This window comes from Dietzia sp. IN118 (assembly GCF_032905965.1).
In the GTDB taxonomy this organism is placed as follows: domain Bacteria; phylum Actinomycetota; class Actinomycetes; order Mycobacteriales; family Mycobacteriaceae; genus Dietzia; species Dietzia kunjamensis.
In genome coordinates this window covers 865,535-921,715 of the sequence record NZ_JAUMSR010000001.1, presented here as the reverse complement: position 1 = coordinate 921,715, position 56,181 = coordinate 865,535, and the positions used below count along the sequence as shown (strand labels likewise).

Annotated in this window: 58 protein-coding genes; 13 read left to right on the top strand and 45 right to left on the bottom strand. The window is 71.5% G+C overall.

Annotated features, from left to right (window positions below):
• Positions 1–21: 21 nt before the first annotated feature.
• Positions 22–4,788 carry an ATP-dependent helicase gene (locus Q2K20_RS04550; RefSeq protein WP_301162552.1) on the bottom strand — a complete coding sequence of 1,589 codons (4,767 nt, stop codon included), beginning with the start codon at positions 4,786–4,788 and terminating at the stop codon, positions 22–24.
• A 66-nt stretch (positions 4,789–4,854) separates the two neighbouring features.
• Here Q2K20_RS04550 and Q2K20_RS04545 point away from each other — a divergent pair, with 66 nt between their 5' ends.
• From Q2K20_RS04545 to Q2K20_RS04535, 3 genes are read left to right on the top strand one after another with little or no spacing between them, the layout of a single operon-like run.
• Positions 4,855–5,604, top strand: a complete 750-nt coding sequence (locus tag Q2K20_RS04545; RefSeq protein ID WP_007631142.1) for a 3'(2'),5'-bisphosphate nucleotidase CysQ — start codon at positions 4,855–4,857, stop codon at positions 5,602–5,604.
• A 28-nt stretch (positions 5,605–5,632) separates the two neighbouring features.
• The gene (locus Q2K20_RS04540; protein WP_095717555.1) at positions 5,633–6,433 is read left to right on the top strand and encodes a thymidylate synthase; all 801 of its coding nucleotides are present in this window, start codon (positions 5,633–5,635) and stop codon (positions 6,431–6,433) included.
• Between the two features lie 17 nt (positions 6,434–6,450).
• Positions 6,451–6,966, top strand: coding sequence for a dihydrofolate reductase (locus tag Q2K20_RS04535; protein WP_007631135.1), 516 nt, complete (start codon positions 6,451–6,453; stop codon positions 6,964–6,966).
• Here Q2K20_RS04535 and Q2K20_RS04530 read toward each other — a convergent pair.
• The 14 genes from Q2K20_RS04530 to mftA form a co-directional block, all read right to left on the bottom strand.
• Positions 6,963–7,601 carry a DUF1707 domain-containing protein gene (locus Q2K20_RS04530; RefSeq protein WP_007631134.1) on the bottom strand — a complete coding sequence of 213 codons (639 nt, stop codon included), beginning with the start codon at positions 7,599–7,601 and terminating at the stop codon, positions 6,963–6,965. The genes Q2K20_RS04535 and Q2K20_RS04530 overlap by 4 nt on opposite strands.
• A 13-nt stretch (positions 7,602–7,614) precedes the next feature.
• Complete coding sequence (locus Q2K20_RS04525; protein ID WP_007631133.1) at positions 7,615–8,001, bottom strand: DUF302 domain-containing protein; 387 nt, start codon at positions 7,999–8,001, stop codon at positions 7,615–7,617.
• Between the two features lie 88 nt (positions 8,002–8,089).
• Positions 8,090–8,416, bottom strand: a complete 327-nt coding sequence (locus tag Q2K20_RS04520) for a metal-sensitive transcriptional regulator (protein ID WP_235027768.1) — start codon at positions 8,414–8,416, stop codon at positions 8,090–8,092.
• Positions 8,417–8,559: 143 nt separating this feature from the next.
• Positions 8,560–9,681 (bottom strand): NDMA-dependent alcohol dehydrogenase, encoded by a 1,122-nt coding sequence (locus tag Q2K20_RS04515; protein WP_007631130.1) that lies wholly within the window; start codon positions 9,679–9,681, stop codon positions 8,560–8,562.
• Positions 9,682–9,840: 159 nt separating this feature from the next.
• Entirely contained in the window at positions 9,841–10,224 is a 384-nt protein-coding gene (gene trxA / locus Q2K20_RS04510; RefSeq protein ID WP_007631129.1) for a thioredoxin, read from the bottom strand.
• Positions 10,225–10,405: 181 nt separating this feature from the next.
• A complete protein-coding gene (locus tag Q2K20_RS04505) occupies positions 10,406–11,335 on the bottom strand; it encodes an alpha/beta fold hydrolase (protein ID WP_050797185.1) in 930 nt (309 codons plus the stop codon).
• 57 nt (positions 11,336–11,392) lie between these two features.
• Entirely contained in the window at positions 11,393–12,664 is a 1,272-nt protein-coding gene (gene mftG / locus Q2K20_RS04500) for a mycofactocin system GMC family oxidoreductase MftG (RefSeq protein ID WP_317176693.1), read from the bottom strand.
• Positions 12,661–14,148 carry a mycofactocin biosynthesis glycosyltransferase MftF gene (gene mftF, locus Q2K20_RS04495; protein WP_317176692.1) on the bottom strand — a complete coding sequence of 496 codons (1,488 nt, stop codon included), beginning with the start codon at positions 14,146–14,148 and terminating at the stop codon, positions 12,661–12,663. Before mftF ends, mftG begins: the two co-directional genes overlap by 4 nt.
• Positions 14,145–14,834, bottom strand: a complete 690-nt coding sequence (gene mftE, locus Q2K20_RS04490; protein ID WP_007633256.1) for a mycofactocin biosynthesis peptidyl-dipeptidase MftE — start codon at positions 14,832–14,834, stop codon at positions 14,145–14,147. Before mftE ends, mftF begins: the two co-directional genes overlap by 4 nt.
• 6 nt (positions 14,835–14,840) lie before the next feature.
• Positions 14,841–15,656: a mycofactocin-coupled SDR family oxidoreductase gene (locus Q2K20_RS04485; protein ID WP_067716570.1), complete on the bottom strand. Its 816-nt coding sequence runs from the start codon at positions 15,654–15,656 to the stop codon at positions 14,841–14,843.
• Between the two features lie 34 nt (positions 15,657–15,690).
• Entirely contained in the window at positions 15,691–16,914 is a 1,224-nt protein-coding gene (gene mftD, locus Q2K20_RS04480) for a pre-mycofactocin synthase MftD (protein WP_067716572.1), read from the bottom strand.
• A gap of 83 nt (positions 16,915–16,997) precedes the next feature.
• Positions 16,998–18,227 carry a mycofactocin radical SAM maturase gene (gene mftC, locus Q2K20_RS04475; RefSeq protein ID WP_067716575.1) on the bottom strand — a complete coding sequence of 410 codons (1,230 nt, stop codon included), beginning with the start codon at positions 18,225–18,227 and terminating at the stop codon, positions 16,998–17,000.
• A complete protein-coding gene (mftB, locus tag Q2K20_RS04470; RefSeq protein WP_067716578.1) occupies positions 18,224–18,550 on the bottom strand; it encodes a mycofactocin biosynthesis chaperone MftB in 327 nt (108 codons plus the stop codon). The genes mftC and mftB overlap by 4 nt, the downstream gene beginning before the upstream one ends.
• Position 18,551: 1 nt before the next feature.
• Positions 18,552–18,638, bottom strand: a complete 87-nt coding sequence (gene mftA / locus Q2K20_RS04465) for a mycofactocin precursor MftA (protein WP_067716580.1) — start codon at positions 18,636–18,638, stop codon at positions 18,552–18,554.
• A gap of 113 nt (positions 18,639–18,751) precedes the next feature.
• Between mftA and mftR the strand changes: the two genes are divergently transcribed.
• Both mftR and Q2K20_RS04455 read left to right on the top strand, forming a co-directional pair.
• Positions 18,752–19,390 carry a mycofactocin system transcriptional regulator gene (mftR, locus tag Q2K20_RS04460; protein ID WP_067716583.1) on the top strand — a complete coding sequence of 213 codons (639 nt, stop codon included), beginning with the start codon at positions 18,752–18,754 and terminating at the stop codon, positions 19,388–19,390.
• Positions 19,391–19,416: 26 nt separating this feature from the next.
• Positions 19,417–19,929, top strand: coding sequence for a hotdog fold domain-containing protein (locus tag Q2K20_RS04455; protein WP_067716585.1), 513 nt, complete (start codon positions 19,417–19,419; stop codon positions 19,927–19,929).
• 51 nt (positions 19,930–19,980) lie between these two features.
• Here Q2K20_RS04455 and Q2K20_RS04450 read toward each other — a convergent pair whose 3' ends face one another.
• Positions 19,981–20,847, bottom strand: coding sequence for an ABC transporter permease (locus Q2K20_RS04450; RefSeq protein ID WP_069390277.1), 867 nt, complete (start codon positions 20,845–20,847; stop codon positions 19,981–19,983).
• Positions 20,844–21,836 (bottom strand): ATP-binding cassette domain-containing protein, encoded by a 993-nt coding sequence (locus tag Q2K20_RS04445; protein WP_317176691.1) that lies wholly within the window; start codon positions 21,834–21,836, stop codon positions 20,844–20,846. Before Q2K20_RS04445 ends, Q2K20_RS04450 begins: the two co-directional genes overlap by 4 nt.
• A gap of 134 nt (positions 21,837–21,970) precedes the next feature.
• Here Q2K20_RS04445 and Q2K20_RS04440 point away from each other — a divergent pair, with 134 nt between their 5' ends.
• Together Q2K20_RS04440 and Q2K20_RS04435 are read left to right on the top strand one after the other, a co-directional pair.
• A complete protein-coding gene (locus Q2K20_RS04440) occupies positions 21,971–22,366 on the top strand; it encodes a VOC family protein (protein WP_069390275.1) in 396 nt (131 codons plus the stop codon).
• A 109-nt stretch (positions 22,367–22,475) separates the two neighbouring features.
• A complete protein-coding gene (locus Q2K20_RS04435) occupies positions 22,476–23,297 on the top strand; it encodes an HpcH/HpaI aldolase/citrate lyase family protein (protein WP_082923926.1) in 822 nt (273 codons plus the stop codon).
• An 84-nt stretch (positions 23,298–23,381) separates the two neighbouring features.
• Here the strand turns inward: Q2K20_RS04435 and Q2K20_RS04430 are convergent, their stop codons facing one another.
• The 5 genes from Q2K20_RS04430 to eccCa all read right to left on the bottom strand — a co-directional run bounded on the left by Q2K20_RS04430 (position 23,382) and on the right by eccCa (position 30,614).
• Positions 23,382–24,740 carry an NAD-dependent succinate-semialdehyde dehydrogenase gene (locus tag Q2K20_RS04430; protein WP_067716599.1) on the bottom strand — a complete coding sequence of 453 codons (1,359 nt, stop codon included), beginning with the start codon at positions 24,738–24,740 and terminating at the stop codon, positions 23,382–23,384.
• A 165-nt stretch (positions 24,741–24,905) separates the two neighbouring features.
• Entirely contained in the window at positions 24,906–25,199 is a 294-nt protein-coding gene (locus Q2K20_RS04425) for a WXG100 family type VII secretion target (protein WP_067716601.1), read from the bottom strand.
• A 43-nt stretch (positions 25,200–25,242) separates the two neighbouring features.
• Positions 25,243–25,563, bottom strand: a complete 321-nt coding sequence (locus Q2K20_RS04420; RefSeq protein WP_067716986.1) for a WXG100 family type VII secretion target — start codon at positions 25,561–25,563, stop codon at positions 25,243–25,245.
• A 153-nt stretch (positions 25,564–25,716) separates the two neighbouring features.
• Positions 25,717–26,538: a hypothetical protein gene (locus Q2K20_RS04415; protein ID WP_067716604.1), complete on the bottom strand. Its 822-nt coding sequence runs from the start codon at positions 26,536–26,538 to the stop codon at positions 25,717–25,719.
• Positions 26,535–30,614, bottom strand: a complete 4,080-nt coding sequence (gene eccCa, locus Q2K20_RS04410; RefSeq protein WP_096907526.1) for a type VII secretion protein EccCa — start codon at positions 30,612–30,614, stop codon at positions 26,535–26,537. The genes Q2K20_RS04415 and eccCa overlap by 4 nt, the downstream gene beginning before the upstream one ends.
• Before the next feature lie 187 nt (positions 30,615–30,801).
• On the opposite strand from eccCa, the gene eccD reads away from it, so the two are divergent.
• Positions 30,802–32,319: a type VII secretion integral membrane protein EccD gene (gene eccD / locus Q2K20_RS04405; RefSeq protein ID WP_067716606.1), complete on the top strand. Its 1,518-nt coding sequence runs from the start codon at positions 30,802–30,804 to the stop codon at positions 32,317–32,319.
• Positions 32,316–33,746: a type VII secretion-associated serine protease mycosin gene (gene mycP, locus Q2K20_RS04400; protein WP_082923927.1), complete on the top strand. Its 1,431-nt coding sequence runs from the start codon at positions 32,316–32,318 to the stop codon at positions 33,744–33,746. Before eccD ends, mycP begins: the two co-directional genes overlap by 4 nt.
• Positions 33,747–33,755: 9 nt before the next feature.
• Here mycP and eccB read toward each other — a convergent pair whose 3' ends face one another.
• Positions 33,756–35,198, bottom strand: coding sequence for a type VII secretion protein EccB (gene eccB / locus Q2K20_RS04395; protein ID WP_119193395.1), 1,443 nt, complete (start codon positions 35,196–35,198; stop codon positions 33,756–33,758).
• A 148-nt stretch (positions 35,199–35,346) separates the two neighbouring features.
• Between eccB and Q2K20_RS04390 the strand changes: the two genes are divergently transcribed.
• A complete protein-coding gene (locus Q2K20_RS04390; protein ID WP_269501814.1) occupies positions 35,347–37,011 on the top strand; it encodes a type VII secretion protein EccE in 1,665 nt (554 codons plus the stop codon).
• Here the strand turns inward: Q2K20_RS04390 and Q2K20_RS04385 are convergent.
• Positions 36,965–38,050, bottom strand: coding sequence for a DUF695 domain-containing protein (locus Q2K20_RS04385; protein ID WP_096907068.1), 1,086 nt, complete (start codon positions 38,048–38,050; stop codon positions 36,965–36,967). The two genes, Q2K20_RS04390 and Q2K20_RS04385, sit on opposite strands and share 47 nt — an antisense overlap.
• Before the next feature lie 164 nt (positions 38,051–38,214).
• Here Q2K20_RS04385 and Q2K20_RS04380 point away from each other — a divergent pair, with 164 nt between their 5' ends.
• Entirely contained in the window at positions 38,215–39,375 is a 1,161-nt protein-coding gene (locus Q2K20_RS04380) for an NAD(P)H-binding protein (protein ID WP_269501815.1), read from the top strand.
• Positions 39,372–40,091 carry a CPBP family intramembrane glutamic endopeptidase gene (locus tag Q2K20_RS04375; protein ID WP_240341253.1) on the top strand — a complete coding sequence of 240 codons (720 nt, stop codon included), beginning with the start codon at positions 39,372–39,374 and terminating at the stop codon, positions 40,089–40,091. The genes Q2K20_RS04380 and Q2K20_RS04375 overlap by 4 nt, the downstream gene beginning before the upstream one ends.
• Here Q2K20_RS04375 and truA read toward each other — a convergent pair.
• Complete coding sequence (truA, locus tag Q2K20_RS04370) at positions 40,088–41,026, bottom strand: tRNA pseudouridine(38-40) synthase TruA (protein ID WP_269501816.1); 939 nt, start codon at positions 41,024–41,026, stop codon at positions 40,088–40,090. The genes Q2K20_RS04375 and truA overlap by 4 nt on opposite strands.
• Before the next feature lie 77 nt (positions 41,027–41,103).
• Here truA and Q2K20_RS04365 point away from each other — a divergent pair, with 77 nt between their 5' ends.
• The gene (locus Q2K20_RS04365) at positions 41,104–42,045 is read left to right on the top strand and encodes an SGNH/GDSL hydrolase family protein (protein ID WP_096907065.1); all 942 of its coding nucleotides are present in this window, start codon (positions 41,104–41,106) and stop codon (positions 42,043–42,045) included.
• 153 nt (positions 42,046–42,198) lie between these two features.
• Here the strand turns inward: Q2K20_RS04365 and rplQ are convergent, their stop codons facing one another.
• The 20 genes from rplQ to Q2K20_RS04265 form a co-directional block, all read right to left on the bottom strand.
• Positions 42,199–42,795, bottom strand: a complete 597-nt coding sequence (rplQ, locus tag Q2K20_RS04360; RefSeq protein WP_067716624.1) for a 50S ribosomal protein L17 — start codon at positions 42,793–42,795, stop codon at positions 42,199–42,201.
• A 34-nt stretch (positions 42,796–42,829) separates the two neighbouring features.
• Positions 42,830–43,864, bottom strand: coding sequence for a DNA-directed RNA polymerase subunit alpha (locus Q2K20_RS04355; RefSeq protein WP_067716627.1), 1,035 nt, complete (start codon positions 43,862–43,864; stop codon positions 42,830–42,832).
• A 106-nt stretch (positions 43,865–43,970) separates the two neighbouring features.
• The gene (rpsD, locus tag Q2K20_RS04350) at positions 43,971–44,576 is read right to left on the bottom strand and encodes a 30S ribosomal protein S4 (RefSeq protein WP_067716630.1); all 606 of its coding nucleotides are present in this window, start codon (positions 44,574–44,576) and stop codon (positions 43,971–43,973) included.
• A 22-nt stretch (positions 44,577–44,598) separates the two neighbouring features.
• Entirely contained in the window at positions 44,599–45,006 is a 408-nt protein-coding gene (gene rpsK / locus Q2K20_RS04345) for a 30S ribosomal protein S11 (RefSeq protein WP_067716633.1), read from the bottom strand.
• The gene (rpsM, locus tag Q2K20_RS04340; protein WP_067716635.1) at positions 45,006–45,374 is read right to left on the bottom strand and encodes a 30S ribosomal protein S13; all 369 of its coding nucleotides are present in this window, start codon (positions 45,372–45,374) and stop codon (positions 45,006–45,008) included. The genes rpsK and rpsM overlap by 1 nt, the downstream gene beginning before the upstream one ends.
• Positions 45,375–45,540: 166 nt before the next feature.
• Entirely contained in the window at positions 45,541–45,762 is a 222-nt protein-coding gene (gene infA, locus Q2K20_RS04335) for a translation initiation factor IF-1 (protein WP_005140011.1), read from the bottom strand.
• Positions 45,763–45,933: 171 nt separating this feature from the next.
• Positions 45,934–47,214: a lipase family protein gene (locus tag Q2K20_RS04330; RefSeq protein ID WP_269501821.1), complete on the bottom strand. Its 1,281-nt coding sequence runs from the start codon at positions 47,212–47,214 to the stop codon at positions 45,934–45,936.
• Positions 47,215–47,333: 119 nt separating this feature from the next.
• Entirely contained in the window at positions 47,334–48,137 is an 804-nt protein-coding gene (gene map / locus Q2K20_RS04325) for a type I methionyl aminopeptidase (RefSeq protein ID WP_069388735.1), read from the bottom strand.
• An 8-nt stretch (positions 48,138–48,145) separates the two neighbouring features.
• Positions 48,146–48,691, bottom strand: coding sequence for an adenylate kinase (locus Q2K20_RS04320; protein ID WP_069388736.1), 546 nt, complete (start codon positions 48,689–48,691; stop codon positions 48,146–48,148).
• A 48-nt stretch (positions 48,692–48,739) separates the two neighbouring features.
• Positions 48,740–50,062 (bottom strand): preprotein translocase subunit SecY, encoded by a 1,323-nt coding sequence (gene secY, locus Q2K20_RS04315; protein ID WP_067716644.1) that lies wholly within the window; start codon positions 50,060–50,062, stop codon positions 48,740–48,742.
• Positions 50,063–50,268: 206 nt separating this feature from the next.
• Positions 50,269–50,718: a 50S ribosomal protein L15 gene (gene rplO, locus Q2K20_RS04310; RefSeq protein WP_067716646.1), complete on the bottom strand. Its 450-nt coding sequence runs from the start codon at positions 50,716–50,718 to the stop codon at positions 50,269–50,271.
• A 2-nt stretch (positions 50,719–50,720) separates the two neighbouring features.
• Positions 50,721–50,903, bottom strand: coding sequence for a 50S ribosomal protein L30 (rpmD, locus tag Q2K20_RS04305; RefSeq protein ID WP_067716649.1), 183 nt, complete (start codon positions 50,901–50,903; stop codon positions 50,721–50,723).
• A 2-nt stretch (positions 50,904–50,905) separates the two neighbouring features.
• The gene (gene rpsE, locus Q2K20_RS04300; protein WP_067716652.1) at positions 50,906–51,562 is read right to left on the bottom strand and encodes a 30S ribosomal protein S5; all 657 of its coding nucleotides are present in this window, start codon (positions 51,560–51,562) and stop codon (positions 50,906–50,908) included.
• Between the two features lie 43 nt (positions 51,563–51,605).
• Positions 51,606–52,001 carry a 50S ribosomal protein L18 gene (gene rplR / locus Q2K20_RS04295; protein ID WP_067716997.1) on the bottom strand — a complete coding sequence of 132 codons (396 nt, stop codon included), beginning with the start codon at positions 51,999–52,001 and terminating at the stop codon, positions 51,606–51,608.
• A 2-nt stretch (positions 52,002–52,003) separates the two neighbouring features.
• Positions 52,004–52,540 carry a 50S ribosomal protein L6 gene (gene rplF / locus Q2K20_RS04290; RefSeq protein ID WP_067716654.1) on the bottom strand — a complete coding sequence of 179 codons (537 nt, stop codon included), beginning with the start codon at positions 52,538–52,540 and terminating at the stop codon, positions 52,004–52,006.
• A gap of 12 nt (positions 52,541–52,552) precedes the next feature.
• Positions 52,553–52,951 (bottom strand): 30S ribosomal protein S8, encoded by a 399-nt coding sequence (rpsH, locus tag Q2K20_RS04285; protein WP_067716657.1) that lies wholly within the window; start codon positions 52,949–52,951, stop codon positions 52,553–52,555.
• Between the two features lie 272 nt (positions 52,952–53,223).
• Entirely contained in the window at positions 53,224–53,796 is a 573-nt protein-coding gene (gene rplE, locus Q2K20_RS04280; protein ID WP_067716660.1) for a 50S ribosomal protein L5, read from the bottom strand.
• Between the two features lie 2 nt (positions 53,797–53,798).
• Positions 53,799–54,113 carry a 50S ribosomal protein L24 gene (gene rplX, locus Q2K20_RS04275; RefSeq protein WP_007628110.1) on the bottom strand — a complete coding sequence of 105 codons (315 nt, stop codon included), beginning with the start codon at positions 54,111–54,113 and terminating at the stop codon, positions 53,799–53,801.
• Between the two features lies 1 nt (position 54,114).
• Entirely contained in the window at positions 54,115–54,483 is a 369-nt protein-coding gene (gene rplN, locus Q2K20_RS04270; protein WP_007628112.1) for a 50S ribosomal protein L14, read from the bottom strand.
• A gap of 143 nt (positions 54,484–54,626) precedes the next feature.
• Positions 54,627–55,682: an alpha/beta hydrolase gene (locus Q2K20_RS04265; RefSeq protein WP_240341252.1), complete on the bottom strand. Its 1,056-nt coding sequence runs from the start codon at positions 55,680–55,682 to the stop codon at positions 54,627–54,629.
• Positions 55,683–56,181 lie beyond the last annotated feature (499 nt).

Genomic DNA, 56,181 nt, shown 5'->3' with positions numbered 1-56,181 from the left:
GCCGACTCAAGATGTGGATGTTCAGCGGCGGATCCGCAGCCCCTTGGGAGTGATGCCGAAGCCGGCGGCCTCGAACGCCGCGGCATGGGACGAGGTGTGGACGGGCTCGCCACCGAGGGTGGTGACGGTGAGCGCGCCGACCGCGCCGGACTTCACGGTTCCGGCGAGCGCCGTCGCAGCGGCCGGGACGGCACCGGCGCGGTCGTCGAGGACCAGGACGGTTCGCCCGCCGCGTTCGACGAACAGCACACACACTCCGTCGACCAGCACCACCAGAGCTCCCGCCTTGCGACCGGGGCGGTGTCCGGACCCGTTCCCCGTCCCCTCGCCGCCCATGTCCCCGTCGCTGCGGGTGCGTGCGGCGGGCCAGGGCAGGGCGGCCCCGTAGGGGTTGGCGGGGTCGGTCGCGGCGAGGACCCGAACGGCGGGCTCGTCCGCACCGGATGGCCAGTGGGCGTCGTCGGCGGTGTCGTCGAAGGTCCGCAGCCGATCGATGGTGTTGCCGGCGGCGAACTGGGCGGCACCGAGGCCGTCGACGAAATACCCGCGCCGACAGCGGCCCGAGTCCTCCATCTGCGCCAGTACCTTGTACACGGCCGCGAACCCGCCGGGGATCTCCTCGGCCTCCACCGCGCCCCGCGTGACCACACCATGACGCAGTAGCAGAGTCTCGGCCCAGGCGTGGGCCCGCAGCGTCGCGTCGGTGACCGGCTCCGGCACCAGCGACCAGCGGCCGGCGAGCAGGGGCGGCGTCCTCGTACCCGCGGCGACGGAGTCGTTCAGTTGGGCCATGGTCGTCCTGCCCAGCCGGGCACGGCGCGGTCGAGCGGAGGACCTGGGCGAACGATGCGCGGTCCCCGACCCCGAGGATCCGCCGCCGGCCAGCACCGCGCGCAGCGGCGCGAAGGTGTCATTGGTGACCGCTCCGTCCCACACCAGATCCCACAGTGCGTCACGGACCGCGGCCTCGGTGATGGTGAGCACGGGGTCTGTAGTCGCAGGGTCTGTGTTCGCAGGGTCTGTAGGTGCAGGGTCTGTAGGCGCGGGGGCGGCCGCGTCTTTCACCTTGGCGACGATGTCGCGGAAGAACAGGGCGCCGCCGCGCAGGGACTCGACGACGGCGAGGTGGACCGGCCCCTCCGGCTTCGGTCGATCGAGGGGCAGGGTCGCACCGGCCGAATCGGCTGGGTGCAGGGAGACCCAGCCGTCGCGTGAGCCCGCCCGACCACGCCCGCTCCAGATGACCTCTCCCCCGGCCAGGAGTTCGTCGAGCATCGTCGGTGAGTAGTCCCGCACCCGGGGTGCCAGGATCAGCGGTTCGAGAGCGGAGGCGGGCACCGCGAGTCCGTCGAGCTGCTCGACCACGGCGAGCACCCCGTCCACGCCTGACTCGGCGCCGGGCCCTGTGCCCGCACCCGCTCCGGTGCCGAGGCTCTGCCAGCCGGGCAGGAAGCGGCCCAGCGCGGAGTGCGAGACCGGTTCGATCTGCGATCGCAGTGCGGCCAGCGAGCGGCGGCGGATGTGCCGCAGGACCTCGGCGTCGCACCACTCGGGGCCCGTCGCGCCCGGACGGAACTCGCCGGCCAGCAGCGCCCCGGAAGACGTGAGTCGATCGAGAACGCCCCGGGCGACGGCCACCCCGAGCCCGAAACGCTCGGCGACCGCGTCGACGGTGAACGGGCCGTGGGTGCGCGCATAGCGCCGGATGAGCTCACCGAGCGGGTCGGTGACATCGCCGAGGAACGCCGACGGCACCCCGGGCGGCGGCGGGACACCCAGTCCATCGCGGAGCCTGGACACGTCTTCGACGCCGGCCCACCACGTCCGGCCGGAATGCTCGACGGTGACCACGCGCCACGCCTCGGCCAGGGAGGCGAGCCAGGCGGGAGCGGCGTCGGGGTCGGTGGACCGGGCCGCGACCTCCTCGGCCGTGAGCGGGCCCAGCAGGCGCAGGAGATCGACCACGGCCTCGGCGTCGCGGGCCGCGCGGTCGGGCTCCAGGTGCTGCAGCCGCCGCTCGATCGAGTCCAGGACCTCGATGTCGAGCAGCTCGCGCAACTCGACGCGACCGAGGAGCTGCCCGAGCAGCGACGGGTCGATCGCGAGCGCCGCCGCCCGCTTCTCCGCCAACGGCGAGTCGCCCTCGTAGAGGAACGCCCCGACGTAGTCGAACAGCAGCGACTGCGCGAACGGCGAGGCACTGGGTGTGTCCACCTCGACGATCCGCACGGTGCGCGACTCGATCTCGGTCAGGATCCGCTCGAGCGCCGGGACGTCGTAGACGTCCTGCAGACACTCGCGCACCGCCTCGAGGATCATCGGGAAGTCCGGGTAGCGGCGCGCGACGTCGAGCAGCTGCGCCGACTTCTGCCGCTGCTGCCACAACGGCGCCCGCCGGCCGGGGTCGAGCCGGGGGAACAGCAGGGCGCGCGCGGAACACTCACGGAAGCGGGAGGCGAACAGTGCGGACCCGCCCACGTGCCGGGTGACCAGGTCCACCGCCTCCTCGGCCCCGATGGCGAACGTCTCGGCTCCCGGGCGTGCGCCCACCTCGCCGTCGTCGCCCATGTCCGGTACCCGGAGGATGATGCCGTCGTCGGACACCACCGGCACCGCGTCGAATCCGTGCGCGGCGGCGAGCCGGGCGCGCACGGCCTCCGCCCACGGCCAGTGCACCCGCGCCCCGAACGGCGAGTGGAGAACCACCCGCCAGTCGCCGACCTCGTCGCGGAAACGCTCCACGACGAGCGTGGTGTCGCTGGGTACATGACCGGTGGCCTCGCGCTGTTCGGACAGGAAGCGCCGGAGATTGGTGGCGGCGTTGGCATCGAGGCCGGCGGCGTCCAGCCGGGCGGTGGCCTCCGCGTCCGTGCCGCCCGCGACCTCCCGCAGGAAGCCGCCCAGCGCGCGGCCGAGCTCGGCGGGCCGACCCTGGTCGTCACCGAGCCAGAACGGCAGCCGACCGGTGCCGCCGGGCGCGGGGGTGACCAGCACCCGGTCATGGGTGATCTCCTCGACGCGCCAGCTCGAGGCCCCGAGCGCGAACACGTCACCGACGCGGGACTCGTAGACCATCTCCTCGTCCAGCTCCCCGACACGGGTGGCCTTCTCCCCCACCATGAACACGCCAAACAGCCCGCGGTCCGGGATCGTGCCGCCCGAGGTGACGGCCAGCCGCTGGGCGCCGGGGCGGCCGGTGAGCGTCCCCGCGTCGCGGTCCCAGACCAACCGCGGCCGCAATTCCGCGAAGTCCGCCGACGGGTACTTACCGGCGAGCATGTCGAGCGTGGCCTCGAACGCCGACCGCGGCAGCCCCTGGTACGGGGCCGTGCGCCGGACGGCCGAGAACCACTCCTCCACGTCGATCGGCTCCAGCGCACACGCCGCCACCGTCTGCTGGGCCAGGACGTCGAGGGGGTTGGCGACAACCGACAACTCCTCGATCGCACCGGCGAGCATCCGCTCCACGGTCACCGCGCTGTGGACCAGGTCCGCACGGTGCTTGGGGAACACCACCGCCCGGGAGACCTCACCGACCTGGTGACCGGCACGGCCGACGCGCTGCAGCCCCGACGCCACCGACGGCGGCGACTCGACCTGCACCACCAGGTCCACCGACCCCATGTCGATGCCCAACTCGAGGGACGAGGTGGCCACCACCGCCCGGAGCCGGCCCGACTTCAACGCGTCCTCGATGAGCGCCCGGCGCTCCTTGGACACCGACCCGTGGTGCGCCATCGCCAACTCCGGCGGTGCGCCCCGCGTGACCTCCGAGGGCACCATCACCTGCGCTGGCGGCCGGGCCGGGGGCTCGGGCAGCGACCCGGGGTCGGTGTCCTCGGCGTAGATCTCGTTGAGGCGGGCGGTGAGCCGTTCGGCCAGGCGACGGGAGTTGACGAAGACGATCGTCGAGCGGTGCGCGGTGACCAGGTCCACCACCTGCCGCTCGACGTGCGGCCAGATCGACCCCTGCCCCGGCGTGCCCGCTGGTGCGGACACATCCGGGGCGGCCGAGGACAGGTCGGTCATGTCCTCCACCGGGACCCGGACGGACAGCTCGAAGCTCTTGTCCGACCGCGGTGCCACCACGGTGACCGGGCGCTCACCCGCCAGGAAGCGGGCCACCTCGGAGTGCGGCCGGACCGTCGCCGACAACCCCACCCGCTGCGCGGGCGCGTCGAGCAGCTCGTCCAGACGCTCGAGGCTCAGCGCGAGGTGCGCGCCGCGCTTGCTGCCGGCGACCGCGTGGATCTCGTCGATGATGACCGTGTCCACGTCCGTCAGGGTCTCGCGGGCGGCCGAGGTCAGCAGCAGGAACAATGACTCGGGCGTGGTGACCAGGATGTGCGGTGGCCTGGCCCGCTGGCGGCGTCGCTCGTCCGGCGGGGTGTCACCGGTCCGGATCCCCACGGTCACCTCCGGCGTCTCCGTGCCCAGCGCCGCGGCCTCCCGGGCGATCCCCGCCAGCGGAGCCCGGAGGTTACGCTCGACGTCCACGGCCAGCGCCTTGAGGGGGGAGATGTAGAGGACACGGGTGCCGGGGCCGGACGCGCGGGCACTCCCGGCCGCACTGCCCGGGTCGGGTTCGGCCGGGCCCAGGAGCAGTCCGTCGAGCGCGGCGAGGAACGCCGACAGCGTCTTGCCCGAGCCCGTCGGTGCGACGACCAGGGTGTGGGCGCCCCCGGCGAGGGCCGCCCACGCACCGGACTGCGCGGCGGTGGGCGCGCCGAACGCACCACGGAACCAGGAGGCGGTGGCCGGGTGGAACCGGTCCAGGGCGACGGACATGAACACATGATGTCGTACGGCTACGACACACGCCGAGACACGGACGTGGCTCCGTAGAGTGTGCCCATGCGCGATCTCGACGACCACGACCTGGCTTCCCACCTCGCCACCGGCATCGGGGACATCGTCCGGGGCACCCGCGCGGGCGGCCTGCTGCACGGACGTTCGCTCGCGCGTGTGGCGAACGACGTCGCCGAGGACTGGACCGGCGAGGTACTCGCCGTGCACCGACCGGACGACGGGATCCTCTCGGAGGGGGTCGCCGACGATCGCAGCCGCCTCGCCAAGTCACGGGTGTGGATCATCGACGTGATCGACGGCACCAAGGAGTTCTCCACCGGCCGGTCGGACTGGTCGGTCCACGTCGCGCTCGTCGTCGACGGCCGGCCCACCGTCGCCGCCGTCGGACTCCCCGACGCGGGCCGGGTGTTCCGGTCGGACCAGGTCGATCACGTCGACGGCCCGAGTTCGGGGGCCATGGTGATCAGTCGCAACAACCCGCCCGCCGGGATCCACGGGGCCGCCGACGAGCTCGGGCTGCACGTGCGGCCAATGGGGTCGGCCGGCGCCAAGATGCTCTCCGTCCTGCTCGGCGACGCCGACGTCTACCTTCACGCCGGCGGACAGAACGAATGGGACCAGGCGGCGCCCGTCGGCGTGGCGCTCGCCGCCGGTCTGCACGCCTCCCGGATCGACGGGTCGCCTCTCGAGTTCAACAAGTCCGACACGTACTCCCCGGACATCCTCGTGTGCCGCCCCGATCTCACCGAGAAGGTGCTCGCCGTGACGGCGGGGCACCCGGTCTGGACCGCGTGACCGGACCGCCTGAGTAGACTTGAGCGCCATGACCGTCCCCACCCCGTACGAGGACCTGCTGCGGTTGGTCCTGGAGCAGGGCGCCCCCAAGGCGGACCGCACCGGCACGGGCACGCGGAGCCTGTTCGGCCACCAGCTGCGCTACGACCTGGCGCAGGGGTTTCCGCTGATCACCACCAAGCGCGTGCACTTCAAGTCCGTGGCGTACGAGCTGCTGTGGTTCCTGCGTGGCGACTCCAACGTCGGGTGGTTGCGCGAGAACGGTGTGACGATCTGGGACGAGTGGGCGGACGCCGACGGTGAGCTGGGGCCCGTCTACGGGGTGCAGTGGCGCTCGTGGCCGACCCCCGACGGTGCCCACATCGACCAGATCGCCGCGGCGGTGGAGCTACTGAGGGCCGACCCGGACTCGCGGCGCAACATCGTCTCCGCGTGGAACGTCAGCGAGTTGTCGGAGATGGCCCTGCCGCCCTGCCACCTGCTGTTCCAGTTCTACGTGGCCGACGGCAAGCTCAGCTGTCAGCTGTACCAGCGCAGCGCCGACCTCTTCCTGGGCGTGCCGTTCAACATCGCCTCCTATTCCCTGCTCACCCACATGATTGCGCAGCAGGTGGGTCTCGAAGTGGGTGAGTTCATCTGGACCGGCGGCGACTGTCACATCTACGACAACCACGTCGAGCAGGTCCGCACACAGCTCTCGCGGGAGCCGTACCCCTACCCCGAGCTGCGGCTGAACCGCGCCCCGTCGATCTTCGACTACACCTTCGAGGATTTCGAGGTCGTCGGCTACGAGCACCACCCGGGCATCAAGGCCCCGGTCGCGGTCTGATCCGGCGGACGACTGCGGTGACCGTGCGGATGGTGTGGGCGCAGGCCCGCGGCGGGGTGATCGGTGACGGCCGAGACATGCCGTGGCACATCCCCGAGGACCTCGCGTTCTTCAAGCAGGCCACCGTCGGGCGTCCCGTGGTGATGGGCCGCGCGACGTGGGACTCGATCCCGGAGCGGTTCCGCCCCCTGCCCGGCCGTCGCAACGTCGTGTGCACGCGGGACGCCGACTGGTCGGCCGACGGCGCCGAACGCGCCGGGTCCGTGGAGCGCGCCCTGGAACTCGCAGGCCCGGAGGCCGCGGTGATGGGCGGCGGCCAGATCTACGCCGCGGCGCTGTCCGCCGCGGACGAGTGTCTGGTGACCGAGATCGACGCCGAGGCGCCGGGCGTTGTGCTGGCGCCCGAACTGGACGACGCCTGGGAACTGGTCGAGGTCGGCGAATGGATCACCGACCCACGGAGTCGGGTCGAGGGGTACGACGACGAGGTGCGGCACCGGCACACCGTGTGGCGTCGCCGGAGAATCTCCTAGAACCACTTCCAGGTCTTGGGGATCTTCTCCCCCGCGGCGAGGATCTTGATCTTCGCGCCCGCCATGAACCCGTTGATCTCGATGTCCAGGTGGGGACCGCCGTAGACGTCGTAGCGCCCCTCGTCGATCCTCAGCTCGCTCATGGTCCGGTTGCCGGTGATCGACACCGAGACCCCGGGCGGGAGAAGGATCTTGGCGTTGGCGCCCCACAGATCCAGTTGGAGGTGGGTGCGCGGGCGGTCGACGACGGCCTCTCGGGCGTCGAGGTAGATCTCACCCAGCCACGACGTCAGTCGGTAGTCGTCCGGCAGCATCCAGCGGCCCTCGCGCTTGAGGGTGTCGAAGACGGAGGTCCTCTTCTGGCTCTCGTCCACGGTGATCGCGCTGCCGGGACGGGTGGCCGGCGGCGCGGAATGCACCGGGCCGACCGGCGCCGGTCGGGCGTGCTGTGCCGGGCCGGGCCGGTCGGCGGGGAGACCGCTCAGCGCCACCTCGAGTTCCGCGGGGCAGGTCGCGGCCCAGATCTTGGCCGCTCGGTCCGAGAACTCGGCGAGCGACAACTCACCTCGCCCCACCATCGCCTCGAGGCGCCGCTGGGCCAGGGTCCGTGGGTCGTTGTCCTGCTCCGGGTTCATGCCCCCAGGTTACTCAGCGCGTGAGGTCCTTCATCATCGAGCGCATGTCGGTGGTCAGTTCGTCGGCGAGGTCCTGCAGGCCACCGGAGATGACCTGCGAGAGGAGATCCGGGTTCTGGGCCTCGATCACGCAGCCGCCGCCGGACTCGCGGATCACCACATTGCACGGGATCATCAGGGCGACGTCCTTGCTCACGTCGAACGCCTTCCCCGCGAACCCGGGATTGCAGGCGCCGAGGATGAGGACACGCTCGATGTCTTTGTCGATCTTGTTCTTCAGGGTGGCCGTGAGGTCGATCTCGTGGAGGATCCCGAACCCGCGGTCGGCGAGCGCAGCACGGGTCGCCTCCACCGCCTCGTCGAACTCCATCTCGGTGAACGTGCCGATTCCGATGTCCATGTCGACTACCTCCGGTGTCGTCGGTGCTGGTCTTGTCGGTTCTGGTCTCCGGTGTCGTCCCCCAGCCTGCCACGGCGCCGGGCGGTGGTCAGGCGAGCGAGAGGAACAGCTTCTCGAGCTCGGGCAGGTCCACCCCGTCCGCGCCGGGTTCGCCGTCGCGGGTGATGCACTCCTGGATGTTCTCGCTGATGATCTTGAACCCCGCACGGTCCAGCGCCTTGGACACCGCCGCGAGTTGGGTGACGATCTCCTTGCACGAGCGTTCCTGCTCGACCATGTCGATCACCGCGTTGAGCTGGCCGCGCGCGCGGCGCAACCTGTTGAGGACCTGCTGCCTGGGCTCGGACACAGCTTTTGCGGACACTGCTTTGTCGGACACTGCTTTGTCGGACACTGCCCGCTCGGTTTCTGACATCGTCGTGCCTCTCGTGGGTCACTGATGGTCTCGGACGGTGAAGGTGGACTGACGCGAGACCCCCGTAGGTCCACCGGATGACTCCAGTGTACCCGCGGGGGTATATTTCCGCGAGTGCCGGTTACTGTCGGCCCAGCTGACGGTCAGTCGTCGTGGACGATGATCCCGCGGACCATGCCCTCGCCGCCGCGCTCCATGATCTCGTAGCCCTCGTTGACCTGGTCGAGGGTGAAGCGGTGCGTGATGAGCTCGTCCAGCTTGAGCTGCTTCTCGTCCCACAGACGCAGGATGTTGGGGATGTCGTGGAAGGCGTTGGCGGAGCCGAAGAGCGAGCCCTTGATGACCTTCTCGTACTGCGAGACGAACAGGCCGGGCAGGGAGATCGACTGGTTGTCGAGGCCGCCCATCGAGGTGAGCACGACGACGCCGCGCTTACCGACCATGTCGGTCGCGTCGGCGGTGACCTTCGCGTCGGCCACGCCGATGGTGATGATGGCCTTCTCCGCCATCGTGCCCCAGGTCAGGCCCGGCAGCTCGGCCTTGGCCTCGTCGACGTCCGTGTAGACGTGGGTGGCGCCGAACTCCTTGGCCTTGGCCAGCTTCGACTCGTCGGTGTCGATGGCGAGGATGAACCGGGCGCCCGCGTGCTTGGCGCCCTGGATGGCGTTGATGCCGATGCCACCGATGCCGAACACTACGACGGTGTCGCCGGCCCGGACGTCGGCGGAGTAGACGGCGGAACCCCAGCCGGTGGTGACGCCACAACCCACCAGGGCCGCGACCTCGAAGGGTATCCAGTCCTGGACCTTGACCACCGAGTTCATGTTGGCCACGGTGTACTGCGAGAACGTACCCAGGGTGCACATGGCACCGGCGGTCTCGCCGTTGTCCAGTGCGAACGGGTAGCGGCCGTCGGCCATCTCACCGATGGTGCCGTTGAGGCCACCGTCGCAGAGGTTGGTCATCCCGCGCGCGCAGGCCGAACACTTGCCACAGGCAGGGATGAACGACCCCACCACGTGGTCGCCGGGCTGAACGTGGGTGACGCCGTCACCGACCGCCTCGACGACGCCCGCACCCTCGTGACCGCCGACGATCGGCAGGCGACCCGGCAGGTCGCCGCTGGTGATGTGCAGGTCCGAGTGGCAGAGGCCGGCGACCTTCCACTTGACGAGCACCTCGCCGAAGTTGGGTCCGTCGAGCTCGGCCTCGACGATCTCGAACGGCTTGCCGAGCTCTCGGACGATGGCGGCCTTGGTCTTCATTGAACTCCCTCCGGGCGCGACGGGGCGAAGCCCGTCACTGGAACGTGTTCTAGCAACGTTAGCCCCATAGGTGAACCCCGTGGGGTGGTTACCGGAACGTGTTCCGGCGGGACCCCGCCGCCGCCGTCGTCCCGTCAGGAGAGTGGATCGACCCGCCGATCAGGGCTGCGCGTCACCCTGCTGCGCCTGCGCCTCCTCGACGGCCTTGCGGACCTCGTCCATGTCGAGCCCCTTGATCTGCTCGACCAGGTCGTCCAGAGCCTGCTCCGGGATGGCACCCGAGTGGCGGAACACCGCGATGCCCTCGCGGAACGCCATGAGCGTCGGGATGGACTGGATCTGCAGCATCGCTCCGAGCTGCTGCTCGGCGTCGGTATCCACCTTGGCGAAGGTCAGCTCGGGGTTCTTGCCCGAGACCTTCTCGTAGACCGGACCGAACGCCTTGCACGGGCCACACCACTCGGCCCAGAAGTCCACCAGGACGATGTCGTTCTCGGTGACGGTCTTCTCGAACTCGGCGGTCGTGATGTCGACGGTGCTCATACGAATGCCCTCCTAGCGCGGACGGGGCGGCTCTCGTCCCGTCTCGTTACGCCGCCAGCCTACGGACAGCCCGCGCCGGCGACGACCTTCCGCGACAATCCATACCTCTGGGGGTATGAATGCCGCGCGTAGTCAGTGACAACGTCGCCGGAGGCGGGTTATTCCCAGCTCCCCCCTGGCCTCACGCCTCCCGGGACGTCTCCCGGCGGGGCGGCGAGTCGAGGACCTCGGCGAGGAACTTCTCGAGCTGGTCGAGGAAGACCGCGTTGTCGTCGCCCGCGACCATGTGCCCGGCGTCGGGCACCTCCATCGTGTACGCGTGCGGGAGCAGCCCCCGCAGGTGCCGCACCGACTCGTCACTGACGATGTCCGACGCCGAGCCCCGGATGAGCAGGGTCGGTTGCGTGATGTGCGGGACGAGCTCCTCGAAAAAGGCGTTGCCGAGTTCCGCGTTGTCGGCCGAGGCGCAACCGGCGAAGCGGGGGTCCCAGTGCCAGTGCCACCGTCCGTCCTCGCGCAGCCGGAGGTTCTTGCGCAGGCCCTCGGGATTAGGCGGTCGCTTGCGCTGCGGCTGGTAGGCGGCGATCGCGTCGGCGGCCTCCTCGAGACTGGCGAACCCGTTAAACCCGGAGCGCATGAACTCCCCGACCCGCTCGACACCCTTTGCCTCAAGCTTCGGGGTGACGTCCACCAGGACGAGCGCACGGGCGACGTCCTTGCCGGTGCCCAGCGAGAGCATCGCGGTCATCCCGCCGAGGGACGCGCCGACGATCACCGGACGCCGGGAGGGGAACCGCTCGGCGACGATCGCCTCGAGGTCCGCGGCCAGCCGGTGGATGTCGTAGTCACCCTCCGGATCCCAGTCACTGTCCCCGTGACCACGGGCGTCCATCGCGGTGACCCTGTACCCCTCCCCCGACAGCCGGCGGGCGGCGCGGCTCCACGCGTGGCGGGTCTGGGCACCCCCGTGCAGCATGAGGATCTCCTCGACCGGGTCGAGCGAGTCGCCCGCCGGATCCACCGGATCCCACACCTCGCCGACCAGCGTGACACCGCCGTCGCGTTCCACCGTGAACTGCCGCGGTTCGCAGATCGTCTCGGTACTCGACATGTACGGGCCTCCCGGGATGGCGCCCACCCCATCGGTGGAACGTGTTCTCGTGCCGTTCTACCACGCCCGCTCGGCGATCACCCGCGTAGCGAGGTCCTCGGCCACCGCCAGGACCGTGTAGTAGGGGCCGCACCGCGGCAGCGAGGGCAGCGCCGACGCATCGGCCACCCGCAGCCCCTGCACCCCCAGGACACGTCCGGAGTCGTCGAGCACCTCCCCGACCCGCGCGGTGCCGGACAGGTGCTGCGAGGTCGAGACCGTGACGTCCCCGTCCAGGCCCATCCGCTCCGCCACCATCGCGGCGGCCCCGGCGAGGACGGCCGCGTCGTGCGGGTCCTCGGACAGGTGCACGGTCCCGTCGTCGCCGATCCGTCCACGACCGACCGGGGTCATCAGTGCCACCCCGATCCGGCGCGGCGCCGGCTCGAGGCCCGGGATGACGTGGTGCAGGGGGACGGCGTAGGGACGGATCTCGACCTCGGCCGCCGCGGCAAGCTGCAGCCGGACGACATGGGAGAGCAGGGGCGGCAGCCCCGCCGGTGCGGCCGGGCCGCCACCCGGGTACCGGTCCCGCTCCGACAGGACGTCCGCGGGCAGGTCCAGCAGCAGCTCCGGATGCTCCTGCACCCCGAGGCCGACCGGGTGTCCGGTGGACGGCCCGATCCCGGACCCCGTCAGCAGGGCGGCCGTCCCGATCGCCCCCGCACACAGCACCACCTGTCCGGCACCGATCTCCTCGTCGTCGTCGAGCACCACGCCGTCACACCGTCCGGCGACGCGCCCGCCCTCCCACCGGAGCCGGCGGACGGTCGCCCCGGTGCGCACCCGGGCCCCCGCGCCGGACGGGTCCCAGGCGTCGAACGCGGTGACGCGCCGCGGGCCCCGGCGCGCCTGACCGATCGCGGACACGCGGCCGGGGAACGCGGCGGCCACCTGCGCGGCGACCGGCCCCATCGGCGCCAGGCCGGGTCGGAGGCGCTCGGCGGCCCGGGCCAGTCCCACCGCGTACCGCCGCGGCCAGTCCGGACCCCACTCCGCGAGGTCCGCCGGCCGGGCCGGGGTGCAGTACCCGCCGTTGACCGCTCCGGACCCGCCGAGGGTGCGGCCGCGGGGCAGGTCGAGTCTCGCCTCGCCGAGTGTGGCGCGATGACGGGCGACGACCTGCGACCCCGGACCCACGTCGAGCAGGCCCGCGCGCGGCGAGGCGCTCGCGGTGCCGGACTCCACCAGGAGGACGTCGGCACCGGCCTCGGCGAGGCGGCGGCCCATCACGCAGCCGGCCGGGCCCGCGCCGACCACCACCACGTCGGCCCGCGCGCCGCCGCTCACCGCGTGACGTCCGGTCGCAGTGCGTCGAGCGAGCGCGCGGCCCACGCCGACCGCCACACGCCGACACCGTAGGCCAGGTCGTCGAGGCGATGGAGCAGGACGTGCCCGAGGGGTTCGTCGATCGGCAGCCGTCCGGGTTCCCGGGCGGTCCACCAGTGCCACAGACCCTCGGCCACCGCCGCGGCGAGGAGACGCTGGCGCAGGCCGCGAGCCGCGTGGGAACGGGACCGGGCGGTGGCGGCGAGCGCGGCCGCCGTGACCGGCCAATACGGGCGTAGTAGTGCCTGCGGTAGCTGACGGACCGACGCCCCGGCGCCCCGGGCGACCAACCCGGCGGCCGCGCGACCGTCCCCGGTGAGGCCGCGGGTCCGCCACCACGACCTCCCGATCGCACCGGCCGCGACCAGCGACCCCACCGGCGTAGCGCTCCACACCCCGATCGCCACGGCGAGGGACCACGGTGCGGCCACCGCGGGCGCCACGGCGGCCCCGTGGCCTTCTGCGAGCGGTGCCGCTCCACGCCCGTAGAACGCGCGCCGCGCCACCACCGCGCCGAGCGAGGTACGATGCCGGTGGGCCACGCGGGCGGCCGGCTCGTAGCGGAGATGGATTCCCGCGGCATCGGTGCGCCAACACAGGTCCACGTCCTCGGCGACGTGCATGCGTTCGTCGAACGGGCCGATTCCCCCGCCCTCGGGAGGGGGCGGCAACCGGTCGGGTCGTACCGCGAGCGCCGCGCTGGGGACGTACGCCACCCGTGTGCGGGGTCGGACCCTCGCAGGCTCGGGCCCCATGTCCAACGCGGAGCGGGCCGTCTCGTACCCGCGTACCCAGAACCGCCCCGGTTCGGCGGCCACGATGCGGGGCGCGACCGCGGCGACCCGGGGGTCGTCGAGGCGGGCGAGCAGGACGTCGAGCCACCCGGGCAGCGGGATCACATCGGCGTCGAGGTAGACCACCACCTGCGCCCCGGCCCCGACGGCCGCGGCGGTGCCCGCGTTGCGGGCGGCGGCGGGTCCCCTCGACTCGTCGTGGCGCAGGATTGTGGTGGCGGCCGGGGTGACGGAGGTGGCCGGGGTGGCGGGGGTGGTCAGGGAGGCGGAGGTGGTCAGGGGCGGCGTGGAGCCGTCGTCGACGACGACGAGGTGCAGTCCGCGGGCGAGTTCCGGCGCGAGCGCCTTCGAGAGCGCGGCGACCCCGGCGGCGTCGTCACGGACGGGGACCACCACCGCGACGGCCGCCAGCGGACGGGTGCCCGTCGCGGTGCCGGCGGGGTGGGCCATCCCCCGGTCCGTGAGGGCACGCGCGAGGGCCGCACCCGCGGGGGTGTCGGTGGCGACCGTCTCGCCGCCGTCCAGGAGAGCCGACACGGCCGGCGACGGCGTGATCAGGGTGACCGGGTCGCCACCCAGCACCCGCACGACGTCGCCACGGCGCAATACCCGGGTACGACGGTCGAGCAGAACGTGGGGGACCTCGCTCATCGCAGCATCCCGTCCTCCCCCGGCCGCCAGCGTCCGAGGCGGCCGCGGGCGTCGTCGAGCAGCGCCTCCCACAGGCGCCGGCCCTCGTCGGCGGAGGCGGTGGTGGGGTCGCCCAGCACCCCGTTCGGGCTCACCGCCGCGACGCCACCCTCGCGGAGGGCGGGCAGGATCCGCGGCAACGGTTCGACACATCCGGGCGCGGCGAGGTCGACCCGCACGAGGTCGGGGTGCAGATGCAGCAGGAGCGAGGTCTCGGCGTGACCGGCGTGGGTGTCCGTGGGGTCCTCGCTCGTGCGGCAGGGCAGCCAGGCGGCGTCGCGGCCCTCGTAGCGGAGTCGGGGTACCGCGAGGCGCAGTGCGTCGACGTTGCCGCCGTGCCCGTTGACCACGACGAGCCGGTCCGCCCAGGCGCTCACCGACCGGCCGAGCTCGATGATCGTCCCGGCGAGGGCCTCGGTGCCGATCGACACGGTCCCGTCGAACGCCTGGTGCTCCCCGCTCGCACCGTAGGCGAGGCCGGGGAGCACACGGACGTCACCGGGGGCGAGGGCGCGGGCGGTCGCGGTGGCCAGGAGGGTGTCCGTCTCCGGCGGCAGGTGCGGGCCGTGTTGCTCGGTCGCCCCGAGGGGCAGCACCGCAAGCACTCCCGCACCGGCCCGGCCGGTCGCGCCGATCGCGCCCGTCACGTCGGGTCAGACCTTGATCGCGCCCATGTCGACGGTGAAGGTCGAGGCGGTGATGGTCCGCGAGGCGTCCGAGGCGAGGAACATCACCGAGTCCGAGATGTCGTCGGTGGTGGCCATGCCCATCCCCAGGATCGGCGTGAAGTGCGGCAGGAACTGCGGCATGGTGTTGAACACCTCGAGCGCGTCGGGGTCCTCCGCGCCCATCGGCGTCTGGACACCGTAGGGGTGGATCGTGTTGACCCGGATACCGTGCTCGCCGAGCTCCTTCGCCGCGGTCTGGGCCAGGCCCACCACGCCGTACTTGGACGCCGAGTAGGGCGACTGCACCGGCATGGCCTTGAGACCGGCCACCGAGCTCACCAGGATGATCGACCCGCCGTTACCGGCGGAGAGCATGTGCGGGATCGCCGCACGCAGCGTCTTCCAGTACCCCGTGAGGTTGATGTCGAGGGTGTCCTGCCACTGCTGCTCGTCGAGCTCCCAGACCTTGCCCCAGTTGCAGATGCCCGCGTTGGCGATCACCACGTCCAGGCGGCCACCGAAGCGCTCCACGCCGCGGGCCACGAGGGCCTGCTGGAACGCCAGGTCGCGGACGTCACCGACCTCGGCGAGGATCTCCCCTCCCTCGGCCTCCACGCGCTCGATGGTGGTGGCCAGGTCGTCCTCGGTGGCGGCCCGGTACTTCACGTACTCGGACGGCGAGTCACACAGGTCCAGGCCGATGATCCTGGCGCCCTCGCGCGCGAAGCGGATCGCGTGCTTGCGGCCCTGGCCGCGGGCCACACCGGTGATGTAGACGACCTTGCCGTCGAAATCTCCCACTACAGGGGGTGTCCTTCTCTTCCGTGGTGGTGGGTCAGACGCCGAGACGGCGCATGAAGTCGTCGGGGATGACGTAGTCGTCGCGGTTCAGCTCGGAGATCGAGGACTTGCTCAGCCCGATGAGGCTCGAGTCGAGTCCGGAACGCATGATGTCGAGGACGTTCTCCACTCCCGCCTGGCCGTTGGCCCCGAGCCCCCACAGGTACGCGCGACCGATCATCACGGCCCGGGCACCGAGCGCGAGTGCCTTGGCCACGTCCGAACCGCGACGGATGCCGCCGTCGAGCAGGACCTCTACCTGATCGCCCACCTCGTCGGCGATCGGCGCGAGGCACCGGATGGACGCCGGGGTGGCGTCGAGGTTGTTGCCGCCGTGGTTGGAGACGGAGATCGCGGTGACCCCGGCGTCGACGGCCCGCTTGGCGTCGTCGACCCGGGTGATGCCCTTGAGCATGACCGGTCCGTCGTAGTTCTCCACGACCCAGGCGATGTCCTCCCACGTGGCCGGCGGGGTGCCCATCCACTCGCCGTAGGCACCGAAGAACGTCGGGCCCATCTCGCCCTTGCCCACCAGGTTGGGGGTCGTCAGATCGGGGAACCGCTTGTTGACCACCACGTCGCGGGCCCATTCGGCGGCCCAGCGGGGACGCACGGCGATCTGCGGGGCGAGGGTGATCATGGCCCTGGCGTCGAGCTTCTCCGGGATGGCCGGGCTGCCCCAGTCACGGCCCATCGAGAACGACCAGTCGGTGGTGAGGATGACGCCCGCCGCCCCGGCGGCCTTGGCGCGCTCCAGCCGCTCCAGCACCTTCTCCTTGCCGCCGAGCCAGTACACCTGGAAGAAGGTCTGCGGGTTGGCCGCGATGACCTCCTCAATCGGCTTGGACGCGAACGAGCTCAGTCCCATCGCCGTGCCGCGGGCGGCCGCGGCGCGGGCCACGTCCACCTCGCCGTCCGGCGTGACGGCCTGGACGCCGGTCGGCGAGATCATCACCGGCAGGCTGATGGGCTGGCCCATCACCGTGGTGGCCATCTCGCGGTCCTGCTTGGCGCCGATCACGTGGGGCTTGGGCTCGAGCTCGGTGAAGGCGTCCATGTTGTCGCGGATGGTCACCCCCGCTTCGCTTCCGCCGACGAGCGCCATGTACACGCTCTTGGGCAGCTTCTTCTTCGCGCGGCGCTGGGCCTCCGCGACCGACTCGAACCACGGGTTCTGGCGCCAGGGGTTGGCCTCGGCGATCTTCGACAGGCGGGACACGGTGGTGGGTGCTCCTTCTAGGGGGTTCGTCCGGTCTTGCGGGGTTGGTCCGGGCCAGCGGGGTTCGTCCGGGCGGGCCGGTTTCAGATCGGGGACTCGTCGCACAGGCTGGTGGGCCGGCGCGGTGGTGTCGTGACGAGGGTCAGCGGCACCGGGCCGGTGGGCTGCTTACGCGCCGCGAGTCCCATGGGCCGGGTGTGGTCCTGCGACGGGTCGGGGATGCTGCGCTCAGCCGCGAGCAGTCCCTCTCCGTACCCCTGGACGCACTCGGGGTCCGGGCCGTCCATCGGCAGCCCGGTGAAGAACTTGGCCGCCATGCAGCCACCCCGGCAACTGTCATAGAAGTCGCAGGACGCACACGCCCCGGCCGACTGCGGCTCGCGCAGCTCACGGAACAACTCCGAGGTCTGCCACACCGTCTCGAACCCGCCGTCGGCGACGACGTTGCCGGCGAGGAACTCCTCGTGGATGGCGAACGGACAGGCGTAGACGTCGCCGATCGGGTCGATCAGGCACACCACACGGCCGGCACCGCACAGGTTGAGCCCGGGAAGCGAGCCCTGGCCTTCACCGAACGCCGACAGGTGGAAGAAGCTGTCACCCGTGAGCACGTCGGAGCCGTTCGCGACCAGCCAGTCGTACAGGTCCCTCTGCTGCTCGGGCAGCGGGTGCAGGTCGTCCCACACGTCGGCGCCGCGGCCCGACGGGCGCAGGCGGGTGATGCGCAGGGTCGCGTCGTACTTGTCGGCCAGCGCCTTGAACTCGTCCAGCTGGGTGACGTTCTCGCGCGTCACCACCACCGAGATCTTGGCGTCGGTGAAGCCGGCGTCCTTGAGGTTCTGCAGCGCACGGCAGGCCATGTCGAAGGACCCCGGGCCGCGGACCGCGTCGTTGACCTCCGCGGTCGCACCGTCGATGGAGATCTGGACGTCCACGTAGTCGCTCGCGGCCAGGCGCCTGGCGACCTTCTCGTCGATACGGACACCGTTGGTGGAGAACTTCACGCCCACCTGGTGGCTGGTGGCGTAGTCGACCAGCTCCCAGAAATCGGAGCGGACCGTGGGCTCGCCTCCGCCGATGTTGACGTAGAAGACCTGCATCTTCTGCAGCTCGTCGATGATCGCCTTGCACTGCTCGGTGCTGAGCTCGCGCGGGTCACGGCGACCGGAGGAGCTCAGGCAGTGCACGCAGGCGAGGTTGCAGGCGTAGGTGAGTTCCCAGGTCAGGCAGATCGGCGCGTCGAGCCCGCGCTCGAACTGGTCGACGAGGCGGCCGACGGGCGCCGGGACGGGACGGTCGAGCATGCTGGTCATGAGGTCTCCTCGATCATGCGCGAGGCGGCGAGCTGGCCGAGCGCGTGCAGGTACAGCCGCGCTGTCGCCGGATCATCGATCGACACCCCGGCGGCGGCACAGGCGGCGCGCGCAGTGGGGTGGTCGGCGAGGGTGCGGACCACCTCGACGATGGTCGGCGACTTGAGGAAGCTGAGCTTGCGGGTGTGGAAGTGGTAGAGCAGTGCCCCGAACGGCTCGGGCCGGAGCGCCACCCCGGGGTGCAGGCGCCAGCCGGCGTCGAGGTCGAATTCCGCCGGGGCGGCTGACTGCTCGGCGTCGGCCGGCGCTGCTGCGGAGGTCATCTCAGTAGACCCCACACATGCCGTCGATGGAGACCTCCTCGATGAGGGCCTCCTCCAGCACGACCTCGGTGTTCTGCGTGTTCTCCATGACGTGTCCTCTCGTCTGGCACTCCGGCGACATCCCACCGGTTTCCGGTGAGATCTGCATCATATTGGCACTTAGTGCCAGTGGCAAGGGTCACTCATCTAGGCTCTCGTGTCATGGGAATGCCGGAACTGCCCGGAACCGGGACACGGCCCCCGGGACGTCGGCCGTCGACCACGCGCGCCTCCATCGTCGACGTGGCCCTCGACCTGTTCGCCCGGCAGGGCTACGACGCGACCAGCGTCGACCAGATCGCCGAGGCCGCGCACATCTCCCGCCGCACGCTGTTCCGCTATTTCCCCGGCAAGGCCGCCATCGCCTGGGGCGAGTTCGACGAGCAGATCGACCTCATGCTGGAGTACCTCGCCGACGTGCCCGAGCAGACGCCACTGCGCGACGCCCTCGCCGACGCACTCATCGCGTTCAACACGTTCCCCCGCGAGCAGACGGAGGCGCACCGACTACGGATGCGCCTCCTGCTCGGCGTGGACGAACTGCAGGCGCACTCGACCCTCGTGTACGCCGACTGGCGCCGGGCCGTGGCCGGGTTCGTCGCCGCCAGGCTCGGCCAGGCGGTGGACGATCTCGTGCCCGCCGCGACCGCGCACGCCGCGCTGGGGATCGGGCTGTCGGCCTACCGCCTGTGGGTGGCCGAGCCCGGAGCCGACCAGGATCGCCTCCACGAGCTCCTGCGTCACGGGACACAGATCCTCGCCCGAGAGGACGCGTTCGAGCCCAGTGGGCGACCGCGCTGAACTTACCGGCGGGTAACCTCGTCGTCGTGACCGACTCCGACACCTCCCCCACCCACCACGCCGACACCTCCACCTACCGGCTGTGGAAGACCGCCACCCGGCTCCCGTTCGGCTCCCGCCTGTTCAGCGCGGCGGTGAGCCTCAAGGCCCCGTACTTCCGCACGGCGTACCCGCACGTCGTCGAACTCCGACCGGGCCGCTGCGTCGTCCGCGGACCCGGCTGGTGGGGCAACCGCAACCACATCGGCACCTTCCACGTGATCGCGGCGTGCAACCTCGCCGAGATGGCCGTGGGCATGCTCGCCGAGGCCACGGTTCCCACCACCCACCGATGGATCCCCGTCGGGATGAACGTGCGCTACCCCGCCATGTCGACCGGCGGCATGACCGTCACCGCCGAGTGGACGGACATGCCGGACTTCTCGACTTTCACCAGCGGACAGGACGTCGAGGTCCCGCTGACGTTCGTCGACGACGCCGGGGTCGAGCCCATCACCGGCTCGATCACCATCCGCGTCTCGCCCGGGAAGAAGCGCTGAGACGGTACCGGCTCTCCCGTCGGCGGGCTCGTCGGCGGGCTGACCGGCGCGCTAATCGCGGGTGCGGGCGTCGAAGGCCTTGATCGCTATCGGGGCGATCACCACCGTCAGGCCGACGATCCACAACAGTGACGCCAGCACCGGGTGCTGCAACGGCAGGGCGGCGTCCGGACCGACCGCCGGAGCGTTCCCCCAGAGCTCACGCATCGCCTGCACGACCGAGGAGAGCGGGTTCCACTCCGCGATCGCCCGCAACCACACGGGCATCGACTCCGGCGGGGCGAAGGTGTTGGCGACGAACGTGATGGGGAACGTCGTGGTGAACATGACGCCGTTCACCGCCTCGATCGTCTTGAGCCTCGAGCCCACGACGATGCCGATCCAGATCATGACGAAGCCGAAGCCCAGCAGGATGAGGTACCCCAGCAGCGCGTCGAGGAGCCCGCTGCGGATCCTCCACCCCACGATGAGGCCCGTCAGCGACATGACGACCACGCCGATCGAGGAGTGGATGAGGCTGGACGCACTGCGCGCGATGAGGATCGACGATCGCTGGATGGGCAGCGTCCGGAAGCGGTCGATGATCCCCTTGTTGAGGTCGTTGCACAGCCCGGAGGCCACGACGAACGACGAGAACGCCATGGTCTGCGCCATGATCCCCGGCAGCAGCCACTCCCGGTAGTCCCCGCTGCCCGCCACAGCGATCGCACCGCCGAAGACGAACGCGAACAGCAGGACGAACATCACCGGCTGGATGGTGACGTCGGCGAGGTTCTCCGGCTGGCGCCTGATGTGGAAGAGGTTGCGGCGCACCAGCGCGGAGATCTGCCGGCCGAACGAGGGCCCGTCGGGACGGACCGGGACGGAGAAGTGCTCCCGCTCGGGGGACGTGGTGGCGGGGTCGGCGACGGTGCTCATACCCGGGTCTCCTGATCGGTGGTGTCGGTCTGCGGGTCCTCCGCTTTGCGGCCCGTGAGGGAGAGGAAGACGTCGTCGAGGCTCGGCCGTTGCAGGCCGATGTCGTCGAGCTCGATACCCGCCTCGGTGAAGTCCGCCGCGATCGCGGCCAGGGCCGAGACCCCCTCCGACGGCGCGGTGAGACGGCGCGCGTCCCGGTCGACGTGCAGATCCTCGATGCGCCCCGCCAGGACGCGGGCGGCCTCGTCCACGTCGTCCGGTCGGGACACCGTGACCACCAGGCTCGCCGCGCCCGAACGGTCCTTGAGCTGCAACGGCGTCCCGTCGGCGATGACGCTGCCGGGGTCGATGACGATCACCCGGTCGGCCAGCTGGTCGGCCTCGTCGAGGTACTGCGTGGTCAGCAGCAACGTCGTGCCGTCCCGCACGAGGCCCCGCAGGACGTCCCATAGTTCATTGCGCGACCGCGGGTCGAGCCCCGTGGTCGGCTCGTCCAGGAACAACACGGGCGGGGCGGCGACGAGGCTCGCCGCGAGGTCGAGCCGACGCCGCATTCCGCCGGAGTAGCTCTTCGCGACCCTGGTGGCGGCGTCGGCCAGGGAGAACTTCTCGAGCAGTTCGTCCGCGCGCGCCTTGACCGCCCTCTTGGGCAGGCCGTAGAGGTCGCCGATGAGGCGGAGGTTCTCGCGCCCGGTGAGCAACTCGTCCACCGTCGCCGACTGGGCCGTCAGCCCCATCGCCTTGCGGACCTGCGCCGGCTCACGCAGCACATCGTGCCCGGCGACCCGGGCGGTTCCCGAGGTCGGCGGGCTCAGCGTGGTCATCATCCGGATGGTGGTCGTCTTGCCGGAGCCGTTGGGGCCGAGCAGCCCGAGGACGGTTCCGGTGGGGACCGTGAACGAGATGTCGTCCACGGCGGTGAAATCACCGAAGCGCTTCACGAGGTGCTCTGCTTCTATCGCAGGCGCGGAGGAGGATCGGGTGCTCACCTAGAAAGGGTGTCCCCCGCCCGCGTCCGAGTCAACACTCACCGCTCGCTTTGCGGACAGTTCCTGTCAGCAATGGGCTCCGGCGGGCCCCGGAGCGGATGCCGACGGACGCCTGCCGACCTACCGTGGGGAGTATGCCGCGCATCACAGTGACCTCCGTCCACGTCGACGACCAGACCCGCGCACTGGCCTTCTACACAGAGGTCCTGGGCTTCGTGATCAAGCACGATCTCCCGGCCGGGGACTTCCGCTGGCTGACGGTGGTGGACCCGGGCGACCCGGGTGGCACGCAGCTGCTGCTCGAGCCCGACCAGCACCCGGCGGCGCGCGCGTACGCCACCGCCCTGCACGCCGACGGCATCCCGGCCGCGCAGTTCGAGGTGGACGACATCCACCGGGCCCACGACGAACTGAAGGAGCGGGGCGCCCGGATCGTGCAACCCCCCACCGAGATGGGCCCGGTGTGGGCACTGGTCCTCGACGACACCTGCGGCAACCTGATCCAGCTGGTCACCGCACCCGCGATGTGAGAGTCGTTCCCGCATGCGCCCGCCGGGGGCGCCCGGCGTATCGTGGGGAGGTTGCCAGCGCGATCGTCGCCGCCTCACGACCAAAGGATGACCGGAACCCATGAGCCCCATGTCGACCATCCCACCGACCATCGCCCGTTCGTGGCTGCTGCTGCCCGCGGACAAGTCCGAGCGCTTCGACGCCGCCGTCAACTCGGAGATGGACGTGGTGGTCCTCGACGTGGAAGACGGGTGTCGGCAGTCCGAGAAGGAACGGGCCCGTCGTGAGGTCCGTCAGTGGCTCGAGGCCGGGAACCACGCGTGGATCCGCATCAACGACGTCCGGTCCCCCGAATGGGAGAAGGACCTCATGGCGCTCGGGCACTGCCCCGGGCTGGACGGCGTGATGCTGGCCAAGACCGAGAACGCCGAGCACGTCTCCCTCACTGCCGCGCGTCTGGCCGAGAACACCCCGATCGTCGCGCTGGTGGAGTCGGCCGACGGTCTCGCCCAGGCCGCCGAGATCGCCAAGTCCGAGCAGGTGGTGCGGCTGGCGTTCGGCGTCGGTGACTTCCGTCGCGACACGGGCATCGGGTCGTCGCAGATCGCACTGGCGTACACGCGCTCGCAGTTCGTGGTGGCCAGCCGGATCGCGCGCGTGGCCCCGCCCATCGACGGGCCGACCATCTCCAATGACACGCAGGTCCTCAAGGACGCCGCCGAGCACGCGGTCGAGATGGGCATGACCGGCAAGCTGTGCCTCCGCGTGGACCAGGCGCCCTACATCAACGAGGTTCTCTCCCCCTCCGCGGCCGACGTCTCGTGGGCCGAGTCCGTGATCGATGAGCTCGGTCCCGGCGGTGAGCGCGCCCGCGACGGCGCCGACCTGCCGCGCCTGGCCCGGGCCCAGAAGATCGCGCGACTCGCGCAGGCGTACGCCGGGGCTCGCTGACGCGACCTCGCGCGCGAACAGGGCCCCGGCTGCGTTGTGCAGCCGGGGCCCTGTCGTCGTTCGCGGGGTGGGCGTGTTGCCGGGTCAGTGCACCCGCTGGAGCCGGACGTTGGCGAACTCGGTCAGTCCCCAGCGGCCGAGCTCGCGGCCGTAGCCCGAACGCTTGACGCCGCCGAACGGCAGGCCGGGCATCGTCGTGCCGTGTTCGTTGACGTAGGCCATCCCCACCTCGAGCCGCTCGGCCACCTCGGAGGCGCGGTCGACGTCGGTTCCCCACACCGAGCCGGACAGACCGAACGGGGTGTCGTTGGCGATCCGCACGGCCTCGTCGACGGAGTCGTAGCCGTACACCATGGCGACGGGGCCGAAGATCTCCTCGCGGTAGGCGTCCATCTCCGGGGTGATGTCGGTGAGGACGGCGGGCTGCATGAATGCGCCGGGGCGATCGATCGCCGCGCCGCCCGTGACGAGCGTCGCCCCCTGCTCCGCGGCGCGCTGGACCTGCTCGACCACGCCGTCGCGCGCGTCCTCGGAGGACAGCGGGCCCAGCTCGGTGCCCTCGTCGGCGGCGGGCCCGACGGCCAGTTCCTCGTAGAGGTTCTTCAGCCGCCCGACGAAGTCGTCCTTCATCTGCGCGGGCACGAAGATCCGCTTGGGCGAGTTGCAGGCCTGCCCGCAGTTCGACAGCCGCGCCCGGCCCACGGTCTCGACCAGTTCGTCGAGGTCGTCGGCGTCCAGGACGACGAGCGGGTCCGAGCCGCCGAGCTCCAGGACGCTGGGCTTGAGGTTCTTCGCGGCGACGGTGGCCACCGCGGCGCCGGCGCCCTCGCTGCCGGTGAGGGAGACGCCCTTGATCCTGGGGTCGGCGATCATCTCGGCCACCGTGTCACTGGAGGCGTACACGTTGACGTAGGCGTCCTCGGGGAGGCCGGCTCCGCGCTGGACCTTCTCGATCGCCGCCGACGAGCGGGCGCAGATGCTCGCGTGCTTGAGCACGATGGTGTTGCCCAGCAGCAGGTTGGGCGCCGCGAACCGGGCCACCTGGTAGTAGGGGTAGTTCCACGGCATGATGCCGACCAGCGGGCCGACCGGCTCGTAGGTCACCCGGTTGAGGCGGGCGTCCGGCACATCGAGGGTGTCGGACTCGAGCAGCGCGGGACCGTGCTCGCCGTACCAGCGGTAGATCGACGCCGCGAGGGCCACCTCGCCGCGGGCCTGCGCGGGGAGCTTGCCCATCTCGGTGGTGATCGCCTTGCCGAGCTCCTCTTGGTGCTCCTCGAAGGCGTCGGCGATCGCCAGGAGGATCCGTGCCCGCTCGGACACCTCCGTCGCGCGCCAGGCGGTGAACCCCTCGGTGACGGTGCTCAGGATGGCGTCGACGTCCTCGGTCTGCTCGTACTCGCGGTCGGTCCGGCCGGTCGACGGATCGTGCGTGACGTACATGCGGTCCCCCTTCGTGTGGCGTTCTCCACGTGGCGTTCACCGGGATCGTTCCCGGGTCGTGCCGCGACGGTAGGACGCCCGCGGGCCGGACGCATCCGGTCGACACGCCACGACCCCGCCGTCGTCGCGGGACGTCGGCGGGGTCGGGGTGCCCGTCGAGCCGGTTCAGCCCCAGCCCTGGGCGGCGCGACGATCGGCGTCGGCCATACCCTGATTGCCCTGGCCGGCGGCGCGGGAGATCTCGGCGAGCATCGACTGGAGCGCGGCCGCGGCCTGATCCCAGTCGTTCTGGTGCGCCTGGTAGGCGACGGCGGCGTCGCCCTCCCACTCGGCGACCAGCGGTGCGAGGTAGGCCTTGAGATCGTCGAGAGTGGTGCGCAGGTTGACCGAGGCCTGCGTGACCTGGCCGACGAGTGCCTCGATCGGGCCGTGGTTGTAGGTGATCTGTCCTGAGGTCATGGGGGTACCCTTCCGGTGCTGGCGGTGCTGGCGGTGCTGGTGGTCAGAGGTTGAGAGGCCCGGCGGCGCCGGCGCGGTTGATGAGCGCGGCCGAATCCTGGTCCGCTGCGTCGAACGATGTGCTGTTGGTGCGCATCGTCTCCGAGATCCCCGCCAGCGCGGTGTTGAGCTTGGTGCTCTGCTGCTGCCATTCGGTCATGATCTGGGTGAAGCGGGCCTGCGCGGCGCCCCTCCACACCGAGCCGCCGAGTTGGGACACCGAGTCCCGCACGGTGCCGAGCAGGCGGTCGATCTCCAGGTTCACGTCGTCGACCCTCCTGGCCGCGGTGTCCATGGTCCCGATGTGGGTGTTGAACCCGGTCATCTCGTCCTCCACTGTGGTCGGTGCGGAATCCCCTTCTGGGTCCGTCACAGTGTTCGACGCGCCCGTGGGGCGGTTCGGTTCCGCAGGATCGGTAAAAACTCGTCCGTCCCGCTCGTGTCCGGGCCGCCCGCGCGGTCCGGTCACGCGACCCGGTCACGCGGTCGCGTACAGGCGCCACGCCGCCTCGACCGGTGAGATCGCGGGGACCACGAAGGACAGCAGTCGGGCCCGGTCGCAGGCGTCCACGACGCGCTCGGCGAGGCGACCGCGCACCAGCACCTCGGTCGACCCGGTGCCCGCCTCACGCCGGCGACGGCGCACCTCGGCGACGGCGTCGAGGACCCGCGGCACCTCATCGTCGACCGCGGTGTCGCGACAGGGGTCCCGCCGGTGCACCACGGCCCGGTCGACGAGTACGAGTCCGCCACGGGTCCGCTCGACGAGTCCCACGGTGGTCCGCGTGTGGCAGGACTCCACGCAGAGCGCCCACCGTGCGGAGGACGACGGCAGGGCCTCGGCGGTGACCAGCGCGGACCTGACCACGTGGGCGGTGACCCCCGCGCCGTGGGCGGCGCCGACGAGCCGCGTGGTGCGGCTGGTCCCCCAGTCGGTGGGTACGACCAGCACCACGGCGTCGCCCTCGCGGGCCCCTCCCCACCGCAGTGCCCGGGTCACGGGGGCACCGAGGAGTTCTGAGACCGGGACCGACAGGCCCGCGACCTCGACGCGGTCACGGTGGGCGTGCGCGACCGGATCGGCCAGGCAGCGGTCCGGGAAGCGGCCGGCGGCGACCTCCACGCGGGCGGAGCACTCGAGGCGATCGCCCCCCGGCGGGAGCGCCGAGCCGTCCAACCCGGCGAGCACCGATGCCGGAGCGACCACCGGGGACAGCACCGCGGAGGCGGACGCCGCCGCCACCGTCAGCCCCGAGCAGGACAGGTCGACGGCCAGGGTCGCCGCCCGCGTGTCGGTCACACCTCGCCGCCCTGTCCCGGCTCGGACAGGGCGGTCTGCACCAGCCGGACGCCGCCGTCGCGGGTGATGAGTCGGCCCCGGCCCGCCGGCAGCGGCCCCGGCCGGATACCGCCGAGCAGTGGGCCCTCCTCCCGACTGCCGGACATGAGGAACCCGGCCCCGCCGAGATCCCGGATGCGGGCGACGAACGGGTCGAACATCGCCCGCGACGCCCCGGCGCTGCGCCGTGCCAGGACCACCGTCAGACCGATGTCGCGGGCGTGGGGCAGGAACCGGGTGAGCGGTTGCAGCGGGTTGCCCCCGCCGGTGATGACCAGATCGAGGTCGTCGACGAGCAGGTGGATCCGCGGGCCGCTCCACCACGACCGCGCCCGCAGTTCCTCCGGGGTGACGTCGGCGCCCGGCATGCGCTCGTCGAGGACGCGGACGAGGTGCTCGACCATCGGGGCCAGGGCGGTCTCGGTGGGCGCGTACCCCGCGAGGTGGTCTCCCTTGATCTCGCCGAGCATGGTGCGTCGGTAGTCGACCACGATGAGTCTGGCGTGCTCGGGGCCGTTTCCGGCTACCAGTCCGCGAGCCAGCGAGCGCAGCAGCGAGGTCTTGCCGCATTCGGAGTCACCGAGTACCAGCATCAGCGGGTCGCCCTCGAGGTCGGCGTAGACCGCCGTGAGGTCGGCCTCGTCCACCCCGAGCGGGACCCGGGTGCGGCGTCCGTCCGGGCCGGGGCGCGACAGACTCGCCAGCTGCGAGTACGGGAGCACCTCCGGCAGCATCCGGACCGGCGCCGCGGCGACGTCGCCCACCCGCGCCCGCCACCTGCGCGCGAGATGGCGGGACGCCTCGGCGGTCGCGTCGGCCATGCCGTCCGCGTCGACCCGCCCGTCGAGGCGGGGCTGGTGGACGAGCATGTGGTGACGGTCCGGCGTGAGCCCGCGGCCCGGGGCGGCGGGCACGGTCATCGCGGCCCGCCGATCGATCATCGAGTCGGTGGGATCCCCCAGTCGCAGTTCGACCCGGGTGCCGAGGGCGTCACGCAACGCCGGTCGGAGGTCCGCCCACCGGGACGCGGACAGCACCACGTGGATCCCGTAGGACAGCCCGTCCGCGGCCAGCCCCAGCACGGTCTGCTCGAGATCCTCGAACTCGGTGCGCAGGGCCTGCCAGCCGTCGATCACCAGGAGCACGTCGGGGTACTCCGCCACAGGGCGGCCGTCCCGGTCGACCACCCGGCGCCGCGCCTGGTCGACGGAGGCCACGCCGTCCTCGCGGAACGCGGTCTCGCGGCGACGGCGCTCGGCGTCCACCTCGGCGATCGTGCGGCGGATCTTCTCGTCCTCACCACGACGGGCGACCCCGCCGACGTGGGGCAGGTCCGCGACCGACTGCAGCGCCCCGCCACCCAGGTCCACGACGTACACCGACAGGCGGCCGGGGTCGTTCGTGGCCGCCGCGGACAGCACGAGCGTGCACAGCGTGGTCGACTTGCCGGATCGCGTCCCGCCCACCACGGCGACGTTGCCGTCCGCCCCGGAGAGGTCCGCGTGCCAGATGGCGCGGCGCTGTTCGAACGGCAGGTCCACCTCGGCCAGCGGGAACCTCAGGCGGGCCGGCCGACCGGCCGTCGGGGTCGCTCCGGAGCCCTCGGGTCCGGCCCCGGCGCGCTCGTCCGTCGGTTCGGTACCTACCGCGGCGTCGAGCGGCGCCCCCTCCCCGAGCGGCGCCAGCCACACCTCGTGCGCGGGCCTGCCGTGCCCGGCGAGTCGCCCCACCAGGACCTCGAGGAGGCTCGCGGACCCGTCGGCGGGCCCCTCGTCCGCGGCGCCGGAGGACGGGCGGGCCTCGTCGTCGTCGACCCCGGACGCCGCCGGAGTAGGGGCCGGCACGGGCATGTACCAGGACGTGAACGGGCGGACCGCCGCGCGGGCGACCGGTGCGGCCACCGACGACCCGTCGAGTCGACGGTCCTTCCGGTACGGCCCGGAGACGTAGGCGGCGTCGAAGCGCACCGGGTCGCCGGCGTCCACTTTGAGGTACCCGGCGCCCGGGGTGGCGGGGAGGTGGTAGGCATCGGTGACCCCGAGAACCGTGCGCGACTCGGTGGCGGAGAACGTCTTGAGCGCGATCCGGTAGGACAGGTGGCTGTCCAACCCGCGCAGCCGCCCCTCCTCGAGCCGCTGCGACGCGAGAAGCAGGTGGATGTGCAGGCTGCGGCCCAGGCGACCGATGGTGAGGAACAGTTCCGCGAACTCGGGTTTGGACGACAGGAGTTCCGAGAACTCGTCGACCACGATCACCAGCGCCGGGAGCGGTTCGAGCGGGGCTCCTTTGGCACGGGCGGCCTCGTACTGGCCGACGCCTCCGTAGTTGCCCGCGGCACGCAGCACCTCCTGGCGGCGGGTGAGCTCGCCCTCGAGCGCGTCGCGCATCCGGTCGACCATGGTGATCTCGGCCTGGAGGTTGGTGATGACGGCGGCGACGTGCGCCAGCGACTCCAGCCCGAGGAACGTGGCACCGCCCTTGAAGTCCACCAGGACGAGGTTGAGCGAGTCCGGGTCGTGGGTGGCGACCAGGCCCAGCACGAGGGTGCGCAGGAACTCGGACTTCCCCGAACCCGTCGCGCCGATGCACAGACCGTGCGGTCCCATGCCTCCGTGCGCGGCCTCCTTGAGGTCCAACTCGACGGGGGCACCGTCCGGGCTGACCCCCACCGGCACGCGCAGCCGGTCGCGTTCGCCGCGCCGCCGCCACGCCACCGCGGGATCGACCTGAGTGGCCACGCCGATGCCCAGCAGGTCCGGAAGCCCGGGCGCGCGGCGGGTCGTGGTGGAGCCGTCGGCGTGGGTCACCGTGTCGGCGGGTCGGTACCGGGACAGGGCCATGGCCAACCGCTCGGCCTCCGGCGGGCTCATCGCGTCGACCCGGGCGATGTCCTCGTCCCCGGCCTCGCTGCGCACGCGGGCCACGCGGTCGTCGTCGACCCGGATGCACAGGCCGCGGCGCAGCGCGAGGTCGCGCAGTTGCCCCGCGCGGCTGCCGGAGACCTCGAGCACCGTGACCCCGTCCAGTCCGTCCTCCGCCAGGAGACGTTCCGCGCCGGTGACGCCCACACCGTCGACGACGACGACGAGGTGCGCCCGTCCCGGCACGACCGGGGCACTCGGTGAGAACGCCGAACGGTCGGAGATGCCCGTTCCCAGCATCGACTCCGCCCCGGCGAGAGAGAACTCGGTGAGCCGGACCCGACCACCGCCGTCGGTGTAGTCGGGGTGTTCGTGGTGCGGGAGCCATTTGAGCCACTCCCAGGCCTGACGGGCGTCGCCCTCGCTCGCGGCCACCGCGACCCGGACCCTGTCGGGCCCGTGGGCCACGACGAGCCCGGCGATCATCGCGCGTACCGCGGAACGCACCACCTCCACCTCACCGTCGAGCGACAGCGCGGCGAACGCGCGCAGCTCCAGCGCCACGGGCAGGTCGTCGACCACCGAGTGCACGCGGACGAAGCGGCGCATGCTCACCACCGAGACCGGCTCCAGGTCGTCGACCGGGCCGGTGTCGGGCGCGTCCACCCGGGTCGCCAGTGCCTGACGGCCCGGGCCCACCCGGATGGTGAGGTCCTCGGGATCCGACTCGTCGCGTTCCCACATCCGGGGCGTGCCCACCAACGCGGGCAGCTCCACCGGATCCGGGTGACGCCACAGGGCGGCGGCGCGCTGGGCGGATGCGGTCGCGCGCACGGTGTCGCGGGTCTGGCCGAGATAGCGCAGGTAGTCCTTCCGCAGTTCGTCGGTCTCGGCGGTCTTGTTACCGCCGCTCAGAGTCCCCGCGAGCATGCCGACGGCGGAGACCGCCATCATCACCGGGAAGAGCATGAACATGGGATTGCGCATCATGCCGGTCCGCATCATCACCACGACCATCCCGCCCACGGCCACCACCAGCACGATCGGCAGGATGATCTGGACGAGGGGCCGGGGCGTGGGCCGGGGCAGGGCGGGCGGTGCCTGCAGCGCCAGCTCCCCACCGGGCATCGGCGGCGCGTCGAGCTTCTCCGCGCGGGTGAACACCACATCACCCATGAACGTCACCCGTGCACGTCACCAGTGATCGATCCCTTCGCTCCCGCCGGGTGTGACCCCGCCGCCGGGAGATGGCGTCCCCACGAGCGCCCGTCCGACCCGACAATATCGGCGTATCGGAAGGCGATGTTAGGGCAGTACACGTCCTGGCGGGGACACCATCCGGGCGGGATCGGGAGGATCTGGAGTGTCGCAACGTAGTGGGATCCGGGAGGTCGCGGCGGGCGTCGATCCCCTGGACCAGCGTCGGGTGTCGATCGTGTGCCGTTCCACCCGGGTGGACCTGAGTCTGCCCGCCCACCTCGCATTGGTCGCGGTGATCCCGGAGGTCGTGGACCTGATCCGGGAGCACATCCGCGCGGTCGCCGGTCCGGCCTCCGGCGTCGATGTCGACGCCCGGATGGGCGGTGACACCGGCGGGTCCTGGCAGCTCTCCCGACTCGCCGGCGGGCCCCTGGCGGTCTCGGAGACGCTCGCGCAGCAGCGGGTGCACGACGGGGAGATCCTCGTCCTCGACCACCGCCCCGTCCCCACGCCGGCGCCGCTCTTCGACGACGTCCTGCAGGGTCTCACCGAACCGGACGTGGCTCGCTCCCCCACCTGGGACCGGCGCGACGCGGTCACCACCGCGACCGCGACGGCGGCGGTGGCGGCGGCGGCGGCCACGGTGGCGTTGGTGCGCCAGTGGACGACCGGAGGCGGGCCCGCGGTCCCCCTGGTCGCGCTCCTGGCCGCCCTGCTCGGCCTGGCGGCCGTGGTGGCTCTGCGCCGCACCCCGGCGCCCGGCGCGGCCCACGCGGTCGCGGGGGCGTGCGCGGTCGGGTTCACCGTGCTGGCCGGCGCCACCGTCGGGGGCCCGCCCGGCGGGGCCGGCCACCTCGTGGGCGGGCTGACCGCCGGAGCGGTCCTCGCGGGCGTCCTCCGGTGGACCGTGTTCCGCCCGGGTCCGCACACGTACGCCACGGGCGCCGGTTACCTGGCCGCGGCCGTCTCACTGGCGGCCGGGGCGGTCGGCTCGACGGTGGTCGCCACGACCCGCGTCCCGGCCGCGGCGGCGGGAGCCGGGGCCGTCCTCGTCGCGCTCGTGTTGCTCACCGCCGCGCCGCGGATCGCGGTCTGGGCCGCCCGGATCCCCATCCCGCCCGTGCCCGCCCCCGGCGAGGACGTCGAGGCCGGGGACCTCGAGGAGATCGACCACGACGTGCGGGGCCGGGCCGGCGGGCCCCTGCCGACCCCGGACGTGCTGCGGCACCGGTTCCACACCTCGCGCTCATGGCTCACCGGCCTGCTGGCGGCGGCGGGGGCGGTCTGCACCATCGGGTCGCTCACGTCCCTGACCGGGAACGCCGGTGCGACCCGCTGGGCGGCACCGCTCGCATTGGTCCTCATCGTCGTCCTGGTGCTGCGCGGCCTCGGCTACGCGGACCGCGTACACACCGCCGTGCTGCTCGCGTCCGCGCTCGTCCTCACCGCCGGGGTACTGGTGGGCGCGGGGATCACCGTCGCGTCCCCGGTGGGCGTGGTGGTGCCGGCGGCCGTCGCGGTGGCGGCGGCGGTCGTGGTGGCCGCCTCGGTGGTACCCCACGTCGACCTCTCGCCCGCCGCCCTGCGGGCCGTGGGCGTGATCGAGGCGATCGGGATCTGCGTGGTCGTCCCCCTCGCCGTGGGCGCGATGGAGGTCTACTCGCTCGTCCGGCAGCGATGAGGATCCGACGCACCTCCGACACGAGCGGGGGCGGGCCCGGGTCCCGCGCCGCGCACAGTGCAGCCGCGCCCGGGGCCGCCGCCGTACTGCTGGTCGCCGTCCTCGCCGGGCAGCTCTCCGGGGCGCCCGTCGCGGCCGCACTGGAGCCCCCGGCGATCGATGGACCGGTCCCGGCGGCCACCGGGCTCGACGCCGGCCCCCTGCGCCTGGACGGCCCCTGCCGGACCACCGCGGCCTTCCTCGATCCCGGGGTGTCGCCCCCGTCCGCCACGGCGGCCGAGCTGGGCGGGGCCTGGATCCACGGCCGCGGCGAGGGGCAGGTCGTGGCCGTGATCGACACCGGCGTCAACCCCGGTCCACGCCTGCCCCGGGTACGGGGCGCCGGCGACGTGGTCCCCGGTCGCGACGGCACCGAGGACTGCGACGCACACGGCACCCTGGTGGCGGGAGTGCTCGCCGCCACCGAGGACGAGACCGGACACTCGGGGGTCGCGCCCGGGGTCGAGATCGTCTCCATCCGCCAGTCCAGCAGCGTTCTGCGCCCCGAGGCCCGTGACCGGAGCCGCGGACCGGACGGCCCGACCGTCGGTGCCGGGGTCGGCACGCTGTCCTCCCTGGCCCGCGCGATCCGGGCCGCCGTCGATGCGGGCGCGGACGTCATCAACATCTCCGAGGTGGCGTGCGTGCCGGCCGGCACGGTGCTCGCCGACGCGACCCTCGGCGGCGCGATCCGCTATGCCGCCGTGGACCACGACGTGGTGCTGGTCGCCGCCGCCGGCAACGTCGGCGACGCGTGCGGGGACCAGAACCCCGGTGCCGCCGACCCCTCGGTTCCGGGCGACGACGGCTGGGGCGACGTGGTCACCGTCGCCTCCCCCGCCTGGTACGACGAGCACGTCCTCACCGTCGCCGGCGTCGACGCCGACGGCGCCCCCGCCGACTTCTCCCTGCGCGGCCCGTGGGTGGACGTCGCCGCGCCGGCAGTGGGCCTGCGGTCCGTCGGTGCGGACGGGGCCGGGGTGTCCGACGTCGTGGTGGCCGGGGACGGGTCGCGCACGCCCGTCACCGGGACCAGCTTCGCCGCGCCGTTCGTCGCCGGCACCGCCGCGTTGGTCCGGCAGGCCCACCCCGGGCTCACGGCACGCCAGGTGATCGCGCGGATCGAGAACACCGCGATCCCCGCCGCCGGCGGGCACGACTTCGCGGTGGGGCACGGAGTGGTCGACCCCGTGGCGGCGGTGACGGGGGTTCGCAGGATCGGACGCCCCGCGCCCGCGACCACCGCGATCGCCGCACCCCCGGCCGAGCCGGGCCCTCCGGGTGCCGGCGTCGGCGCGGCCGTGGCGGCGGGTTCTCTCGCTCTGGGAACGATCGCCCTCGTCGTCGTCCTACTCCGGCCCCGCGACGACCGGGACACCCGGGCCTGACCCCGCGGGTCACCCGGCCGCGGTGGCCTGTCCCACGACCTCCGCGTCGACACCGTCGCGAGCGACCAGCGCCGCCCCGCGATCCAGGCGCGGCCCGGCCGGGAGCCGGTCGAGGACACCCCCGTCCACCGGCACCGGCGTCCCGCCCAGTCCCAGCATGGCGGCGGTCGGGGCGTCGGGGACGTCGAACCTCACGCCGGTGTCGGAGACGATGGTCGTCACGGCACTGCGTGTGGTCGTGCCGCGGCCCGTCGCCGCCACCAGTAGCCCGCCACCCGGGATTCCCACCGCGTCCACCGCGGGCCCGCCCCCGTCGGCCCCGGCCACCTCCCGCACGTCGCCCGGGCCCGGGGCGGTCGCCCCCGCCACGAGCGTGACGCGACGCGTGGCGGAGTCCCTGCTGCCCCCGTCGCGGACGCACAGCACCGGTGAGCCGGCGGTGTCCAACACCGTCGGGCGCCGGCCCGGGAACGCCTCGGTGTCCAGCGCGACCGACCTCGGCACACCCATTCGGTCCGGCGGCACCCTGACGACCGACCCGACCGTCGACGTCGACCGGATGACGTCCGCCAGCACGGGCCCCACCTCCTGTACCCCGTCCGCCAGAGCCACGTGGGTGCGCGTGCCGGTGGCCGTGTCGACGGTGAACACCTGCCCGATCCGGAGCCCGTCCAGGCCGTAGTCCACCGGCTCACCGGCCATGTCGATCACCGGGCGACGCACCGGGTCGACCTCGGGCAGCGGATCCACCAGCGCCGCCGTGACCGGGCGCGGGTCGACCCCGGCCAGGCCGAGGATCGACAGCAGGTCCCCGTCCTCCAGATCGATCCGCGCGCGGGTGCCGTCGCGCAACAGCCAGCCGGTCCCGTCCTGATCGGCCAACACGACCTCGTCGGCGCCCGTGTCCCGGCCCGGCCCGGCATCCTCGCGGGCGACGATGCTCGTGGCAGAGACGCGCGGGCGCCCACGCTCGGCGTCGGCCACCTCGTCACACACCGTCCACGACAAGGCGGCCGCCGCACCGGCGTCGCGGTGGGCGGGCAACGCGGACGGTGCCCCGGGGATGCCGAGCAGTCCGCCCCGCTGCGTTCCCGCGACGTCGGCGTCGCGCACGGTGCGGGGCTCGGCGGGCTCACCCAGCACGAGCCGCGCCGACGCGAGGTTGTGGACGGGGTGGACGGTCTCGCCGGCGCGGACGTACATCTGCCCGGAGTCCCGCCCCACCATGATCGTCGTGGCGTCGACGTCCGGGGCGGGGTCGAGCAGCGCCAGAACGGCGGCCCCGGCGACCCCGATCACGGCGCCGACCACACCCACCGTCAGCCCGGTGGTCTGGCGTTTGAGGGGGTCGTGCAGCATCCGGACATCGCGGGCGACCACGGCGTGTCGGGCCCGGCGGGTGAGGAAACGATGCCCGTCCACCTGCGCCCTTGTCGTCGGCTTGAGCGGCACGGCCCCGGCTCCCTCCCCTGATGTGACACCACCGTGACCGGGGGCACCGGGGGTAGGGTACGCCACGATCCGGCCCCCGTGGCCGGTCTTCCGAGGCCGCCGACCGGGCGCGGCCGGGGTGTCGCGGGCGTCGCGGAGGGGCGGGGATATGACGGCGGTTCCGACCTTCGCGGGACTGTCGGCCGTCCTCCTCACGACACTCGTGCTCACCGTGGTGTGTCCGCCGTCCTGGCAACCATGGGTGCAGTTCCTCGTGGCCGCGCTGGTGGCCGCCGTGATCACCGCGCGGCGCGCTGGGCGGCCACTGGTGGCGCGCGAGCGGGCCCCGCGGCGGCGGTCCGTGGACGTGGTGGACCTCGTCGCCCCCGACCGATCGACCGTTGGGTGCGTCGAGGGTGACCGGGTCGTCACCACGGCCGTCGAGATCTCGGCTGGCGCGCTCGTGGCCACCGAGGTGGGGCACGACGACCCGGCCGACCACCGCGGCGTCCGCCTGCCCCTGGCCGTCGTGGCGCGACAACTCGACCAGGGTGGGGTGGTCCTGGAGGGGATCGACGTGGTGGTCGACGGTCGCCGTGCGGCGGACGGCGACGACGGCGAGGTCTACGACTCCCTGGTCGGGCCGCTGGCTCTGATCTCGCACCGGCGCGTGCACCTCCTGGTGCGGTTCGATCTGGCCCGGCTGGCGACGGGGACGGGTTCTGCCTCGTGGACCGCGGGAGCGGGCGCCTTGCTGGAGCAGGTGGTCGCGGTGGCCACGGAGCGGCTGCGGCGCGCACTGGTCCACCACGGGGTGCCGTGCCGCGTCCTCGACGCCGCCGAGCTCGCCGAGGTCTACCTGGACGCCGAGGCCGACCCGGGGCCCGGGACGGGGCTGGTGGTCCGGCCGTCGGCGGATCCACGGGCCGTGATCGACGGGCTCACCGCCGTCCGGGCGGCCCGCCTCACCGAGGTCGTCCGGTTGCGACGGGTGGAGGGGCGCGACGACGTGGTGGACATGGTCACCACGGTGGGCCTGGCCGGGGTGTCGGAGCGGGGGGTGGCGGGTGGGATCTCGCCGACCGCCACCGCCGCCTGCCACCCGCTTGCGTCGGGGCGGGTGTCGCCCGTACCCGGCGAGACCCTGCCCGATGCGATCGCCGGATCCCTCGCCCGGCGGGCGGTCGACGATCTCTCCGACCTCGCTCCGCCCGCCCACGGCTGCGGCCAGATCCTCGGCGCGACCCGCACCGGCGCCGCAGCCGCCATCCAGCTCGCCGGCCCCCACCTGCGGTCGGTGCTGCTCGCCGCCCGGCCCGCCGTCTGCCGGCAGGTCGCGTTCCGCGCGGTCGCGGCCGGGTACCGGGTGGCCGTGGTGACCGATGTCCCCGACCGGTGGAGCCCGCTGACCGCGATCGGTGACGAGACCCGCTACCGGATCGTCGACCCCGATTCCTCCGACGTGGGTGCCCCTGTCGACGCCGTGATGTGGGACGTCGACGGCCCGCTGACGGAGGGCAGGATCGACGCGCTCGCCGGGCCGGGCGGCCCGGATGTCACCCCGCCCACCGTCATCCGGGTGGACGCCGACTGGGAGCTGCGCGGCACCAGCCGCCTGTCCTCGGCCGCCGCGACACCCGATCTCGTCCTGGACGGTCGGATCGACGGGTGGATCTCCGTGGAGCCGCGGGACGGCGAACCCCGCCGCGTCTCGGTCGTGGCGGGGCCGGGCGAGGACCCGTTCGTCGGGCCGCTCGCGTCACCGGACGGTAGCGCGACAGACGGTCTCACACCCTCAGGTGCTGCACCTTCCGCCACCCCGGATCATCGGTGACGGTGACGGACACCTCGCCCTGGTCCCACCCGGACGCGGCCACCCGCAGCTGCTCGTGCGCCGGGGTGGTGGAGTCCACGTAGAAGTGCAGGAGGCGACGGCCGTCGCAGCTCTCCGCTCCGACGCATTCCCCGTTGCCCTCGAGGCGCTCGACCAGGTGGTCCTCCAGGTCCCGTAGGCCCGGCAGGGACAGGGACCCGGGCAACCCGCCGTCCTCTACATCCGTATACGGGACGTGGACCGCGACGTGGCGGTCGAACTCCGGCGCCGACAGCGCGACCAGCGGGACCCGGACCACGGCCACGAGCGGTCCGCGGCCCGTCTCCCCGTGGAGGATCTGCCACGCCGGGTCGCCCAGCTCATCGGTGTTGTCCGCCGCGAGCTCGCAGAGGATCTCCGGCAGTTCCCAGAGCGGGACCGCCTCGATGCCGGGCGCGGTGGCGTTGGCCCGGATCAGTCCGACCCAGGTCTCCACCTGCTCCTCTCCGCACAGCGCGTCCAGCAGCAGGTATGCGGCGATCCCCAGGTCCGCGCCGGACAGCCCGGTGAACGCCGGGTGGTGCACGGTGACGTCGGCGCGGGACAGGCCCAGGTCCACCACCACCTCCGCCTGGTCGAAATCCAGCCGGTGGTCCCGGAAGTACATCGCGCAGCCCCGCACGGGCTCGCGCAGGTCGGCGAAGGACCACGACTCATCGGCGTCCGGCGCCGCCGCCAGCCACCGGCGCGCGGCACCACGCAGCTCGGGGACCCCGGCCGCGGTAACGGTGAGGCGGTGCGGTCCGCCCTCACGAGCCGGGACGAACTCCCACGACAGTCGCGGGTCGATGGCCTCGATGAGCGAGGTGATCTCCGGAACCACCCGGCGGGCGTCACCCGAGTCGAGCGCTGCCGTCGCGCGGCGCCTGCCGCCCTCGGCCCACCATCGCCAGAAGGTGGTCACGGCCCGGTCCGACCGCAGCCGGGCCGTCTCGACACGGACGCCGGAGAAGTCCAGCGACCGCGAGAGCTGCCGGGGTCGCGCCGCTCGAATCGCCATCTGTTCTCCTCCCGTCACCGCGGTCCTCGTGAACATGTCTCCACCCCAGTATCCGGATAACCCGACGATCGTGCCCGCGCCGACACACCCGCCGGGTGCCGAGCGGGCACTCCCGGGGCCTGAAGCGGGTGCGCCTGCGCGCCCACGCTGGCAGTGTCGTGGGTATGACCACCCCACATGATCTGGCCCGGCTCTCCTCCGGTACGCCCGAGGGCACGGAGCCGACGCGGCGGCCCGGCCCGCAGCTCCGTCCCGGCCACGACGGCCGGAGCGGCCCGCGGGTGCTCGTGATCGGCGCGACCGGGTACATCGGGTCGCGTCTCGTTCCCCGGCTACTGGCCGACGGCGCCGAGGTATCCGTGCTGGCCCGGACGCCGAAGCGCCTCGACGACGTGCCGTGGCGCGACGAGGTGACCATCCACTCCGGCGGCCTCGGGGACGCCGACGCGCTGCGCTCCGCCCTGCGCGACGTCGACGTCGCCTGTCACCTCGTGCACTCGATGGGTGACTCCAAGGACTTCGAGCGGGAGGAGCACGAGACCACCGAGCCGTTCGTCCGGGCCGCCGAGGAGGCGGGCATCGAGCGCATCGTCCACCTGTCCGGCCTCCACCCGGAGGACGAGACGGACCTCTCCCCGCACCTGCGCTCCCGAGCCGACGTCGCCCGGATCATGCTGGAGTCCACCGTTCCCGCGCTCGTGATCCAGGCCGGTGTCGTGATCGGGTCGGGCTCCGCCTCGTTCGAGATGATCCGCCACCTCACCACCCGCTTGCCGGGGATGGTCACGCCCAAGTGGGTCAGCAACCGGATCCAACCCATCGCCGTGCGCGACGTGGTGCACTACCTCGCCGCGGCCACCACGGTGCCCCTGGAGGGCGACCTCGCCCGCGGACGGGCCATCGACGTGGGCGGCCCGGACGTGCTGACGTACGGCCAGATGATGCAGATCTACGCCGAGGAGGCCGGCCTGCGCCGCCGCCTCATGGTCCCGGTCCCCGTCCTCACGCCCAAGCTGTCCTCCCTGTGGATGGGACTGGTCACCCCGCTCGAGCCCGGCCTGGCCAAGCCCCTGGTGGAGTCGCTGCGCTGCGAGGCCGTGGTGCTGGTCGACGACGCCGACGAGGTGCTCGGACCCCCACCCGGCGGGCGGACCAGCTACCGGGACGCGCTGCGCGAGGCCCTGCGGGTCCCCCACGGCCCGGCCCGCCCGCCGCTGTGGGACGGGGCCGACCCGCTGGACGATCCCGCGCGCCTGCTGCCCTCGGACGCCGACTGGGCCGGGGTCCGCCCGCCCACCATCGGGCGTGTGCGCGGCGGGCGATGAGCGACCAGCGAGAGGCGCCCGCCTCGCCCACCCACCGGTACCTGCGGGCGCTGCGATCGGGCGAGATGGACACCGCGCCCTCGCGGCCGGGCCGGAGGCGTGTCCTCGTCGTCGTCGTCACCCTCGTCGTCGGCGCGGCGGTGAACGCGTGGGCGCTGCGGATACCCGCCGGCGACGCCATGTTCTACCCCGCCACCGCACTGCTGGCCGCGGTGTGGCTGGGCGGGGCGTTCGCCTCCGGGCCGATCCGGGTGGGCTGCGAACCGTACCGGCCCCGCCGGCCCGTCCTGTCGTCGGTGCTCACCGCCGCCGCGCTCGCCGTGGTGTTCTGCCTCGGCGGGCTCGTGGTGGCGAGGATCGAGCCGCTGCGCGACCCCGTCGACGCCCTGCTCGACCACGCCACCGTGGGCAACCTCGTCCTGGTGGCGCTCCTCACCGCGGTCAACGGCGTCGCCGAGGAGTGCTTCCACCGCGGTGCCGTGTACTCGGCCGTCGCCAACCTGCGGCCCATCCTCACGACGACGGTGATCTACGCGACCGTCACGGCTACCGCGGGGATCCCACTCCTCGTGCTCGCGGCCGTCATCCTGGGACTGGTCACCGCCGTCCAGCGGCGGGCCACCGGCGGAGTGCTGGGCCCGGCGATCACCCACGTGGCGTGGTCGATGGTCATGCTGTTCGCCCTGGGCCCGATCCTCGACGCGGCGCCGGTCTAGTCCCCACAGCAGCCCGCGCCGGACCCCGTCCCGGACGCCGCGCCCGGCCCGGCTCCGTCATCGGTGCCCGCCGCCCCGCCCAGCCCCGGCCGCACCTCGCGGGTGACGAGGTTGCGCGCCGCCAGGTCGTCGTCAGCCGGGTAGTCCACCCCCACCAGGGCGAGTCCGCACGCCGGCGCGACCGGAACCGCGGATGACCGCTCGGTCTCGGTGAGCAGCCCGCTGATCCAGTCGGGGCTGCGCCGGCCCTCCCCCACGGCCATCACGGCGCCCACGAGGCTGCGCACCATCGACCAGCAGAACGCGTCCGCACTCACCGACGCCGTCCACACCTCGGCGGCCCCCGGCGCGTCCTCGCCGCGCGGGTCCGGCTCGGCACGCCAGTCGAAGCGTTGCAGCTCACGGATGGTGGTGGCGCCCTCCCGGCGACGGCAGAACGCAGCGAAGTCGTGTAGCCCCAGCAGCCGTTCGGACGCGTCGCGGACCGCGTCGAGGTCGGCGCCGCGCTGCCAGGCGGCGGTGTCGCGGGCGCGGGTCGGCTCGGGCCCCCACGGCGCCGTGGTGAGGCGGTACTCGTAGTGCCGGCGCAGCGCGGAGAACCGGGCGTCGAACGCGTCCGGGACCCACCGGGCGTCCATCACCGCGATGTCCGCCGGCAGTAGCCGCGCGAGCCGACGCACGAGCGCCTCGGGGCGTCCCTCCAGCGAGCGCTGGTCCAACCACTGCGGGTCCACGTCGAGATGGCACACCTGCGCTCGCGCGTGCACCCCGGCGTCGGTGCGACCGGCGACCGTGAGGACGACGGGATTGCGCAGGATCTTCGCGAGTTCGGCCTCGAGCACCCCGCACACGGTCCTCAGCCCGGGCTGGCGCGCCCAGCCGGAGAAATCGGTGCCGTCGTAGGCGACGTCCAGGCGGATCCGGCGAATGCTCACGGCCTACAGACGCTAGACCACCGCCGCGCGTGCCCGCCACACCGCCCGCCGCGGGCCGTTCCGGCACGATGGGGACCATGTCCACGTCCCCGTCCCCGTCCCCTTACCGCGCCGCGCTCCTCGCCGTCGGCGCGGCCGTCGCCCTCGCCCTGTCCTCCTGTGCCCCCGGCGACGACGACGAGGCCCCGCCCGCCGCGGCCGGTGCCGCCGCCACCGGCACCACCACCACCGACACCACAAGTACCGACACCGCCAGCGAGGCCGGGCCGGCGATCGGGAGATACGTGGCGCTGGGCGACTCGTTCGCCGCCCTGGGCCCGACCGGCGCCCCCACGAGCGGGCCGGCGGGGTGCCTGCGTTCGTCGCTCAACTACCCGTCGGTGCTCGCCGAGCAGCTGGACGTCGCCGAGTTCGTGGACGTCACGTGTGGCGGCGCGAGGACCGTGGACATGACGGTGCCCCAGATCGCGCAGACACCACCGCAGTTCGATGCCCTCACCGCGGACACCGACCTGGTGACGCTCTCCATCGGCGGCAACGACATCGGGTTCGGCGCGATCGCCGGGTGCGTGGTGCAGACGCCCAGGGCCACCGACGGGGCGCCGTGTCGCGAGCGGTTGGACGCGGGGGTCTCGTCGTCACTCGAGGGGCTCGGGGCCCGTCTCGACGCGGTCCACGCCGGGATCCGGGAGCGGTCCCCCGCGGCCCGCATCGTGGTGACCGCGTACATGCCACTCGTACCGCCGGACGGCGGCTGCGACTTCACCGAACGCGTCAGCCCCGGCGACGTCACCTGGACGCGGGCCGTCACCGACCGGGTCAACAGCGCGGTGACCGACGCGGCCGTCCGGGCCGGCGCCGAGATCGTCGTCCCCGACGACGCCGGGGAACGCCACGCCTGCGCCCCGGCGGACGAGCGGTACACCAGCTTCACCGGTGCGGAGACCGGCTCGCATCCGATGCACCCGACCGCGGCCGGCCAGCGCGCGATGGCCGCGGCGGTGGCAGACAGACTCTGACCCCACCGCGCCTGTGCGCCCGCGCCTGGAATCCCGATCCCACGCGCCGATCCCACGCGTCGCTCCCACGCGGCCACCCCGGATCGACGACGAGGGCCCCGCCACCGCGTGATGCGGTGGCGGGGCCCTGACGGCGTGATCCGATGCTGGCGATCAGGCCTTGTCGGCGTCCTCGCCCTCGGCGTGCGTGGTGTCCTCGGACACGGCCTCGGCGGTCTCTTCCGCGGCGTCGACCTGTGCGTCGTCGGCGGCCTCGACCTGATCGGCGATCGGGCTGTTGGCCTCGGCCTCGGCCGTGACGTCGTCGGTGGACTCCGCGGGGGCCGCGGCCGGCGCGGTGGCCGCCTTGGACGCCGCGGCGCGGGTGGCGCGCGAGGCCTCGGCGGAGGCGAGCTCCTCGGTGACGAGCGCGATCATCGCCATGGGCGCGTTGTCGCCCTTGCGGTTCTCGAGCTTGACGATCCGGGTGTAGCCACCGTCGCGGTTCGCGACCCGGGGGCCGATCTCGGCGAACAGCTTGTGCAGGACGTCCTTGTCGCGGATGACCTTGGCGGCCTCACGACGGTCGGCCAGCGTGCCACGACGCGCCTTGGTGATGAGCTTCTCCGCGTAGGGGCGCAGCAGCTTCGCCTTGGTCTCCGTGGTGCGGATCGCGTCGTGCTCGAACAGCTGGGTGGCCAGGTTCGAGAGGATGAGCCGCTGGTGGGCGGCGGATCCGCCGAGGCGGGCGCCCTTCTTGGGCTTGGGCATCAGATTCTCCTAGGAATGGTGTTCCGGGCGCTCGTCAGAGCTGCTCGGTCTCGGCGTAATCCTCGCCGCCCTCGTCGGTCCACGTGCCGGTCTCGGCGTCGTAGCCGGCGACCGAGGCGGGATCGAATCCGGGGGGCGCGTCCTTGAGGGACAGGCCCAGCTCCACGAGCTTGACCTTGACCTCGTCGATCGACTTCTGTCCGAAGTTCCGGATGTCGAGCAGGTCCGACTCACTGCGGGCCACGAGCTCGCCCACGGTGTGGACGCCCTCGCGCTTGAGGCAGTTGTAGGACCGGACCGACAGGTCCAGGTCGTCGATCGGCATACCGTAGGCGGCGATGTGGTCGGCCTCGGCCGGGCTCGGCCCGATCTCGATGCCCTCCGCCTCGTCGTTGAGCTCACGGGCGAGGCCGAAGAGCTCGACGAGGGTCTTGCCGGCGGACGCCAGGGCGTCCCGGGCGGTCATCGAGTTCTTGGTCTCGACGTCCAGGACCAGACGGTCGAAGTCGGTGCGCTGGTGCACACGGGTGGCCTCGACCTTGTAGGTCACCTTGAGCACGGGCGAGTAGATCGAGTCGACCGGGATCCGGCCGATCTCGTGGCCCGCGTCCTTGTTGAGCCCGGCGGGAACGTAGCCGCGGCCACGCTCGACGACCAGCTCGATCTCCAGCCGACCCTTCTCGTTGAGGGTGGCGATGTGCAGGTCCGGGTTGTGCACCTCGACGCCGGAGGGCGGGACGATGTCACCGGCGGTGACGGCTCCCGGACCCTGCTTCTTGAGGTACATGGTGACCGGCTCGTCCTCGACGGACGAGACGACCAGGCCCTTGAGGTTGAGGATGATGTCGGTGACATCCTCCTTCACGCCAGGCACGGTGGTGAACTCGTGCAGGACGCCCTCGATGCGGATGCTGGTCACGGCCGCGCCCGGGATGGACGACAGCAGCGTGCGCCGCAGCGAGTTGCCGATGGTGTAGCCGAAACCGGGCTCGAGGGGCTCGAGCACGAACCGTGAGCGGTTCTCGGAGACGACCTCCTCGGTGAGGGTGGGCCGCTGGGAGATGAGCATGTGCTACCTCTTTCGATTCTCGACGCCCGCTATTTGACGCCGTGGGAACCCACCGTCGCCGGGCGGGCCGCGGTGTGCGGCCCGCCCGGCGACGAGGGGGGACAGATCACTTCGAGTAGAGCTCGACGATCAACTGCTCCTGCAGCGGCACATCGATCTGCGCGCGCTCGGGGAGCTGGTGGACGAGGACCCGCAGGGTCGTCGGGACGACCTGCAGCCACGCCGGGACGGGACGCTCGCCGAGGGTCTCCTGGGCGATCTCGAACCAGTCCATCTTGGTGGACTTGGGACGGACGTCGACGATGTCGTACTGCGAGACCCGGTAGCTCGGGATGGTGACCTTCTGGTCGTTGACCAGGAAGTGACCGTGGGCCACGAGCTGACGGGCCTGGCGACGCGTCCGCGCGAGACCCGCGCGGTACACGACGTTGTCCAGTCGCGACTCGAGGATCTGCAGGAGGTTCTCACCGGTCTTGCCGGCGCGGCGGTTCGCCTCCTCGTAGTAACGACGGAACTGCTTCTCCATCACGCCGTAGGTGAAGCGGGCCTTCTGCTTCTCCTGCAGCTGGGTGCGGTACTCGGACTCCTTGATCCGCGCGCGGCCGTGGTGACCGGGCGGGAAGGGCCGACGCTCGAATGCGGTGTCTCCACCCACGAGGTCCACGCCCAGACGGCGGGACTTGCGGGTGACGGGGCCGGTGTAACGTGCCATGATTTAGTGCGTTCCTTCCGGCTCAGACTCGACGCCGCTTGGGCGGACGACAGCCGTTGTGGGGCTGGGGGGTGACATCGGAGATCGTGCCCACCTCGAGGCCGGCGGCCTGGAGCGAGCGGATCGCGGTCTCACGTCCCGAGCCGGGGCCCTTGACGAACACGTCGACCTTCTTGACGCCGTGTTCCTGCGCCTTGCGGGCCGCGTTCTCGGCGGCGAGCTGGGCGGCGAAGGGCGTCGACTTGCGCGAGCCCTTGAAGCCGACGTGGCCGGAGGACGCCCATGCGAGGACGCCACCGGACGGGTCGGTGATCGAGACGATCGTGTTGTTGAACGTGCTCTTGATGTGGGCCTGGCCCAGGGGCACGTTCTTCTTTTCCTTGCGACGGCCCGTCTTCTTGGGGCCCGCAGCGCGTGACTTGGGGGGCATTACTTCTTCTTTCCGGCGACGGTCTTCTTCGGACCCTTACGGGTACGGGCGTTGGTCTTGGTGCGCTGTCCACGGACCGGCAGGCCACGGCGGTGGCGCAGGCCCTGGTAGCTACCGATCTCGATCTTCCGGCGGATGTCGCCCTGGACCTCGCGGCGGAGGTCACCCTCCACCTTGTAGTTGCCCTCGATGTCGTCACGAAGGACGGTCAACTGCTCGTCGGTGAGGTCCTTGGTGCGCAGATCCGGGCTGATGCCCGTGCGCCCCAGGATCTCCAGCGACCGGGTGCGACCGATGCCGAAAATGTAGGTGAGCGCGATCTCCATGCGCTTGTCGCGCGGGAGATCAACGCCGGCTAGACGTGCCATGTGGCGTTTCTCTTTCGTCGTGCGGTAGGTCTGCTCCCCGACCGTCCCCGTTGTCGGATGGTCATCTCACGATGAGCAACCGTCCGGGGCCCCGGCCTCCGCTTCCGAGGGTGTGATCCCGCCGGCCCCTGTGGGGCTCGGCGGCTGGTGCGGGGAGTTGAGCGTCTTACTTGTACCGGTAGACGATCCGGCCGCGGGTCAGGTCGTAGGGCGAGAGCTCCACGACCACGCGGTCCTCGGGGAGGATGCGGATGTAGTGCTGCCGCATCTTCCCACTGATGTGTGCGAGGACCTTGTGCCCGTTCTCGAGTTCGATGCGGAACATTGCGTTCGGCAACGGCTCAACGACACGGCCCTCGACCTCGATGGCTCCGTCTTTCTTTGCCATGCTGGTTACGGTCCTCCACGATTCCCCGGGTGACGTCTACCGGATTGTCGGTGCACTGGTGGGCACACCGACGTATAAGCCTACGTCAGGTGATGGATCTGCGCCAATCGGGCACCGACAGGGCCCTCGCCGCCCGCTCGGCGTCCCCTCGGCGGTCCCGGTGACCGACGGTCAGACGTAGCAGGCCCGCCCCGCGGGCACCCCGTCGAAGCGCTGCTGGAGCCAGTTCATCGCCGCGGGCAGTTTCTCCACCGCGCCCATGAGGTGCTCCGGCGCGAGTCCCGGCTCCCACGTCAGCGGCGCGCCCTCTCGGCAGTACCGCTTGGCGGTCTCCTCCGCGTCCCAGAACGGCACGAGCGGGTCGGTCCCGGAATGCCACATGAACACCGGGACCCGGGGCACGTCCGGGCTCTGACGGATGCTGTTCTCCGCGAACGCCCGCATCAGCCCCTCCTCTGCCAGGAGGTCGCCTCCCCGGAGGACCATCGGGACGGACCGGAACGCCCCGACCGTCAACAGGGTCGCGGTGCAGCGCCCCTTCAGCTGGCTGTAGAGCGCCCACCCGTCCGGCGTGAGCTTCTCCTCGAGCCGGATCGCCTCCGGGTACTCCCGCGCCATGCCGACAGCCGCGGCGAACGCCAGGCCGAACGCCGGGTGCGGCCAGTTGCCGACCATCCGCGCCATCGTGGTCATGTCGGTCGGGACACCGCCCTGCGCCACCCCGACGAGATTCACGTCCGGGGCGTAGTCGTCGTGCAGGAGCGACACCCACGCGCTCGCGATGCCGCCCCCGGAGTAGCCGAGGGCGCCGAACCGGCTGTGCCTGGAATCGAAGCGCGGGTCGTCCCGCACCGCACGCATCCCGTCCAACACGATCCGGCCCGACAACTGACCGCCGGGATAGGCGACCTTCGGACCGAGGTGGTCCGTGATGATGACCGTCCATCCCTGGTCCAGACGCGTCCGCAGGAACACCATCGCGTTGTCCTGCACGGTCTCCAGCGTCGGGTGGACGAGGGTCTCGGTGGGCGCGCATCGCTGTCCGAGCGCATTGAGGTAGTGCTGGTAGCTCAACACCGGACCGTCGGGGCGGGCGTGGTGCGGCCGGACGACCGTCGCGGTGGCCAGTAGCGGCCGATCGCGGGAGTCGGTCGACCGGTAGGCGATCTCGGTGACCCGGTATCCGAGGAACGCCGGCATGGTCACGTCCCGGGAGTTGATCACCTCACCGAGAGGGGCGTCCGCGAGGTGTTGCGGATCCGCGTGGTAGAACGGCCCCGGCTGGGGATCCGCCTCGATCGACCCCGCGCCCCCCTCCATCACCGACTGGGCGGTGGAGGGGGCGACGCCCGGGCCCGAGATGTGGACGAGGGCGACAGCGAGCGTCACGACCAGCGCGACGGCTCCCCGCACGACTGATCGACGCGCGACGGACTCCTGCTCAGCGAGCATGCCGGGACCTTTGGAAGCAGATGTTCACTACCGGCACACACTGTAACCCGGTGTGGGCGACCGTCAGCGGTCGACCCGCTCCGATCCCCCGGAGCGGCGACCCCGGTCGCGGTGCGTCCTCAGCTGCGCGGGCGGGGCGTGAGGATCCGGGGGCCGTCCACCGTCACGGCGACCGTGTGTTCCCAGTGCGCCGCCGGCGACCCGTCGACGGTGACGACCGTCCAGTCATCGGACAGGGTCCGGGTGTCGGTCTCACCGCCCAGCACGAGCATCGGCTCGACCGCCAGGACCGAACCCTCCTGCAGCCGGGGGCCGCGTCCGGGCTTGCCCTCGTTGGCGAGGAACGGCCATTCGTGCATCTCGCGGCCGATCCCGTGGCCCCCGAAACCGTCGACGATGCCCAGGCTGACGCCGTGACGCTCCTCCGCCCTCCGCGTCGCCACCTCGAGGGCGTGCGAGACGTCGGTGAGCTTGTTCCCGGGCAGCATCGCCAGGATGCCCTCGTCGAGGACCTCCCGCGTGGCGTCGTTGAGGGTCGCGACCTCCGGGGCGAGAGTCCCCACCCCGAACGACCACGCGGAGTCCCCGTGCCACCCGTCGAGGATGGCGCCGCAGTCGACGGAGACGAGGTCCCCGTCCCCCAGGACGGTGTCGGGCCCGGGGATCCCGTGCACCACGACGTCGTTGACCGAGGAGCAGATCGATCCCGGGAACCCCTCGTACCCCTTGAAGGACGGCACGGCCCCGGCGTCCCGGATCAGTTGCTCGACGACCTCGTCGAGGTCACCGGTGGTGGCACCCGGGACAGCGGCCTCACGGGCGGCGATCAACGCCCGTCCGACGATACGACCGGCCGCCTCCATGGCGTCCAACTCACCCGGGGTACGCGCGGTGACCACGCCCTTGCGGGACCGTCCGAACACGGCGGGCGTCAGCGACCCAGCGCGGCGAGCGCGCGTGCGTTGATCTCGTCGACCTCACCGACGGCGTCGATGCTCTTGACCTCACCGGCGTAGTACTCGAGCAGCGGGGCCGTCTCCGACCGGTAGACCGACATGCGGTTCCGGATGACGTCCTCGGTGTCGTCCTCGCGCCCCCGGGCGAGCATGCGCTTGACCACGGTGTCGTCGTCGACCTTGAACTCCAGGACCGCGTCGAGGGTGTGGCCGGCCTCGCCGAGCATCTCCTTGAGCGCGTCCGCCTGCGCTGCACTGCGGGGGTATCCGTCCAGGAGGAAGCCCTCGGTGGCGTCGGGCTCGGCGATGCGCGCGGCGACCATGCGGTTCGTCACCTCGGCGGGGACGAGGTTGCCGGCGTCGATGTAGCTCTTGGCCTCCTTCCCGAGGTCGGTGCCCTGGGAGATGTTGGCGCGGAACAGATCACCGGTCGAGATGTGTGGGACGCCGAGCTTCTCCGAGAGCAGAGCAGCCTGGGTGCCCTTGCCGGCTCCGGGAGGGCCGAGGAGGACGAGACGCATGGTGGGGACCAGCCTTTCTACAGTTGGTGTGCTCGGACGAGGCCGCGCCTACTTGAGGAAGCCCTCGTAGTTGCGCTGCATCAGCTGCGCCTCGACCTGCTTCACGGTATCGAGGCCCACGGAGACCATGATGAGCACAGCGGTGCCGCCGAACGGCATGTTCTGCAGATCTCCACCCCCGCTGCCCATGTCGAGGAAGACGTTGGGGAGTACCGCGATCAGACCGAGGTACAGCGAACCGAACAGCAGGATCCGGTTGAGGACATAGCCCAGGTATTCGGCCGTCGGGCGGCCCGGGCGGATGCCCGGGATGAACCCGCCGTACTTCTTCATGTTCTCGGCCTGCTCCATCGGGTCGAACTGGATGGCCACGTAGAAGTACGCGAAGAAGATGATGAGGGCGAAGTACAGGAGGATGTAGCCCCAGCTGGAGGGGTTCTGCAGGTACTGCATGACGTACCGCTGCCAGAACCCGTCGCTCGACGGCTCGGGCCCCTGGATCAGCTGGGTGATGAGGATCGGCACGTACATCAGCGACGACGCGAAGATCACCGGGATGACGCCGGCCTGGTTGACCTTGAGCGGCAGGTAGGTGGAGGTGCCGCCGTACTGGCGGCGGCCGACCATGCGCTTGGCGTACTGGACGGGGATGCGGCGCTGACCCTGCTCGACGAAGACGACGGCGACGACGATGAGGACGACCGCGAACATGACGGCCGCGAACTTCATGGTCGACGAGTTCTGGTAGATGTTCACGCCCTCGGCCGGGATGCGGGACGCGATACCGGCGAAGATGAGCAGCGACATGCCGTTACCGACGCCACGGTCGGTGATCAGTTCACCGAACCACATGACGAGTGCGGCGCCCGCGGTCATGACGATGACGATGGTGAGCAGCGTGAGGATGTTGTCGTCCATCAGGACGGACTGGCCGTTGCCGAGGAGCTGCCCCCGGTCGGCCAGCGCGACGATGCCGGCGGACTGCAGGACGGCGAGCGCGATGGTGAGATAACGCGTGTACTGCGTCATCTTCGCCTGGCCGGACTGCCCCTCCTTCTTCAACTGCTCGAAGTACGGGATCACCACCGTGAGCAGTTGGACGATGATGCTCGCGGTGATGAAGGGCATGATGCCGATCGCGAAGACCGACAACTGCAGCAGGGCGCCACCGGAGAAGAGGTTCACCAGGGAGAACAACTGTGCGTTGTCCCCGGTCATCGCCGTGTCGAGCAGACCCCGGAGCTTGGGGTAGTCGACGCCGGGCGACGGGATCTGCGCGCCGATCCGGTAGAGGATGATGATCCCCAGGGTGAAGAAGATCTTCTTCCTCAGGTCCCGGTCCTTGATCGCGGACGCGAGTGCGGAGAGCACATGTCCTCCTGGTCGTGGTCGGCCGTCGGGCCGCCGGTCGTCGAAAGCAGATGCGCCGGGGGAAGTCGGGCCGACCTTCCGGCGGGCGCCGACCCCGAAACGCACAACGGGAAAACTCTATCAAGACGAGCGCAGGGGCCGGATCCGAGACTCTCGGACCCGACCCCTGCACCCGTCATCGACCCGTGAACGGGCCGGGCGGGGTATCAGGCCCCGGCCTCCGACACGCTTCCGCCGGCGGCCTCGATCTTGCTCTTGGCCGAGGCGGAGACCTTGTCGGCGGTCACGGTGACGGCCACGGAGATGTCCCCGTCGCCCAGCACCTTGACCGGCTGGTTCTTCCGGACCGCGCCCGCGGCCACGAGCTCGGACACGCCGACCTCGCCGCCCTGCGGGAACAGCCGCTGGATGTCGGACACGTTGACGACCTGGAAGACGACCTTGTTGCGGTTCTTGAAGCCCTTGAGCTTCGGGAGCCGCATGTGGATCGGCATCTGGCCGCCCTCGAACGCCGCGGGGACGTTCTTACGCGCCTTGGTGCCCTTGGTACCGCGGCCGGCGGTCTTGCCGCGCTTGCCGCCCTCGCCGCGACCCACACGGATCTTCTCGGCGTGCGACCCGGGAGCCGGGCGCAGGTGATGCAACTTGATAGTCATTCTCACTCCGTCTCTTCGACCACGACGAGGTGGTTCACGACGTTGATGAGACCCCGGGTCTGCGCGTTGTCCTCACGCACGACCGTCTTCCGGATGCCCTTGAGGCCGAGCGTACGCAGGGAGTCCCGCTGGTTCTTCTTGGTCCCCACGGTCCCGCGGACCTGGGTGATCTTGAGGCTAGCCATGATCAGGCCCCCTGTCCGGCACGCGCACGGAGCATGCCCGCGGGCGCGACGTCCTCGATCGGCAGGCCGCGACGAGCCGCGACCTCCTCGGGACGATGCAGACCCTTGAGCGCCGCCACGGTCGCGTGGACCACGTTGATGGCGTTGTCCGACCCCAGAGACTTGCACAGGATGTCGTTGACTCCGGCACACTCGAGCACCGCGCGAGCGGCGCCACCGGCGATGACACCGGTACCCGGCGAGGCGGGGCGGAGCATGACGACGCCGGCAGCAGCCTCACCCTGGATCGGGTGGGGGATGGTGGAGGCGATGAGCGGAACGCGGAAGAAGTTCTTCCGTGCCTCCTCCGATCCCTTCTGGATCGCCGCCGGCACCTCCTTGGCCTTGCCGTACCCGACGCCGACCATGCCGTTGCCGTCACCCAGGATCACCAGGGCGGTGAAGCTGAAGCGCCGACCACCCTTGACGACCTTGGAGACACGGTTGATGGTGACGACGCGCTCGATGTACTGCGACTTCTCCTCGTCGCGGCCGCGACGATCGTCGCGACCCCGGCCACGACCGCGGTCTCCGCCGCGGCCCTGGGCGTTGTCGGTGGTGGTCTTGTTGTCTGCGGCGGGGCCGTTGCTTCCGCCGTCACGACGCTGACGTCCCGGCATCAGACGGTCCTTCCGTTAGCGAACAGTGCAGTGGTGTTGGTCATCAGAACTCCAGCCCACCCTCGCGGGCGGCGTCGGCGAGGGACGCGATCCGGCCGTGGTACTTGTTGCCACCACGGTCGAACACGACGGCGTCGATGCCGGCAGCCTTGGCGCGCTCGGCCAGGAGCTGGCCGACCTTCGCGCTGCGGGCCTTCTTGTCGCCCTCGAGGGAGCGCACATCCGCCTCGATGGTGGAGGCTGCGGCCAGCGTGTGGCCGGCCAGATCGTCGATGATCTGGGCGTGGATGTGACGCGAGGACCGGTTGACGACCAACCGCGGACGCTCCGGCGTACCGGAGACCTTCTTGCGGAGTCGGTAATGGCGCCGGGCGCGACCCTCGCGACGTGCGGTGGAGACATCGGTGCCCAGCGGTGAACGCTTCTTGGTGCTGCTCATGATCACTTACCCGTCTTTCCGACCTTGCGACGGACCTGTTCGCCGGCGTAGCGGATGCCCTTGCCCTTGTACGGGTCGTGCTTCCGCAGTCGCTTGATGTTGGCGGCGATCTGGCCCACCTGCTGCTTGTCGATCCCGGAGATCGAGAACTTGGTCGCACCGTCGACGGCGAACGTGATGCCGTCGGGAGCGGTGACCGGAACCGGATGCGAGTAGCCCAGGGCGAATTCGAGATCCTGGCCCTTGGCCACGACGCGGTAACCGACGCCGAAGATCTCCATGTCCTGCTTGTAGCCCTCGGTGACGCCGACGATCATGTTGTTGACCAGCGAGCGGGACAGGCCGTGCAGTGACCGGTTGTCGCGGTGGTCGTCGGGACGGTTCACCGTGACGGTGCCGTCCTCGATCGAGACCGAGATCGCCCCGGGCAGAACCTGCGAGAGCTCGCCCTTGGGACCCTTGACGGTGACGGTCTGGCCGTCGACCCTGATGTCGACACCGGACGGGACGGTGATCGGAGCCTTGCCGATACGTGACATTTCTCGCCCCCCTTACCAGACGTGGGCGAGGACTTCCCCGCCCACCTTCTTGTTGTTCGCCTGGCGGTCCGTGAGCAGACCCTGGGACGTCGAGATGATCGCGACGCCCAGGCCACCGAGGACCTTGGGCAGTTCGGTGGACTTGGCGTACACGCGCAGACCCGGCTTCGAGATGCGCTTGATGCCCTGGATGCTGCGCTGGCGCGAGGGGCCGTACTTGAGGTCGATGGTGAGCTTCTTGCCCACCTCTGCGTCCTCGACGTTGTAGCCCGCGATGTAACCCTCCTGCTGGAGGATGGCAGCGATGTTGCCCTTGAGCTTCGAATGCGGCATCGACACGGTGTCGTGGTACGCCGAATTGGCGTTACGCACACGCGTCAGCATGTCCGCGATGGGATCGGTCATCGACATGGATGGACCATGTTCCTTTCTCGTAACGGTTCCCATGCAACACGTCCCGTACGGCGACCTGTGGGCCGCCCACGTGACGTCGTGGGCCTATCACGAAGAGTGCGAATGTTCTCTTGTATGGGATCCGGCGCCCCTCGGGCATCCCGGTGTTCCCGCCGCGGCCGGTGCTCTTCTCACCGGGGCGCGACCAGACGACTGGGCCGTCTGCCCGCCGCCGGGGAACCGCGATGCGGTGCCCCGGCGGGGACGGCCGGTCCGGCCGGTGGAGGAGGTCAGTCCTCCTTGAAGGGGAATCCGAGCTGCTTGAGCAGTGCCCGGCCCTCTTCGTCGTTCGTTGCGGTCGTGACGACCGTGATGTCCATGCCCCGGGGGCGGTCGACCTTGTCGACATCGATCTCGTAGAACATCGTCTGCTCGTTGAGGCCGAACGTGTAGTTGCCGTGGCCGTCGAACTGCTTGCCCGAGAGTCCGCGGAAGTCACGGATACGCGGGAGCGCGACGGTCGTCAGGCGATCGAGGAACTCCCACATGCGGTCGCCGCGCAGGGTGACGCGCGCACCGATCGGCATGCCCTCACGCAGCTTGAACTGTGCGATGGACTTGCGGGCCCGACGGACCTCCGGCTTCTGGCCGGTGATCAGCGTGAGGTCGTTGATGGCGCCGTTGATGAGCTTGGCGTCGCGGGCGGCGTCACCGACACCCATGTTGACGACGACCTTCGCGACGCCCGGGATCTGCATGACGTTGGCGTACTCGAACGTCTCGTTGAGTGCCGGCCGGATCTCGCTGCGGTACTTGTCCTTGAGGCGAGGGGTGTACCCGGAGGGAAGAGCGGTCTCAGTCATGGTCACAGGTCCTTCCCGGTCTTGCGCGAGACACGGACGCGCTTGCCGTTCTCGTCGGTGCGGATTCCGACCCGGGTCGGGGTGCCGTCGGCGTCCACGACCATCACGTTGGACACGTGGATCGGGGCCTCCTGGGTGACGATGCCGCCCGAGGAGGCGCCGCGCTCGGCAGCCGAGTTGGAGGTGTGCTTCTTGATGCGGTTGACGCCCTCGACGAGGACCTTCTCCTGAGCCGGGAAAGCCTGGATGACCTTGCCCTTGGCGCCCTTGTCCTTACCGGAGATGACCAGCACCGTGTCGCCCTTGTGAACCTTCATGTCAGAGCACCTCCGGAGCCAGCGAGACGATCCGCATGAACTTCTTGTCGCGCAGTTCGCGGCCGACGGGCCCGAAGATGCGCGTTCCGCGCGGATCGTTGTCGTTCTTGATGATGACGGCGGCGTTCTCGTCGAACTTGATGTACGAGCCGTCCGGGCGACGGCGCTCCTTGGCGGTGCGCACGATGACGGCCTTGACGACCTCACCCTTCTTGACGTTGCCACCGGGGATGGCGTCCTTGACGGTGGCGACGATGATGTCGCCCACGCCTGCGTAGCGGCGCTTGGAACCGCCGAGAACGCGGATGCAGAGAATCTCCTTGGCACCCGTGTTGTCGGCGACCTTCAGCCGCGACTCCTGCTGGATCATGGTTCTCCTGACCAGGTCTGTTCAATGTGTGCCGGATACCGACCCGACACACGCGGTCATGCCACCCGTCGACACGTCGAGACGTGCCAGGTCGGGCAACTGGTCCAGTGTAGGGTGCGCATGCACCGGGACCCAAATCCCGGTCAGCTACCGCTCGAACCGGCCGATCCGGATCCACGCAGGGAACCCGTCGAACCGCTCGATCCCGATGAGCCGGCAGCGCTAGCCCCGGAGTCCGCCACGCCCCCCGTCGTCCTCCGCCCGTTGGGCGCGGCGTCGGGCAGTCCGGAGAGGACGTGATCCATCCCCGGCCGCATCTCGGTGACGAAGACCGGCCAGTTGTGGATCCCGGAGGGCATGTAGTTCATCCTCAGGTCGACCCCGGGAACCGACGCGAGCGCGGCCTCGAGTGCACGGGTGCTCTCGTAGGAGCCCTTCTCGAGGACATGTCCGTCGATGAGCACGAGTTCGTTGCTGCCGAAGCGGCCGAGCTCGCTGGAACCCACCAGCCCGGTCGCGGCGCTGAGGTAGACCGCCTTGCCCTCGAGCCCGGAGGGGTCCGCCACGGTGTCGTGCTCCACCCACTCCCGGGACCCGCGCGGCCCCCACATGTTGGTGACGTCCCCGTGGCGAGCGGCCACGGTGAGTCGCGCGTACTGGTAGCCGAGCTCGTCGGTGGTCGAATAGGCGCCGCTGATACCGGCGGCGCCTCCGAACATCTCGTTCCTGTTGGCCAGATGAAGCGCCGCGGACGCCCCCATCGACACGCCCATGACCCCCCAGCTCCCGTTGTGGGCGAGCGGCCCCGCGGCCCCGGGTAAACCGGCCTCGAGCAGCGGCGGCAACTCCTCGGTGAGGAACGTCTCCCAGTTGTTGGGGCCCAGGACGGGATCGTCCGCCTGCCAGTCGGACCACATCGACGCCGGGCCGCCCGTCGGAACGATCACGTTCACCGCGCGGTCGCGCAGCGCGGGATCGCCCCAGCCCATACCCGTGCTCCACCCGGACGGGACCTCGGAACCGACGCCGTCGAGGAAGTACACGTTGGGCGCGTCGACGCCCGCCGGGGCGCGGTAGACCTCGACGCGGACCGTCCGTTGCATGGATTCAGACGTCACGGTCCACACCTCGGCGCGACGGTCGACCGCCTCCGTCGACGCGGGGAAGAGCGGCTCGATCCGCTGCACGGTGGAGCTCACGATGGATTCGTCACGTGTCGCCCGCGGCCCGGCCGGGGGTTGGGAGCTTCCCGGACGGGGGAAATCGCTGGAACCGATGGCGCCGACGGAACCGAGGACGGACGTGACCGGGATCGGGGCACCGAGCTGGGTCGACGCGGCGATACTGAGCGATGGTGCGCCCAACAGGCTCCCGGGCGCCACGCTGGGAACGAGGGATCCCGGATCGACTGACCCCGGGCCCGTGCTCTGGGCGCCGGCGACGGGAAGCCCCGTGGCCGTCGTCGTGATCACGACCGCGCCGATCGCGAGCGCACTCAGACCACGACGGCGATCGCCCCGCCCACTCCCCCGTCGGCCGAAATGTGGTTCGTTCCCCATATGACGATCCTGTCCTCTCGGCCAGCGTCGGACGCTGACACACTACTCAAAATTCGTTACACCACGGTGATCCGTTACATTCGGCCGTCCCGTGCGCCCCCGCAACGCGAAACGGCCCGGCCCCGGAGTCCCGGGGCCG

Coding starts and splice junctions, on each gene's coding strand:
- Q2K20_RS04550 (WP_301162552.1), bottom strand. CDS start 4,788: ATGTCCGTCGCCCTGGACCGGTTCCACCCGGCCACCGCCTCCTGGTTC.
- Q2K20_RS04545 (WP_007631142.1), top strand. CDS start 4,855: ATGCGCGATCTCGACGACCACGACCTGGCTTCCCACCTCGCCACCGGC.
- Q2K20_RS04540 (WP_095717555.1), top strand. CDS start 5,633: ATGACCGTCCCCACCCCGTACGAGGACCTGCTGCGGTTGGTCCTGGAG.
- Q2K20_RS04530 (WP_007631134.1), bottom strand. CDS start 7,601: ATGAACCCGGAGCAGGACAACGACCCACGGACCCTGGCCCAGCGGCGC.
- Q2K20_RS04525 (WP_007631133.1), bottom strand. CDS start 8,001: ATGGACATCGGAATCGGCACGTTCACCGAGATGGAGTTCGACGAGGCG.
- Q2K20_RS04520 (WP_235027768.1), bottom strand. CDS start 8,416: ATGTCAGAAACCGAGCGGGCAGTGTCCGACAAAGCAGTGTCCGACAAA.
- Q2K20_RS04515 (WP_007631130.1), bottom strand. CDS start 9,681: ATGAAGACCAAGGCCGCCATCGTCCGAGAGCTCGGCAAGCCGTTCGAG.
- trxA (WP_007631129.1), bottom strand. CDS start 10,224: ATGAGCACCGTCGACATCACGACCGCCGAGTTCGAGAAGACCGTCACC.
- Q2K20_RS04505 (WP_050797185.1), bottom strand. CDS start 11,335: ATGTCGAGTACCGAGACGATCTGCGAACCGCGGCAGTTCACGGTGGAA.
- mftF (WP_317176692.1), bottom strand. CDS start 14,148: ATGAGCGAGGTCCCCCACGTTCTGCTCGACCGTCGTACCCGGGTATTG.
- mftC (WP_067716575.1), bottom strand. CDS start 18,227: ATGACCAGCATGCTCGACCGTCCCGTCCCGGCGCCCGTCGGCCGCCTC.
- mftB (WP_067716578.1), bottom strand. CDS start 18,550: ATGACCTCCGCAGCAGCGCCGGCCGACGCCGAGCAGTCAGCCGCCCCG.
- mftA (WP_067716580.1), bottom strand. CDS start 18,638: ATGGAGAACACGCAGAACACCGAGGTCGTGCTGGAGGAGGCCCTCATC.
- mftR (WP_067716583.1), top strand. CDS start 18,752: ATGGGAATGCCGGAACTGCCCGGAACCGGGACACGGCCCCCGGGACGT.
- Q2K20_RS04450 (WP_069390277.1), bottom strand. CDS start 20,847: ATGAGCACCGTCGCCGACCCCGCCACCACGTCCCCCGAGCGGGAGCAC.
- Q2K20_RS04440 (WP_069390275.1), top strand. CDS start 21,971: ATGCCGCGCATCACAGTGACCTCCGTCCACGTCGACGACCAGACCCGC.
- Q2K20_RS04435 (WP_082923926.1), top strand. CDS start 22,476: ATGTCGACCATCCCACCGACCATCGCCCGTTCGTGGCTGCTGCTGCCC.
- Q2K20_RS04430 (WP_067716599.1), bottom strand. CDS start 24,740: ATGTACGTCACGCACGATCCGTCGACCGGCCGGACCGACCGCGAGTAC.
- Q2K20_RS04425 (WP_067716601.1), bottom strand. CDS start 25,199: ATGACCTCAGGACAGATCACCTACAACCACGGCCCGATCGAGGCACTC.
- Q2K20_RS04420 (WP_067716986.1), bottom strand. CDS start 25,563: ATGACCGGGTTCAACACCCACATCGGGACCATGGACACCGCGGCCAGG.
- eccCa (WP_096907526.1), bottom strand. CDS start 30,614: ATGGGTGATGTGGTGTTCACCCGCGCGGAGAAGCTCGACGCGCCGCCG.
- mycP (WP_082923927.1), top strand. CDS start 32,316: ATGAGGATCCGACGCACCTCCGACACGAGCGGGGGCGGGCCCGGGTCC.
- Q2K20_RS04390 (WP_269501814.1), top strand. CDS start 35,347: ATGACGGCGGTTCCGACCTTCGCGGGACTGTCGGCCGTCCTCCTCACG.
- Q2K20_RS04385 (WP_096907068.1), bottom strand. CDS start 38,050: ATGGCGATTCGAGCGGCGCGACCCCGGCAGCTCTCGCGGTCGCTGGAC.
- Q2K20_RS04380 (WP_269501815.1), top strand. CDS start 38,215: ATGACCACCCCACATGATCTGGCCCGGCTCTCCTCCGGTACGCCCGAG.
- Q2K20_RS04375 (WP_240341253.1), top strand. CDS start 39,372: ATGAGCGACCAGCGAGAGGCGCCCGCCTCGCCCACCCACCGGTACCTG.
- Q2K20_RS04365 (WP_096907065.1), top strand. CDS start 41,104: ATGTCCACGTCCCCGTCCCCGTCCCCTTACCGCGCCGCGCTCCTCGCC.
- rplQ (WP_067716624.1), bottom strand. CDS start 42,795: ATGCCCAAGCCCAAGAAGGGCGCCCGCCTCGGCGGATCCGCCGCCCAC.
- Q2K20_RS04355 (WP_067716627.1), bottom strand. CDS start 43,864: ATGCTCATCTCCCAGCGGCCCACCCTCACCGAGGAGGTCGTCTCCGAG.
- rpsD (WP_067716630.1), bottom strand. CDS start 44,576: ATGGCACGTTACACCGGCCCCGTCACCCGCAAGTCCCGCCGTCTGGGC.
- rpsK (WP_067716633.1), bottom strand. CDS start 45,006: ATGCCCCCCAAGTCACGCGCTGCGGGCCCCAAGAAGACGGGCCGTCGC.
- rpsM (WP_067716635.1), bottom strand. CDS start 45,374: ATGGCACGTCTAGCCGGCGTTGATCTCCCGCGCGACAAGCGCATGGAG.
- infA (WP_005140011.1), bottom strand. CDS start 45,762: ATGGCAAAGAAAGACGGAGCCATCGAGGTCGAGGGCCGTGTCGTTGAG.
- Q2K20_RS04330 (WP_269501821.1), bottom strand. CDS start 47,214: ATGCTCGCTGAGCAGGAGTCCGTCGCGCGTCGATCAGTCGTGCGGGGA.
- Q2K20_RS04320 (WP_069388736.1), bottom strand. CDS start 48,691: ATGCGTCTCGTCCTCCTCGGCCCTCCCGGAGCCGGCAAGGGCACCCAG.
- rplO (WP_067716646.1), bottom strand. CDS start 50,718: ATGACTATCAAGTTGCATCACCTGCGCCCGGCTCCCGGGTCGCACGCC.
- rpmD (WP_067716649.1), bottom strand. CDS start 50,903: ATGGCTAGCCTCAAGATCACCCAGGTCCGCGGGACCGTGGGGACCAAG.
- rpsE (WP_067716652.1), bottom strand. CDS start 51,562: ATGCCGGGACGTCAGCGTCGTGACGGCGGAAGCAACGGCCCCGCCGCA.
- rplR (WP_067716997.1), bottom strand. CDS start 52,001: ATGAGCAGCACCAAGAAGCGTTCACCGCTGGGCACCGATGTCTCCACC.
- rplF (WP_067716654.1), bottom strand. CDS start 52,540: ATGTCACGTATCGGCAAGGCTCCGATCACCGTCCCGTCCGGTGTCGAC.
- rpsH (WP_067716657.1), bottom strand. CDS start 52,951: ATGTCGATGACCGATCCCATCGCGGACATGCTGACGCGTGTGCGTAAC.
- rplE (WP_067716660.1), bottom strand. CDS start 53,796: ATGACTGAGACCGCTCTTCCCTCCGGGTACACCCCTCGCCTCAAGGAC.
- rplX (WP_007628110.1), bottom strand. CDS start 54,113: ATGAAGGTTCACAAGGGCGACACGGTGCTGGTCATCTCCGGTAAGGAC.
- rplN (WP_007628112.1), bottom strand. CDS start 54,483: ATGATCCAGCAGGAGTCGCGGCTGAAGGTCGCCGACAACACGGGTGCC.